The organism is Azoarcus sp. L1K30 (assembly GCF_018122735.1).
Classification (GTDB): Bacteria; Pseudomonadota; Gammaproteobacteria; order Burkholderiales; family Rhodocyclaceae; genus Parazoarcus.
Genome location: NZ_JAGRRD010000001.1, coordinates 2,020,796 through 2,063,161 on the forward strand (window position 1 = coordinate 2,020,796; position 42,366 = coordinate 2,063,161).

Here is a 42,366-nt window from a genome sequence, read left to right on the forward strand (position 1 = left end):
ACCGGGCCGTGGAAGTTCTCCGCCAGTTCCTTCATGCCCTCGTGGTGCTCGCTGAAGAAGATCACACCCTTGAACCAGTCACCGAACAGCATTGGCTCGATGGTGAAGAAACCGATCAGCACCGACGGGATCGCCAGCAGGATCAACGGCAGCGTCACAACCAGTGGCGACTCGTGCGGCTTCTGTCCCGGTGCCAGACCGTGGTGATGGTCCGTCGCCGGCTCCTCATCATCGTGGTCCCCATGATGCTCGTGATGCCCGTGATCATGACCGAAGCGTTCCTTGCCGTGGAAGACGAGGAAGTACATGCGGAAGGAATAGAAGGCCGTAACGAACACGCCCAGCATCACGCAGAACAGCGCATAGCCCGAACCCGCCAGCGTAGAGGCATGGACCGCCTCGATGATCGAATCCTTCGAATAGAAGCCGGCAAAGAAGGGAAAGCCGATCAGTGCCAGTGATCCGAGCAGGGAGGTGAACCAGGTGATCGGCATGTACTTCCACAGGCCACCCATGTTGCGCATGTCCTGATCGTGGTGCATGCCGATGATCACCGAACCTGCGCCGAGGAACAGAAGCGCCTTGAAAAAGGCATGCGTCATCAGGTGGAAGACCGCAGCGGAGTAGGCCGACACACCCAGCGCAACCGTCATGTAACCCAGCTGCGACAGCGTTGAATAGGCGACCACGCGCTTGATGTCGTTCTGGATGATGCCGAGAAAGCCCATGAACAGCGCCGTCGTCGCACCGATGACGAGCACGAAGGACAAGGCGGTGTCCGACAGTTCGAAAAGGGGCGACATGCGCGCGACCATGAAGATCCCGGCGGTCACCATGGTTGCGGCGTGGATCAGGGCCGAAATCGGTGTCGGACCTTCCATCGAATCAGGCAACCACACATGCAGCGGCACCTGGGCCGACTTGCCCATGGCACCGATGAAAAGGCAGATACAGATCGCGGTCAGCAAGGGCCAGCCAGTCACGTCCATGTTCATTCCGGCCAGTTCATTGGCCTTGGCGAAGACTTCCGCGTAATTGAGACTGCCGGTATAGGCCGCGATGAGGCCAATCCCGAGCAGGAAGCCGAAGTCGCCGACGCGGTTGACCAGAAACGCCTTGAGGTTGGCATAGATCGCGGTCGGTCGCTCATACCAGAAACCGATCAGCAGGTAGGAGACAAGGCCCACGGCCTCCCAACCGAAGAACAGCTGCAGGAAGTTGTTCGACATCACCAGCATCAGCATGGAGAAGGTGAACAGCGAGATGTAGCTGAAGAAGCGCTGATAGCCGGGATCTTCCGACATGTAGCCAATGGTGTAGATATGCACCATCAACGAAACGAAGGTCACCACCAGCATCATCATCACCGTCAGCGCATCGATCTGGAAACCGACCTCGAAGGTGAGCCCCCCGGCCTGCATCCAGGTGTAGAGCGTGCCATTGAAGGTGTTTCCGGCCTGGACGTCCTGAAAGATCACCACCGACGCGGCAAACGCCACCGCCACGCCGAGGATGGTAACGATGTGCGAGCCCGCACGGCCGATCGTCTTGCCGAAAAGACCGGCCATGATCGCGCCAAACAGCGGCGCGAGCGGCACAAGGAGGTAGAGCTTCTGCATGTCCGTCATCGTGACGCTTCCTTAACCCTTGAGGCTGTCCAGATCATCCACATGGATCGTGCGCAGGTTGCGGAACAGCACAACCAGGATCGCCAGACCGATTGCCGATTCGGCAGCCGCCACCGTGAGGATGAAGAAAACAAAAACCTGACCCGCAATATCGCCCATGTAGTGCGAAAACGCGATGAAGTTCAGATTGACCGCGAGCAACATCAGCTCGATAGCCATGAGCAGGACAATGAGGTTCTTCCTGTTGAGGAAGATCCCGACCACACTGATCGCGAACAGGATCGCGCCCAGAATGAGGTAGTGGGAAAGCGAAAGCATCTATGACTCCCTGAGCGTGCCAGTCACGACCGGCACGGTTCTTCTATGCGCTTGTGTCAGTCTTCTTTCTCGGCCTGCATCTTCACCAGTTCGACGCGACCTTCGCGCTTCACCGACACTTGCAGGGAAGGATCAATGTACTTGGTGTTCTTGCGCTTGCGCAGCGTCAACGAGACTGCAGCAACCATTGCGACCAGCAGCACGAGCGACGCCAGCTCGAACGGATAGACGTAGTCGGTATAGAGCACCCGACCGAGTTCGCGGGTATTGCTGAAGCCGGCCATCGGCTCCGGTGGAACCGGCATCGCGTCAAGCCCAAAGTACCGACCGCCGAGCACCATCGCCATCTCTATCACCAGCAGGATGCCGATCAGCGCACCGACCGGAAGATAGCTCCAGAACCCCTGCCGCAGCCGTTCGAGATTGATGTCGAGCATCATCACCACGAACAGGAACAGCACCATCACCGCGCCGACATAGACCATCACCAAGGTGATGGCGAGAAACTCGGCATGGAGCAACAGCCAGATGCCACCTGCATTGAAGAACGCGAGCACGAGAAACAGTGCAGCATGCACCGGATTTCGCGCCGTGATGACTCTCAGTGCGGCAAACACGAGGATTGCCGACAGAAAGTAGAAGACGAAGGTCTTGAATTCCATAATTCCCGTTCACTGTGCCCGCAGACACACTCCCCTTATCTGTACTTCGCGTCCTGCTCGCGGTCTGCCGCAATCTGAGCCTCGTAACGGTCCCCTACAGCCAGCAGCATCTGCTTGGTGTAATAGAGATCGCCACGCTTCTCGCCGTGATATTCGAACACCCTTGTTTCAACGATTGCGTCGACCGGACAGGCCTCCTCGCAGAAGCCACAAAAGATGCACTTGGTCAGATCGATGTCGTAGCGAGTCGTCCGCCGCGAACCGTCGTCGCGCTGGTCCGAGTCGATCGTGATCGCCATTGCTGGGCAGACAGCCTCACACAGTTTGCAGGCGATGCAGCGCTCCTCGCCGTTCGGGTAACGACGCAATGCATGCAGGCCGCGGAAACGCGCACTCTGCGGCGTCTTCTCTTCCGGAAACTGGACAGTGATCTTGCGCTGAAAAAAATGTCTGCCGGTCAGGGCAAGACCCTTGACCAATTCCTTGAGGAACAGACTTCCGATGTATTCGTTGGCACCCATGGTCTTCAGTACCTCACTTCCAGATCGACAGCGGGGAGATCATCCACACTGCCACCACGACCACCCAGACGAGGGTGACCGGGATGAATACCTTCCAGCCCAGACGCATGATGTGGTCGTAGCGGAACCGCGGGAAAGTTGCACGAGCCCACAGGAACAGGAACAGGATGCAAGCCGTTTTCAGTGCCAGCCAGATGAAGCCGTCAGGCAGGAAGCCGACCGGCGACAACCATCCGCCGAGGAACAGGATCGAGGTCAGGATCGACACCAGAATCATGTTCGCGTACTCGGCGAGGAAGAACAGCGCGAAGGCCATGCCCGAGTATTCGACCATGTGGCCCGCGACCACCTCGGCCTCGCCTTCGACCACGTCGAACGGCGCACGATTGGTCTCGGCAATGCCCGAGATGACATAGACCACGAACATCGGGAATAGCGGCAACCAGTTCCAAGACAGGAAGGACAACCCCATGTCGTGGAAACGGCCCGATCCCTGCGTGGTGACGATGTCGGTGAGATTGAGGCTGGCCGAGATCAGCAGCACGCAGATCAGCGCGAATCCCATCGAAACCTCATAGGACACCATCTGCGCGGCAGCGCGCATCGAACCAAGGAAGGGGTACTTCGAGTTCGAGGCCCAACCCGCAACGATCACACCGTAGACCTCCATCGACGTGATCGCGAGCAGGAACAGCAAGCCCGCGTTTACGTTTGCGAGCACCATTCCGTCACCGAACGGCACAACGGACCAGGCTGCGAGCGAAGGGGCAATGGCCAGGATGGGGCCGAGAATGAAGAGCCCCTTGTTGGCGCCACTGGGGACGATGATTTCCTTGAGCAGCAGCTTGACGCCGTCGGCCACGGGTTGCAGCAGGCCGAACGGGCCGACCCGGTTGGGGCCGATACGGACCTGCATGTAGCCAATGACCTTGCGCTCAGCCAGCGTCAGATAGGCGACACAGCCCAGCAGCGGCGCAATGATCGCGACGATCTTGAGCAGCGTCCAGACCGCAGGCCAGGTGGGGCCGAAGAGGTCGGCAACCGGTTGCAGCATTGCTTCCATCACACTCGCTCCACGCTCAATTCACCGCACATCGGACCCAGCGCAACGGTCGACGCGTGCGCGGCCGCAATGCGGACACAGCCCGCGGCGACACCCTCGTCCGCGACCACCGTCAGTTCGACCTTTCCGCTGCCGCTCACCCGCACGCGTTCGCCCGCAGTCAGGCCGAGCATGGAAAGCGTGGCCTGAGCAATGCGCGCGGCGGGTGCCGCAGCATCACGTGTCTTCTGCAACGAGCCCGCGCGACGCACCAGGGCATCGGCGAAATAGATCGGGACATCTGCCACGCGCTGCAGCCCACCACCGGTGGTTGCCGCCCCCAGGCTCACGCCGGCGATGGCATTGTCGAGACGTGCGGCCAGATCGCCAGTGAGGACTTCGGCACGCACGCTCTCTGAATCGGCTTGATCGAAACCATCGAGTTGCAGCAGATTGCCCAGCACACGCAAGACTTTCCACCCTGGCCGGGTGTCACCCGTCTGCTTGGCCACGGCATTGAAACTCTGCGCCCTGCCCTCGCAATTGACGAAGGTGCCGGAGGTTTCGCTGAACGGGGCGACGGGCAGCATGACGTCGGCAACGTCGCGCAGCGAAGCGGCGTCGAAGGCCGACAGCGCGACAACCAGTTGCGCACTTGCGAGTGACGTTGTCGCCAGCACGCCATCGGCAAAATCAAGATCCGGCTCGGCACCCAGCACGACATATGCCTTGCGCGGCTGCTCCAGCATAGTGCGTGCATTCAGTCCGCCGGTGCTTGGCACTGCGCCCGCAAGATATCCGCCGACACTGTTCGCCGCCTCGCCGATGAAGCCAAATACGCCACCCGCCAAACGCGCGATTTCCTGCGCCAGCAACTGCAGTTCGGCTGCCTGGGTATGCTGAACCGCGAGGTTGCCCAACCACACTGCGACCTTGCGCCCGCCTGCGAGGCTGGCAGCGATTTCGCGCGCAGCATCGGAGACGGTCGCCGGCAAAGCGCCGTCCAGCGTATCGGACACCACAGCCGATTTCTCGGCGGCGAGCGCAACGACCACCTCACCCAAGGTCCGAACCATCGCGTCGGGCGCAACAAGTGCGCGCTGGCGAACGGGGATCAACCATTCTTCGGCATTCGGACCCACTGCGCTGACATGCAGACCACGCTTTGCCGCCTGGCGGACACGCTGGGCCAGCAGCGGCGCGTCCTTGCGCAGGAAACTGCCGATAACGAGCAAACGGTTCAGATCCGACACGCCGGCCACGGGCATACCCAGCCACGGCGCGCCCTTGCGGGAAGCATCCGCACGGAAATCGGATTGGCGCAGGCGGAAGTCAATGTTGTCCGAACCGAGGCCACGAATCATTTTCTGCAACAGGTGCAGCTCTTCCACGGTGGCGTGCGGCGATGCCAGCGCACCGATCGACGCAGCACCATGATCCTTGGCGATGCCCCTGAGGCCCGTCGCGACGAACTCCAGTGCGGTCTGCCAGTCGGTGGGCTTCCACTCGCCACCCTGTTTGATCATGGGCCGGGTCAGGCGCTCCTCGCTCGAAAGTCCCTCATAGGAGAAGCGGTCCTTGTCGGACAGCCAGCATTCGTTGAGCGCCTCGTTTTCGTGCGGCAACACCCGCTTGACCACTTCGTGCTTGGTCTGAACGATCAGGTTGGCGCCGAGCGAATCGTGGGGGCTCACCGACTTGCGTCGTGACAGCTCCCAGGTCCGAGCGGCGAAGCGGAACGGCTTGGACGTGAGCGCGCCGACCGGGCACAGATCGATGATGTTGCCCGACAGTTCGGAGTCGACCGTCTTCTCGACGAAGGTCATAATCTCGGCGTGTTCGCCCCGGAACGCTTGTCCGAGCTCCATCTCGCCGGCAATTTCGGTGGTGAAACGCACACAACGGGTGCAGTTGATGCACCGTGTCATGTCGGTCGATACGAGCGCACCGAGATTCTTGTTGAAGACGACCCGCTTTTCTTCCTGGTAACGTGACCTGCTGTCACCATAGCCCACGGCCAGATCCTGCAACTGGCACTCGCCCCCTTGGTCGCAGATCGGGCAATCGAGCGGGTGATTGATGAGCAGAAACTCCATCACCCCCTTCTGCGCCTTGACCGCCTGCTCTGAATGCGTCCACACCTTCATGCCATTGGTCACGGGTGTAGCACAGGCCGGCAACGGCTTGGGCGCCTTTTCCACCTGGACGAGACACATGCGGCAGTTGGCCGCAATAGACAACTTCTTGTGATAACAGAAATGGGGGATGTAGGCCCCGGTCGCGGATGCTGCATCCATGACCGTGCTGCCATCCGGCACCTGTACCTGCTTACCGTCGATTTCGATCTCTAGCATGAGGGGCTCACGTAGATTTGGCTGCCTGCGTGCTGCACTTCAGGCGGCACCAGACATTTCTTGTTTTCGATGTGATACGCAAATTCGTCACCGAAGTGCTTGATGAAGCTCTGCACCGGCATCGAGGCAGCATCGCCGAGCGCACAGATGGTGCGACCCATGATATTGCCCGTCACCGAGTTCAGCAGATCGAGATCGTCCGGCCGACCCAGTCCGTTCTCGATGCGATGCACCACCCGGTACAGCCACCCCGTACCCTCGCGGCAAGGCGTACATTGACCACAGGACTCTTCGAAATAGAAATAGGACAGGCGCTCGAGCGCCTTCACCATGCACGTGGTCTCGTCCATCACGATGACAGCACCCGAACCCAGCATCGAACCGGCTTTGGAGATGGAGTCGTAATCCATCGTACAGTCCATCATCACATTGCCCGGAAGCACGGGAGACGACGAACCGCCCGGAATCACGCCCTTGATCTTGCGACCGCCGCGCATGCCACCAGCCATTTCGAGCAACTCGGCAAACGGCGTCCCCAGATTGATCTCGTAATTGCCCGGCCGATTGACGTGGCCGGAAATCGAAAACAGCTTGGTACCGCCGTTGTTCGGTTTGCCCAGATTCAGAAAACCCTCGCCGCCCATGTTGATGATGAAGGGGACGGAAGCGAAGGTCTCGGTATTGTTGATTGTCGTCGGCTTGCCGTACAAACCGTAGCTGGCGGGGAATGGCGGCTTGAAGCGCGGCTGTCCCTTCTTGCCCTCGATCGACTCGAGCAGTGCAGTTTCCTCGCCGCAGATGTAGGCGCCGTAGCCGTGATGGGCAAAGAGATCGAAGGAGAAGTCAGAGCCCAGAATGTTCTGGCCGAGCAGACCGGCGGCCCTCGCCTCGTCGAGCGCTTCCTCGAAACGGGTATAGATCTCGAAAATCTCGCCGTGAATGTAGTTGTAGCCGCGAGCGCATCCCATTGCGTAGGCCGCAATGATCATGCCTTCGATGACGGTATGCGGGTTGTAGCGCAGGATGTCACGATCCTTGAACGTTCCCGGTTCGCCTTCGTCCGAGTTGCAAGCCAGATACTTGTCACCCGGAAACGAGCGCGGCATGAAGCTCCACTTCAGGCCGGTTGGAAAACCTGCACCGCCACGACCACGCAATACAGACGCCTTCAGCTCGGCGATGATGGCTTCCGGTGGTGTCTTGTCGGCGATGATTTTGCGCAATGCAGTGTAGCCACCGCGGGCAACATAATCCTGGAGCCGCCAGGTGCGGTCGCCGTCGACGCCGGCGAGAATCAGTCCGTAGGCGCTCATTTATCTTCCAGGTCCGCCAGCATTTGGTCGATCTTCTCGGTCGTCATCCAGCTGCACATGGTGTGATTGTTGTGCAGAAGTACCGGTGCGTCTCCGCACGCGCCCATGCACTCACCCTCCTTGAGGGTGAACTTGCCGTCAGCGGTCGTTTCGTTGAAGTCGATACCCAGTTTCAGCTTGAGGTAGTCGGCCGCATGAACGCCGCCGGACAATGCACAGGGCAGATTCGTACACACCGTGATCTTGTGACGTCCGACCGGCTTGAGGTCGTACATGTTGTAGAAGCTTGCCACCTCGTAGGCCGCGATCGGTGGCATGCCGATGTAATCAGCCACGAAGCCGATGACCTCCTTCGGCAACCAGCCCTTTTCGACCTGCGCGATGCGCAGTGCGGCCATGACGGCCGACTGCCGTTGGTCCGACGGATATTTTGCGATCTCGCGATCAATCTGTTGCAGCGATTCCTGGCTCAGCATGTCGTGCTCTTCTTCCGGATAGCCCGCCGTGTTTTCTGTGATACCCATGTACGCGCCATGAGTGCGCTCACCTGTCGATCTCGCCGAAGACCACGTCCATGGTGCCGATGATGGCGACCACGTCGGCAATCATGTGACCGCGCGTCAATTCATCCATTGCCGCAAGATGGGCGAAACCCGGGGCGCGCAGCTTCAGCCGATACGGCTTGTTGGCACCATCGGAGACTGCATAGACGCCGAACTCACCCTTTGGATGCTCGACTGCGGCGTAGACTTCACCCTTCGGAACATGCATACCTTCGGTGAAGAGCTTGAAGTGGTGAATCAGCTCTTCCATGTTGGCCTTCATGTTCTGACGCGACGGCGGCGCAACCTTGTGGTTGTCGGTGATGACCGGTCCGGGGTTCTTGCGCAACCAATCGATGCACTGGCGGATGATGCGGTTGGACTGACGCATTTCTTCCATGCGGCAAAGGTAACGGTCGTAGCAGTCACCGTTCTTGCCCACGGGAATGTCGAAATCGACGCGGTCGTACACTTCGTACGGCTGCTTCTTGCGCAAGTCCCAGGCAATGCCCGACCCGCGCAGCATGGGACCGGAAAAGCCCCATGTCAGTGCCTGCTCGGGAGACACGACCCCGATGCCAACCGTACGCTGCTTCCAGATCCGGTTGTCGGTCAGCAGGGTCTCGTATTCGTCGCAATAGCGCGGAAACCGGTCGGTGAAATCCTCGAGAAAATCGAGCAGCGAGCCCTGCCGATTTGCATTCAGATCCTTGATCGCACTGGCGTTCTTGAACTTGTTCGCCTGATACTGCGGCATACGATCGGGCAGATCACGGTACACCCCGCCCGGACGATAGTAGGCTGCATGCATACGCGCGCCGGACACCGCCTCGTAAGCATCCATGAGGTCTTCGCGTTCGCGGAAGGTGTACAGCACCATCGTCATTGCACCGATGTCGAGCGCATGCGTACCGATGTTGAGCAGGTGATTCAGGACACGCGTAATCTCGTCGAACATGACGCGGATGTACTGCGCCCGAAGCGGCACTTCGACCCCGAGCAGGCGTTCGATCGCCATGCAATAGGCATGCTCGTTGCACATCATCGACACGTAGTCGAGGCGGTCCATATAGGGCACCGACTGCACCCAGGTGCGCGTCTCGGCAAGCTTTTCGGTACCACGATGAAGCAGGCCGATATGCGGATCGGCACGCTCGACGACTTCCCCGTCGAGCTCCAGCACCAGACGCAGCACACCGTGCGCCGACGGATGTTGCGGGCCAAAGTTGATCGTATAGTTGCGAATCTCAGCCATGACCTACATCCCCGTAGCTTTCCTCGCGCACGATGCGCGGCGTGTTTTCGCGCGGCTCGATGCTTACCGGCTGATAGACGACTCGCCCCTGCTCAGGGTCGTAACGCATCTCGACATAGCCGGAAATCGGAAAATCCTTGCGGAAGGGATGGCCGACAAAGCCGTAATCCGTCAGGATTCGACGCAGATCCGGATGCCCCGCGTACATGATGCCGTACAAATCGAAAGCTTCGCGCTCAAACCAGTTCGCACTCGCCCACAGATCGCAAAGGGAATCGAGCACCGGAAAGCCGTCGTCCTCTGCAAAGACACGCAGACGCAGCCGCCAGTTATGGCGAATGGACATCAGATGCGCAGCGGACGCAAACCGACGACCGGTCCAGCCCCCGTTTCCGTATGTCGAATAGTCCAAGCCTGACACATCGAGCAACTGCTCGAAATGCAGATCCTGGTTGTCGCGGAGAACGGCAGCCACGCGAAGATAATCTGCGGCCGCCACCTCGATGGTGACTTCCCCGCGATCGACCACCAGAGACTGCAGCGTATCGCCGAAAACTTCCTGCAGCATCTGGCTCAGACGTTCAAGCTTGGAACTCATGTACTGGAGCCTCGTCAACGCGCAATCGTATTGGTGCGCTTGATCTTATTCTGAAGCTGAATGATGCCGTAGAGCAGCGCCTCGGCCGTCGGAGGACAGCCCGGAACATAGACATCCACTGGCACGATGCGATCACACCCGCGCACGACCGAGTAGGAGTAGTGGTAATAGCCACCACCGTTGGCACACGAACCCATCGAGATTACCCACCGCGGCTCGGCCATCTGGTCATACACCTTGCGCAGCGCCGGCGCCATCTTGTTGCACAGCGTGCCGGCAACAATCATCAGATCCGACTGCCGCGGACTGGGACGGAACACCACACCGAAGCGATCAAGATCGTAGCGGGAACAACCGGCGTGGATCATCTCGACCGCACAGCACGCCAGACCAAAGGTCATGGGCCACAACGAACCAGTCCGCGTCCAGTTGATGACTGCATCGAGCGAAGTGGTGACAAACCCTTCGCGAAAGACGCCCTCAATACTCATGTCTTACTCCCAATCGAGTGCGCCGTTTTTCCACTCGACGATATAGCCGATAACGAGAATGGCCAGAAACACCATCACCGAACCAAAGACAAACCAGGCTATTTCGCCGGCAGCAATGAATTCCTGAAAGACCGTTGCCCACGGGAAGAGGAAGGCGATCTCGAGGTCGAACAGAATGAAGAGAATGGCAATCAGATAGTAGCGGACGTCAAACTTCATCCGGGCGTCTTCAAACGCCTCGAATCCGCACTCGTATGGAGACAGTTTTTCACTGTCGGGACGGTATGGGGCAATGATGCGGCCCAGCAGCACGGGAACGACCCCGAAACCAAGCCCCACCAAAATGAACAGCAGAACGGGAAAATAATTTTCCAGCATGACTCAATGACCCCTATTGAGTATTGGCAACTTGTTGCCACTGTTATTGTTTTTGCTGCCCTTCATGGAAACGCCCGCTTGTGCGGGCGCTCTCTGTATTCTGGTGCCGACGGTGAGACTCGAACTCACACGGCTTTCGCCACTACCCCCTCAAGATAGCGTGTCTACCAATTTCACCACGTCGGCTGCGCTCGTCAGAGCAGCGAAATTATACGGTATTTTGCGCACTGCGCAAAGTGCTGCTACTACTTACTTGGGGATCGCCTGAGCCTTGGAATCGTCAGCCGGCGCGGCTGCCGCAGGCGCCGCAGCCTCGCCCGCGGGCACGGTCTGCACCACCCCGTCCATGACGCTGGCGGGCGCCTCCGGCTTCTTGCTGGCAAGGTAACTCAAGCTCAGACTGGTGATGAAGAAAACCGTCGCCAGGGCGGCGGTGGTACGACTCAGGAAGTTGGCCGAACCCGAGGAACCGAACAAGCTGCCTGACGACCCGCCACCGAACGCAGCACCCGCATCGGCACCCTTGCCATGCTGCATCAGCACAAGGCCGATCACACCGAGGCCGACCAGCACATGAACCGTCAGAACCAGAGAAAAAACCATATTACCCATGACTGCAGACCTTGAAAAAATCACACACCAATTCTTGTTAAGCCACTGCCGCACGGCAGATGGCCAGAAAATCATCCGCCACCAGCGAAGCGCCACCGATCAACCCGCCATCAACATCCGGCACCGCAAACAGCTCCGTCGCATTGTCGGGCTTGACGCTTCCACCATAGAGAATGCGAACGCCACTCGCCGCCACACCATGCGCATTCAACCAGGCGCGCAAGCCTGCATGCACTTCGCCCACCTGCGCTGGCGTCGCGGAAAGCCCGGTTCCAATCGCCCAAACCGGCTCATAAGCCAGCACCATGCGCCCGACCGCGTCCGCACCAGCAACCTCGAGCACCGCCGCCAGCTGCCTGCCTACGACGCTCATCGCGAGCCCGGCCTTGCGCTCATCGAGCGACTCTCCGACGCAGACGATCGGCACGATACCCTTGCGCTGCGCGGCAAGCGCCTTGCGCCCCACCATCGCGTCATCTTCGCCAAACAGCGCCCGCCGCTCGGAGTGACCGACGATCACATAGCGGCAACCGAAATCGGCAAGCATGGTGGCACTGACTTCACCCGTATAAGCGCCAGCGTCATACTCGCTGACATTCTGCGCCCCCAGCGCAACGCCAACCAACCGTGATTGCGCCTGCGCCAGATAGGGAAACGGGACACATACAGCCATGTCGACACCTGGAACCGCAACGGATGCATCGAGCAGTTGATCGTTTGCCTGAAGACTGCCGTTCAGTTTCCAGTTACCGGCAACCAGTTTCTTCGACATGCCGAAAGCCGTCCGATAAATCGGGGGATTATATGCCGTGGCGGGCTCACCGTGCAAAGTCTTCCGCCCGGGAGGTCCTGCGTGCGCAAGCAGACAGGAACGAATGCCCCCTATCCACGCACGTAGATACCAGGCCATCATTCACATCCGCTGCGCCGCAGCGTACAGTATGCCTTGTCGTGGAAGGTCTCAAATGAGCGGGACACCTTTCAGCTCGGTTCCTGGAGGCGAAATGGCTGACCGTCAGCCGAACGTGAGCTCTACGGCTCGATTGGTTCGCTCGATTACAAGGGGGTCTTGAAATGGAAAATCCGGTTCACTTGTTCACGGATCTGTTCAAGCAGCTGGGGCTTGCGAGCGACAACGCGGCCATTGCGTCCTTCATTCAGGACCATCGTCCGCTTCCGGACGATATCAAGCTGGCCGACGCGCCGTTCTGGAATGAGGCGCAGGCAAGCTTCATTCGCGAGGAACTGCTCGAAGACGCGGACTGGGCCGAGATCGTCGATCAACTCGATGCAGCGCTCCGTGCCGATTGATCGGCGAAGGCGCATCAGGAACGGGGCGCATGGCCCCGTATCGTCATCGCATCAACCAAAGCGGCCAGTGATGTAGTCTTCGGTCTCCTTCCTTTTTGGCTTCAGGAAGAGTTCGTCCGTCACACCAAATTCCATCATCTCGCCCAGGTACATGTAGGCGGTATAGTCCGAGATGCGCGCCGCCTGCTGCATGTTGTGGGTCACGATGACGATGGTGAACTCATCCTTGAGTTCACCGATGAGCTCCTCGATCCGCGACGTGGATATCGGGTCCAGTGCCGATGTGGGTTCGTCGAGCAGGATCACCTGCGGCTTGACCGCGATACCGCGTGCAATGCACAGACGCTGCTGCTGGCCGCCGGACAGGCTCATCCCGCTCTGGTGGAGCTTGCTCTTGACCTCATCCCACAGTGCAGCCTTGCGCAGCGCCCACTCCACACGATCGTCCATTTCAGCCACGGACAGCTTCTCGTGCAGCTTCACGCCGAAGGCAATGTTGTCATAGATCGACATAGGAAACGGCGTCGGCTTCTGGAAAACCATGCCGATCTTGGCACGTAGCACGCTGACATCGATGCTGGAGTCGAGCAGATTCTTGCCGTCAAACAGCAATCCGCCCTCGGCACGCTGATCGGGATAGAGGTCGTACATCCGGTTGATGGTGCGCAGCAAGGTAGACTTGCCGCAGCCCGAGGGACCGATAAAGGCCGTCACTTTGTGCCGCGCCATCTTGAAGTTGATGTTCTTCAGCGCGTGAAACTTGCCGTAGTAGAAATTGAAATCCTTGAACTCGATTTGTGCGTCGGTGATTTCCATAGTCATCTCGAATCGTTGGCTCGACAACGAGCCTCAGTTGATCTTTTCCACCCGCAGGAATACGCGAGCAAGGATGTTCAGCGCCAGCACGCCGAGCGTAATCAGGAACACACCGGACCAGGCAAGATCCTGCCAATTGGAGAACGGACTCATCGCGAACTTGTAAATCGTCACCGGGAGATTAGCCATCGGGCTGTTCATGTCGAGCGACCAGAACTGATTCGACAGCGCGGTGAAAAGCAGCGGTGCGGTTTCGCCGGCAATCCGAGCCACCGCCAACAGCACCCCAGTCAGCACCCCTGCGCGTGCTGCACGCAGCGTCACCTTGGAGATCATCACGCTCTTGGGGGCCCCCAACGCAAAGGCGGCCTCGCGCAAGGTGTCGGGCACGAGCTGCAGCATGTTCTCGGTTGTGCGAACGACAACCGGCAACACGATCAGCGCGAGCGCAATCACACCCGACCACCCGGAGAATTTCCCCGTCTGCGCAACCACCACGGCATACACGAAGAGACCGATCACGATCGACGGCGCCGACAGCAGCAGATCGTTGATGAAGCGGGTTGCACTGCCCAACAGCGTGAAACGCCCATATTCGGCGAGATATACCCCAGCCAGGACGCCGATGGGCGTGCCGATCAGTGTCGCCAGACCCACCATGATCAGACTGCCGACGATGGCATTGAGCAATCCACCCACATCATCGCCCGGTGGCGGCGTCATGTCTGTAAACAACGTGACGGACAAGCCCGAGACACCCAGCTTGAACACCGTGAAGAGAATCCAGATCAGCCAGACCAGGCCGAACAGCATGGCCATCATGGACAGGCCGAGGGCAAACTTGTTGACCAGTTTCCGTCTAGTGAGCAGGTTCATGATTTGCCTATCAACTCTTCGCACCCTCGCCCTTGGCGAGACGGAGCAGGAGCAGCTTCGATATCACGAGAACGATCATCGTGATCACGAACAGAATAAGACCCAGTTCCATCAATGCAGCGGTATGGAGTCCGGGGTCAGCCTCGGCGAATTCGTTCGCCAGCGCGGACGTGATGCTGTTTCCGGGATCGAACAAAGACACAGAATTGAGGAAGTTGGTATTACCGATGACGAAGGTGACCGCCATGGTTTCTCCCAGCGCGCGCCCCAGACCGAGCATCACACCGCCAATCACGCCCGTCTTGGTGTAGGGGAGTACGACGCCCCACATCACTTCCCATGTGGTACATCCCACCCCGTAGGCTGACTCCTTCAGCATGGGCGGCGTGACATCGAATACGTCGCGCATGACCGAGGCGATGTAGGGAATGATCATGATTGCGAGGATGATCCCCGCAGACAGCAGACCGATGCCAATGGGCGGGCCGGAAAAGAGCGCCCCGATGAACGGCAGTTTCCCGAGCGTGGCGCTCAGCAGCGGCTGACCATACTTGGCGAAGATGGGCGCAAATACCAGCAAGCCCCACATGCCATAGACAATACTGGGGATGGCTGCGAGCAATTCGATCGCGACGCCAAGGGGGCGTCGCAGCCAGACCGGCGACAGCTCGGTCAGGAACAGCGCAATACCAAAACTTACCGGCACCGCAATCAACAGCGCGATGGCCGACGTCACCAAAGTGCCATAGACCGGAATGAGCGCACCGAACTTCTCCATCGGGGGATCCCAATCGGTGGAGAAGACGAAGCCGATTCCGAACGTGCGAATGCTCGGCCAAGATTCGTAGATCAGTGAAATGATGATTCCGACGAGCAGAATCAGGGCCAAGATGGCGAAAGAACGCGCTGAGAACGCGAAAAGTCGGTCACCCAGCTTCTTCCAGGAAGAGGAACTGAATTCTTTCGAAGACATGCTGACACCCGAAAGGGCGGCCGCATCGCCACCCGCGGAACCCAGGCCAAAGGCCCCAGGGGCCTTTGGTTGCTCAGTTGAGCGATGCACCGATGCGCTCCGCTTATTTGCCGGAATACACGGTCTTGCCCGAGGCGTCCTTCATCATGCCCCAGGAAGACTTGATCAACTTGATAGTTTCAGCCGGCAGCGGCACATAATCAAGCTCGGCGGCCATTGTGGCGCCATTCGCGTATGCCCATTCGAAGAACTTGAGCGATTCGGCAGCCTGCTGCGGCTTGTCCTGAAGCTTGTGCATCAGAATGAAGGTGGCGCCGGTGATCGGCCACGAAGCCTTGCCCGGTTCATTGGTCAGGATTTCATAGAACTCGGCCTTGCTCCAGTCCGCACTGGCAGCGGCAGCGGCAAAGGCTTCGTCGGTCGGACCGACGAACACACCTTCCTTGTTCTGCAACAGGGTGTGGGTCAGCTTGTTCTGCTTGGCGTAGGAGTACTCGACATAACCGATCGAGCCCGGCAGGCGCTGAACGAATGCGGACACCCCTTCGTTGCCTTTGCCGCCCAGACCGACCGGCCACTGCACGGCAGAGCCTTCACCGATCTTCTCCTTCCAGTTGGCAGACACCTTGGACAGATAGTTGGTGAAGATGAAGGTCGTACCCGAACCGTCAGCGCGACGCACAACACCGATGTCCTGGTCAGGCAGGTTCAAGCCGGGGTTCAGCGCGACAATCGCCTTGTCATTCCACTTGACGATCTTGCCCGCATAGATATCGGCCAGCATCTCGCCAGTCAGTTTCATTTCACCCGGCTTCACGCCCGCCAGATTCACCACCGGCACCACGCCACCAATTACGGTGGGGAACTGCTGAAGGCCGTCCTTGGCAAGCTCTTCCGGCGTCAGCGGCTTGTCGGAAGCACCGAAATCAACCGTCTTAGCGGTGATCTGGCGAATGCCGCCGCTCGAACCGATCGACTGGTAGTTAACCTTGTTGCCGGTTGCCTTCTGGTAGGCATCAGCCCACTTCGAATACACCGGCGCGGGGAAGGAAGCACCGGCACCGGTAACTTCGGCGGCCTGCGCGCCCATGGAGAAAATGGCTGCAGAGCATGCAAGGACAACGAGCTTGGTCGATACGCGGATCATGACTACCTCTTGTTTGAAAGCTGAAGCCGTAAGGTAACAAGTGACTGTTACAAACACATTTCATGTCTTTTTACGTAATCACCGCCGACGCGCCGAATCCAAATTTTAAATTTTAAAATCAAGATCTTGAGAAAAACACAAGATGACAGCGCAAATCATCCGGACGATGCTCAGCCCACCGCCTGCTCAACGGCTTGAGCAATCCTCCGCGCCAACTGATCGACCTGGGACAGATCGCGCCCCTCCACCATGACCCGCAGCAACGGTTCCGTCCCGGACGGTCTCAGCAACACGCGACCGCCATCGCCAAGCGCATGCTCCGCTTCCGACTTCGCAACCGCGATTCCCTCATCGGCCTGCCAGTCGAAGCCCGAGGGCAATCGAACATTGATCAGCCGCTGCGGATAGAACACCAGATCCTCGCAGCACTCGGCAAGCGTCATGTCGCGCTGCTTGAGCGCGGCCAGCACCTGCAGTGCGGATACGATCGCATCTCCGGTGGTATGACAGTCGAGGCAGATGATGTGGCCGGAATTCTCACCACCGAGCTTCCAGCCCTTCTCATGCAGCAGTTCGAGCACGTAGCGGTCGCCCACATTTGCTCTGGCGAAAGGCACTCCCAGACGACCGACGGCGTGCTCAAAACCCAGATTACTCATCAGCGTCCCGACTACGCCATCCAGCCTGCCAACAGCGGTGCGCGCGGCAGCAATGACATAGATCAGCTTGTCGCCGTCATAGATGTCGCCCTGACGATCAACCATGATCAGCCGATCACCGTCGCCATCGAGGGCAATGCCGATGTCGGCACCGTGCGTCAAAACGGCCTGACGAAGATGCTCCGGCCGAGTCGCCCCAACGCCATCATTGATGTTGAGCCCGTTGGGCTCGACGCCAACCGGAATGACCTCGGCACCCAACTCGTGAAACACGCTCGGGGCGATGTTGTAGGCGGCGCCATGCGCGCAGTCGAGCGCAATCTTCAGTCCGCGCAGGTCGAGCTCCGTCGGAAAGGTGCTCTTGCAGAATTCAATATAGCGCCCGGCTGCATCGTTGATTCGGCGCGCACGACCGAGACGGGCGGACTCCACACACCCCATCGGCTCTTCCAGATGCGCCTCGATCTCGGCCTCGATCGCATCGGGAAGTTTGGTGCCACCAGCCGAGAAGAACTTGATCCCGTTGTCGAAGAACGGGTTATGCGAGGCCGAGATGACCACGCCGGCCTGAAGACGCAAGGCCCGCGTCAGGTAGGCCACAGCAGGCGTTGGAATGGGGCCGGCAAGCATGACATCGACGCCGGCTGCGGCAAATCCGGCTTCCAGCGCCGCTTCGAGCATGTAGCCCGATATCCGGGTGTCCTTTCCGATGAGGATCGCAGGCCGCTCCCCGGCAGGCAGATGCTCACGTGCCACCAGGGACACGCCCGCCGCGTATCCGAGACGCATCACGAACTCGGGCGTGATCGGCAACTCACCCACACACCCCCGCACACCGTCGGTACCGAAATACTTGCGCCCCATGCTGTCCCCACCCAGATCTAAAGGGAGGGATTATGACACCGCTCGCCACACATTGAGCGCATCCCGGGTCGGACCGACGTCGTGAACACGTACGATAGCGGCACCCCGCTGTATCGCAATCAGTGCAGCGGTCACACTGGCGTGGACGCGCTGATCGACCGGTTGCCCGGTAATGGCGCCCAGCACCGACTTGCGCGAGAGTCCGGCCAGCAGCGGCAAACCACTATCCGAGAATCGCATCAACTCCCTAAGCAGGGTGCAGTTGTGCTCCACGCTCTTGCCGAAACCGAACCCGGGATCGAGCACGATTCGCGATCTGCTTACGCCGACCGCCTCAAGTACAGCCACCCGTTCGTCGAGAAAGCTGGCGACTTCGCTCACCACATCGCCGTAGACCGGACTGCGCTGCATCGTGCGTGGCTCGCCCAGCATGTGCATCACACACAGTGCCGCATCGCCGCCGCGAACGGCCTCGACGGCACCTTCGGCGCGAAAGCCGTTGACATCGTTGATCATGTCGGCCCCGGCCCGCAGAACGGCGCGCATCACGCCAGGCTTCAGCGTGTCTACCGATATCGGAACATTCCAGCTGACGAGCTCCTCAACGACGGGCAACAGCGCGTCCAGTTCCTGCTGTTCACTCACCGGTTCCGCACCGGGGCGAGTCGATTCCGCGCCGAGGTCGAGCAGGTCGGCCCCCTCCTTCAATGCTTTCTCGGCTCTCGCCAGCACCGCCCCGAGGTCGGCGTCGAGTCCGTCACCCGAAAAGGAATCGGACGTGAGATTGACGATAGCCATGATCTTCGGCGTTGCAAGATCGAGCGCAAAACGGCCACAGACGAGCGAACTCATGCAATGTCTCCAACAGCGCTGCGCAGATGTGGCAGCAAAGAAAACGGGCCGGAAATCCGGCCCGTCGATTCAATCAGCAAAAACAGTCGTCAGGCGGCAGGTGCAGCCGCCGTGGGAGCAGCGCCGGGCGTATCGTCCGACGAGCGCGCACGCGGCGCCGGTGCAGGCTTGGGCGGACGCGGCGGCCGGCCTTCCATGATGTCGTTGATCTGGTCTGCGTCGATCGTTTCCATTTCCAGCAGTGCCGCGGTCATGCTCTCCACCTTGTCGCGGTTCTCCTCGAGCAGACGACGAGCCAGCGCATACTGCTGATCGACAATGCGACGAATCTCCGCATCGACTTTCTGCATGGTCGCCTCGGAAACGTTACGGTGTGTCGTGACCTGACGACCAAGGAAAATCTCGCCCTCTTCCTCACCATATACCATGGGACCCAGCGAATCCGACATGCCCCATTGCGTCACCATGCGACGGGCGAGATCGGTTGCACGCTGAAAGTCGTTCGATGCGCCTGTCGTCATCTGCTTCATGAACAGCTCTTCCGCGATTCGTCCGCCAAACAGCACAGTGATGGTCTGCAACAGGCGTTCGCGATCCTGGCTGTAGCGGTCTTCAGTGGGCAACTGCATGGTTACGCCCAGCGCCCGGCCACGCGGAATGATGGTGACCTTATGCACCGGGTCGGTCTTGTCGAGAAGACGTGCGACCACTGCATGGCCCGACTCGTGATAGGCGGTATTGCGACGCTCTTCTTCCGGCATCACCACCGAGCGGCGCTCGGCACCCATCATGATCTTGTCCTTGGCGCGCTCGAAATCCTCCATGTCGACCAGACGCTTGTTGCTGCGCGCAGCAAACAGGGCCGCCTCATTGACAAGGTTGGCCAGATCCGCTCCGGCAAAACCAGGCGTGCCGCGCGCGAGCACCTGCGGCTCGACATCGGGGGCAATCGGCACCTTGCGCATGTGCACCTTGAGGATCTGCTCGCGGCCACGAATATCCGGCAGCGCCACCACGACCTGGCGATCGAAGCGCCCCGGGCGCAGCAGAGCAGGATCGAGCACGTCAGGACGGTTGGTTGCCGCCACCACGATGACGCCCGCCTGCCCCTCGAAACCGTCCATCTCGACCAGCAACTGGTTCAGCGTCTGCTCACGCTCGTCATTGCCGCCACCCATACCGGCGCCGCGCTGGCGGCCGACCGCATCGATTTCATCGATGAAGATGATGCAGGGCGCGTGTTTCTTGGCCTGTTCGAACATATCGCGCACGCGGGCTGCACCCACGCCGACGAACATCTCGACGAAATCCGAACCCGAGATCGAGAAGAACGGCACCTTCGCCTCGCCGGCAATCGCCTTGGCGAGCAGGGTCTTGCCGGTACCCGGCGAGCCAACCATCAGCACGCCCTTCGGAATGCGACCGCCGAGCTTCTGGAACTTGGATGGATCACGGAGGAATTCGACGAGCTCGAACACCTCTTCCTTGGCCTCATCGCAGCCAGCGACGTCGGCAAACGTTATCGAGTTGGCCGATTCGTCCAGCATCCTGGCCTTGCTCTTGCCAAAAGAGAACGCCCCGCCCTTGCCGCCCCCCTGCATCTGGCGCATGAAGAAGATCCACACTCCGATCAGCAACAACATCGGGAACCAGGACACGAAGATGCTCGACAGGAAGGACTGCTCTTCCTCGGGCTTGGATGCCGTCACCGCGACGCCGTAACGCATCAGGTCAGACACCATCCAGATATCCTGCACACCAGGGGTATACACCGTAATCGAGCGACCATCCTGTGTCGTTGCACGCAGCAAACGACCGTCCACCGTCGCCTTGGCGATACGTCCGGACTTCGCCTCCTCCATGAACTGGGAGTACTCCATGGTGTTCGGCGCAGCCTGTCGCGTGTTGAACTGGTTGAACACGGTCATCAACACAACACCGATGACCATCCAGATCGCGAGATTCTTGAAGAGATTGTTCAACGTCTTACCCCGAAAGCCCGTAATGGGCGTGCAAACTAATGACTCATTCTAGTGGCGAACGTTCCCGCCAGCAAACCATGAGCGGCATTGATCGCCGCTATTGAATGGATTTCCCCGTCACCGGCCGGCTCGCGCCGCCGCATTCTCCTTCGAACCCGAATTCACACCTGCAAAAGTGCGTCATGTGCGGGCCGTTACCCGTACCACGTTAAGGTGGCTCACTGCCGCAACTTGGTCGCCAGAAGGTAGACCTCGGCGCTTCGATCCCTGGATGCCTTCGGTTTTCGCACCTGCACGGACTCGAAACACCGCTCCATCTCCTTGCGAAACGCCATGAACCCCTCCCCTTGAAACACCTTGACCAGGAAGTAGCCTGAAGCATTCAGGTGGTTGACGGCAAAATCGAGCGCCAGTTCGCACAGCATGATGGATCGCGCCTGATCCACCGTTGCGACGCCAGAAAGATTCGGCGCCATGTCTGACAGCACCACGTCTACATGGGCACCATCGAGGCGTCTTTCAAGCTCGGCCAGTACCGCATCGTCGGAAAAATCACCCAGCAGGAAATCGACACCATGCAAGGGCTCGATGGGCAACAGGTCGAGGCCGAACACGCGTCCGGTGGGGCCGCAACGTTGCACTGCCAGCTGACTCCAGGAACCGGGTGCAACGCCCAGGTCCACCACCACGTTTCCCCGCCTCAGCACATGATCGCGATCGTCGATCTCCATCAATTTGTATGCAGCGCGAGCCCGGTAGCCTTCGGCGTTGGCACGCAACACATAGGGATCGTTCAAGTGTTCGTGCAGCCACGCTTTGCTGGTCTTGTTTCGCTTCATGAGAGTAAAATCCGGGGCCCAAAGAGGTAATAAATGTCAATGAACGAGCTAACGCCCGCACAGCGTCGCGATTTTCGCGCACGCGCGCACCATCTGAGTCCTGTCGTCACGATCGCCGGCAACGGCCTGACCCCTGGCGTGATTGCCGAAATCGATCGTTCGCTGCAGGCGCACGAACTGATCAAGGTTCGTGTGCAGGGCACCGAACGCACCGAGCGCGATGCCTTGATGGAGGAATTGTGCGCCAGTCTCGAGGCGTCGCCAGTCCAGCATATCGGCAACATCCTCATCGTCTGGCGCCAGCGCCGCGAGGCAGAGAAGAAGGCTGCCGCCCCCGCCGCCGCAAAACGCGCTGCGGGCGCGGCCACGGCAAAATCGGCAGCCGCTTTCGCGGCCGCTGCGCGCCGTGCTGCGCTGGCAAAGGCCGCTGCAGACAAGCGTCGCAGCGCATCGCGCAGCGCGCCGGCAAGAGGCAGGGCGCCGAGTACGACCGGTTCCGGACGCGGACGCTGAACGCTCCCTGATCCGCGTGCTGCACATCAGCGCAGGACGCGGTTCACACCGGTAACGAGCACGATACCCAGCAGACTCTGCACGAGGTAGAGAACGCTCGAAACACCGTGCCAGGTGGCAAAGCGGTCACGCATCATGCTGTTCATGACGTCGCGCGGCCAAGCGCTGGATTTCAGCTCGGCCATCAGCGGCTGGATACCGAACTGGCCTGCCACGGTGCACGCGAGCAGGATCAGAACGATCCAGAACACCCTGTTGCGGAACGCGCCCCACCCCAGGCGCGCGGCAAGATAGAGCAGAAGATATCCCGCCACCCCCATCCCGATCCACGCCACCAGCGTAAAGAGCCGACCCGCAACGTTGCCCGCCAGCGCACGATCGGGGAGCATCGCAAACAGGGTGGGCGCGACGACATAGCCGACCACCCATAGCGCGCCGATCCACAAGGCGACCAGCACGACGACCAGATGGTCCGCGAGTCGGCGCATGCTCAGATGTAGCTGACGTCGATGATCTCGAGTTCGCGAACGCCGCCCGGGGCCTGAACCTCGGCCACGTCACCGGCAAACTTTCCGATCAGCGCGCGGGCAATGGGCGAACTGACCGAGATCTTGTTGAGCTTGATGTCGGCCTCGTCGTCACCCACGATCTGGTAGGTGATGGTCTTGCCGGTATCCATGTCTTCAAGGGTCACGGTCGAACCGAAAACGCAGCGGCCATCCGCATCGAGCAGCTTGGGGTCGATGATCTGCGCATTCGACAATTTGCTCTCGACCTCCATGATGCGGCCTTCGACAAAGCCCTGCCGCTCCTTGGCGGCATCGTATTCTGCATTTTCGGACAAATCACCATGCGATCGCGCTTCGGCGATCGCAGCGATGACATTGGGCCGCTCCACCGTCTTCAAACGATGGAGCTCGGCGCGCAATGCCTCGGCGCCGGCAACGGTCAGTGGAGTCTTGTTCATTTGCCTTGATTCAGTTCGGCGTGCAGTTCCTGCACGGCATAGACCTCGAGACCCGCCAGATGGCGCAATCCCATGCATGCCGCACGGGCACCTTCGATAGTCGTGAATACGCTCGCCTTGGCGGCCAGCGCACTGGTCCGGATGGAGCGCGAATCGGTGATCGCCTGACGCTTCTCTTCAACGGTGTTGATCACGAGCACGACTTCCTCGTTCTTGATCATGTCGACGATGTGCGGACGCCCCTCATTGACCTTGTTCACCAGCGCAACCGGAATGCCCGCCGCTTCGATCACGCCACCGGTGCCGCGCGTCGCCACCAGCGAGAAGCCCAGTTCGTGCAACTCCTTAGCCACCTCGACTGCCGCACCGCGGTCCGTCGGCTTGACGCTGATGAAGGCGGTGCCCGAGGTCGGCAGACGCACGCCGGCACCCAGCTGGCTCTTGATGAAGGCTTCGGCAAAGCTGCGGCCGACGCCCATCACCTCGCCCGTCGACTTCATTTCCGGCCCGAGAATCGTATCGACACCGGGGAACTTGACGAAGGGGAACACCGCCTCCTTCACCGAGTAATAGGGCGGCACGATCTCGCCGGTCACGCCTTGGCTGGCGAGACTCTGGCCGGCCATGCAGCGCGCGGCGATCTTTGCCAGCGGCAGCGAGCAGGCCTTTGAGACGAAGGGCACGGTGCGCGAGGCGCGCGGGTTCACTTCGAGGACATAGACAACTGCGTTGTCGCCTTCGCCCTGAATCGCGAACTGCACGTTCATCAGCCCGACAACATTGAGCGCGCGCGCCATCGCTTCGGTCTGGCGCCGCAGTTCGTCCTGCAGCTTGGCCGACAAGGTATAGGGCGGCAGCGAGCAGGCCGAGTCACCAGAATGCACGCCCGCCTGCTCAATATGTTCCATGATGCCGCCGATAATCACTTGATGACCGTCGGACAGCGCATCGACGTCGACCTCGGTGGCGTCGTTGAGGAAGCGATCGAGCAGCACGGGTGACTCGTTCGACACCTTGACCGCTTCACGCATGTAGCGCTCGAGGTCCTTTTGCTCGTGCACGATTTCCATCGCGCGACCGCCCAACACATAGGACGGACGCACCACCAGCGGATAGCCAATCTCGGCCGCCAGCCGAACGGCGGCTTCCGGCGTACGCGCCGTGCGGTTGGGCGGCTGCTTCAGCCCAAGATCGACCAGCAGCTTCTGAAAGCGCTCACGGTCTTCGGCCGCATCGATCATGTCCGGGCTGGTGCCGATGATCGGCACACCGTTGGCTTCAAGTGCCCGCGCCCTCTTCAGCGGCGTCTGGCCACCGAACTGCACGATCACGCCCACCGGCTTTTCGATATGCACGATCTCGAGGATGTCCTCGAGCGTGATCGGCTCGAAATACAGACGATCCGAGGTGTCGTAGTCGGTCGACACCGTCTCCGGGTTGCAGTTGACCATGATGGTCTCGTACCCGTCTTCACGCAGCGCCAGTGCCGCATGCACGCAGCAGTAGTCGAACTCGATGCCCTGGCCGATCCGGTTGGGACCACCACCCAGCACCATGATCTTCTTCTTCTCGGTCGGCCGCGATTCGCATTCCTCTTCATACGAGGAGTACATGTAGGCAGTCGACGTCGCGAACTCGGCCGCGCAGGTATCGACGCGCTTGTACACCGGCCGCACACCCAGCGTATGACGCTGCAGCCGCACCGCGGTCTCGTCGGTGGCCAGCAGCTTGGCGATGCGCCGGTCCGAGAAGCCCTTGCGCTTGAGTTCACGCATCTCGACGGCCTGGATGGCCTTGAGAGAGCGACCGACCAACGCCTTTTCAGTCAGCACGATGTCTTCGATCTGCGCCAGAAACCACGGATCGATCTTGGTCAGGTTGAACACCTGCTCCTGCGTCATCCCCTCGCGGAATGCCTGACCGACGTACCAGATACGCTGCGGTCCCGGCGAAGCGAGCTCGTGCTCGAGATCTTCGCGATCGGCCTCGACCTCGTCCAGCCCGTACACGCCGACTTCGAGGCCACGCAGTGCCTTCTGGAACGATTCCTGGAAGGTGCGCCCCATGGCCATCACCTCGCCCACCGACTTCATCTGCGTGGTCAGGCGATCATTGGCCTGCGGGAATTTCTCGAAGGCAAAGCGCGGAATCTTGGTAACCACGTAGTCGATCGACGGCTCGAATGCTGCTGGCGTGGCGCCACCGGTAATGTCGTTGCTCAGCTCATCGAGCGTGAAACCCACGGCGAGCTTGGCGGCGACCTTGGCGATCGGGAAGCCGGTAGCCTTCGACGCCAACGCGGACGAACGTGACACACGCGGGTTCATCTCGATCACGATCATGCGGCCGTCGACCGGGTTGATCGCGAACTGCACGTTCGAGCCCCCCGTATCCACGCCGATCTCGCGCAGCACCGCGATCGATGCGTTGCGCAGGATCTGGTACTCTTTGTCGGTGAGCGTCTGCGCCGGTGCGACCGTGATCGAATCACCGGTATGAACACCCATCGGGTCGAGGTTCTCGATGGAGCACACGATGATGCAGTTGTCGGCGCGGTCACGCACGACCTCCATCTCGTATTCCTTCCAGCCCAGCAGAGACTCTTCGATCAGCAACTCGGTAGTCGGACTGGCCTCGAGACCGCGCTTGCAGATCTCGTGAAACTCTTCCATGTTGTAGGCGATACCGCCGCCGGTGCCACCCAGCGTGAAGCTGGGACGGATGATCGCCGGGAAGCCGATTCCGCCCTGCACCTGCAGCGCCTCTTCCATGCTGTGGGCAATGCCCGAGCGCGCCGAACCAAGACCGATCTTGGTCATTGCGTCCTTGAACTTGAGACGGTCCTCGGCCTTGTCGATCGCCTCTTCGGACGCACCGATCAGCTCGACGCCGTATTTTGCGAGCACGCCGTGGCGGGCCAGATCGAGTGCGCAATTGAGCGCCGTCTGACCGCCCATGGTCGGCAGCAGTGCATCGGGACGTTCTTTTTCGATGATGCGCTCGACGACCTGCCAGGTAATGGGCTCAATGTAGGTCACATCGGCGGTACCGGGGTCGGTCATGATCGTTGCCGGGTTGGAGTTCACCAGCACGACCTTGTAGCCTTCCTCACGCAGGGCCTTGCAGGCCTGCGCGCCGGAATAGTCGAACTCACACGCCTGCCCGATGATGATCGGACCTGCACCGATGATCAGGATGGTCTTGATGTCTGTACGTTTGGGCATTGCGTTGCCTCTGAAATTCTTGCGGCGGCGGGCGGCGCCCGCCGGGTATGCGGTATTACTTGACAGCTTCGATCAGCGAGATGAAGCGGTCGAAAAGGTAGCTCACGTCATGCGGCCCGGGGCTCGCCTCGGGGTGCCCCTGGAACGAGAATGCCGGCACGTCGGTGCGGGCAATACCTTGATTGGAGCCGTCGAAGAGCGAGACATGCGTCACGCGCAGTGTCTCCGGCATGTTTTCCGGATCGACGGCAAAACCGTGGTTCTGACTGGTAATCAGCACCTGACCGGTATCGACATCCTTGACCGGATGGTTCGCGCCGTGATGACCGAACTTCATCTTCATCGTCTTCGCACCCGACGCGAGCGCGAGCAACTGATGTCCCAGACAGATACCGAAGGTCGGTACGCGAGCTGCCAGAATCTCCCGGATCGCCTCAATGGCGTAATCGCAAGGCTCCGGATCGCCGGGTCCGTTGGAGAGGAACACACCGTCCGGCTTGAGTGCGAGCACGTCGCTGGCCGGCGTCTGGGCCGGCACGACGGTCAGGCGGCAGCCGCGACTTGCGAGCATGCGCAGGATATTGCGCTTGACACCGAAATCGTAGGCAACCACGTGAAAGCGTGGCGCAGCTTGCGCCACGTAGCCGCTGCCCAGCACCCACTCGCCCTCCGCCCACTGACTCGAATCGCCGGCACTGACGACCTTGGCCAGGTCCATGCCTGCCAACCCCGGAAACCCCCTTGCCTGGGCAATGGCCGCCTCGGCATTGAGGGTCTCGCCCTGAGCGGCGGTGACGATGCAACCCGCCTGAGCACCCTTTTCGCGCAAAACGCGGGTCAGCTTGCGGGTATCGATCCCGGCAATAGCGACCACATTGCTGTCGGCAAGATAGGCGTCGAGACGCTGGCTCATGCGGAAATTGGAGGGGAGGATGGGCAGATCGCGAATCACGAGACCTGCGGCGTGCACTCGATCAGACTCGACGTCCTCGGGATTGACGCCGGTATTACCAATATGAGGATAGGTCAGCGTCACGATCTGGCGGCAGTAACTCGGATCAGTCAGAATTTCCTGATAACCCGACATCGAGGTATTGAACACTACCTCACCGACCGTACTGCCAACCGCACCGATACCCTTGCCGTAGAAGACCGTTCCGTCGGCAAGCGCAAGAAGGGCGGGCGGGAAAGCAGTCACGAAAAACTCCTGGATTCAGCCGAAAAGACCGGAGCGAACCCTCGTCGGGCCGCTCCATATGCGAAAAAACGGGACGAGCCAATTTGGCCAATCCCGCCATCAAATCGGCGGAATTCTATCTTTTTTCGCCATCCGAGGCAACGCGCACCCATTCAAGGCGCCCGAGCGTCGGCAGCGGAGTGCCGCCTCGGCAACTCCACAACGGGCCAAAAGGCGCGTCGGTACGCCACCCACCCTGCAGAATCCAGTTGACGCCACCCCCTTGTCCGACGCCTACTTCCTTTGTCCTCCGGACCTGTTCCGGCCCCCTTGCCGGCCGGCATGACGCATGGGGAAGGAAATGAGCTCGATTGTCCTGCGTACGGAAGTTCCCGGCCCTGCGAGCCGCGCACTGGTGGCGCGCCGTGATGCCGCCGTCTCCGGTGGCTCCGCACGCCTCACCGGCATTGCCATTGCCAGAGGCAAGGGCGCGACAGTGACCGATGTGGACGGCAACACCTACATCGATTTTGCCGGTGGCATCGGCACGCTGGCCGTCGGACACACCCCACTGGCCGTAGTCGAGGCGATCCGCGCGCAGGCGGGCGATCTGATACACATGTGCTCGATCGTCGCCACCTACGAACCCTATGTGGCGGTGTGCGAACGTCTCAATGCGCTGACGCCAGGCACCTTCCGCAAGAAATCGACCTTGCTCAACAGCGGGGCCGAAGCGGTCGAGGCGGCGGTCAAGATCGCGCGGGCCCATACAGGACGCCAGGCACTGATCGTATTCGAGGGCGCCTATCATGGCCGCACCAACCTGACGCTGGGCATGACGAGCAAGTTCACACCCTTCAAGCACGGCTTCGGCCCCTTCCCGGCCGAGATCTATCGTCTGCCCTTTCCCAACCCCTATCGCCGCCCTGCCGGCCTCGATATCGACGCCTACATCGACCACTGCATTGCCCAGTTCGATCACGCGCTGGTGGCGCAGGTCTCTCCTTCCGCGGTCGCGGCCGTGGTGGTGGAAACGGTCCAGGGCGAAGGCGGCTTCCTGCCACTGCCTCCGCGCTTTGCGGCCCACCTGCGCGCACGCTGCCATGAACACGGCATGCTGTATGTGGCCGATGAAGTGCAAGCCGGCATGGCCCGCAGCGGACGCCTGTTTGCCGTCGAACATTACGGGCTGGTGCCCGACCTGCTCGTGAGCGGCAAGTCGATCGCCGGTGGCATGCCGCTGGCGGCGGTTACAGGTAGCGCCGACATCATGGATGCGCCCGCACCCGGCGGACTGGGTGGCACTTACAGCGGCAATCCGGTGGCCTGCGCCGCCGCGCTCGCCACCCTCGAGCATATCGCGACACCGGCCTTCCTCAACCGCGCCAGGGCCGTAGGCGACCGCTTGCGAGATCATCTGCAGCAATTGCAGGCAGCGTTTCCCGACACCATTGGCGAGGTACGCGGACTCGGTCCGATGCTGGCCATCGAACTGGTGCAAAACCCGGCAACCCGTATCCCCGACGCGGCCCTCACCAATGCGCTGACCGCTGAAACCCTGAAGCGGGGCGTCATCACGCTGCGTGCTGGGCTGTACGGCAATTGCCTGCGTTTCCTGCCCCCGCTCGACATGAGCGATGAGCAGATCGACGAGGGCATGGCGGTGCTGGCGCAAGCACTGCCCGCCGCACTGGCGGCAACACGCGAGGCATGCACATGAGCGCCCCGCGCACCCTGACCCTGAACGGTTCGCCGCGCAAGATGGGGCTGGCCCATGGTCACGCCTGTGGCGACGCGATTCGCCGCTACACCGCCGGGCGCGTGGCGCTGGCCGGCAGCGAAACCTGGGCAGGCCACGCCATGGATCGCGCCGCGGTCTTGGCGCTGGCGACTGGCTGTCTCGACGCGCACCACGACTACGCACCCGATCTGATGATCGAACTCGAAGGCATCGCCGAGGCCACCGGCCTGAGCCCGGCGGAACTCATCATCACCAACGGGTTCACGGACTTCATCGACTTTGCGCACAGCCGCGGCGGCGGCGACGACGCAACCGAATGTGTCGAGGACGACTGCACCGCGTTCATCGTACCTGACCATCTCGGCATCGACGGCCACGGCTGGTTCGGCCAGACCTGGGACATGCATGCGGGCTCCGCACCTTTCGTGATATTGCTGCAGGCTCGCCCCGATCACAGCCCGGGCTTCATCGCCTTCAGCCTCACCGGCTGCCTAGGCATGATCGGCATGAACGACGCCGGCATCGCCATCGGTATCAACAATCTGCTCGGCGCCGAAGGGCAAGCCGGCGTCAGTTGGCCCTTCGTGGTACGAAAGGCCCTGCAGCAGACAGATATCGATGCTGCGTCGGCCTGTGTTACCGGCGCGGTGTTGATGGGTGCCCACAATTTCATGCTGTTCGACCGCCACGGCCACGGCATCAACATTGAGGCCATGCCGGGCCACTGTCAGGTCACGCATAGCGGTCAGGCGGCGCTGGTCCACACGAATCATTGCCTCGCCCCGGACACCCTGTGCCGTTGTCGCCCGCGCCCGCCAGCCTCTCAGGCCTCCAGCGAAGCCCGCCTGAGCCGCGCGCAAGCCCTGCTCGAACAAACACCGATCACCACTGAAGCGCTGATAGCACTCACCCGCGATCCCGTCATCTGCGTTCGTGCAGCACCTCCGCTCGACATGCAGACCTGCGGCGCAGCCATCATGCAACCCGCCAAGGGCATGCTCTGGGTAGCACAGGGCTTGCCCAGCGAGAACGGTTACGCGGCATTCGGGCCAGAGAAGTGAGCCCGCGCCAGCCACCGCCTGCCACCTCATGTACGCAGCCTGCGCCACTATCGCGCAGCAGCGCAATCCATTGACCGCCGGCTCACACCTGACGGCGCTGAAATGGCCTCAAGGCGGTGGCCAGGGCGTTCATTTCGCGCAGCAAGGTCTCGAGCAAGGCACCCGACGCGGCCGGATCTGAGCTCTTCGCAGCCTGCTCGACCGCCTTAGCCGCAGCCGTGGCACGTTTCGCACCGAACAGCCCGACCGAACCCTTGATCGAATGCGCCAGCGCACCGAGGCGTTCGACATCGCCGCGCGCGCCCGCTCCGCGCAGATCAGACAGCGTACCGCCCAAATCGCGGAAAAACACTGCCAGAAGCTGCTGCACGATCTCCTCGTCACCATCGAACAAGGCGCGCGTTTCGGTCAGATCGGCCACCTCACTTGCGCCACCGCCGCCCGGCTCGAGCAGACTGGTATCGTCCTGTGCCTCCCCCTGCGCCGCCGCTCCGGTCACGCGCTGAATCGCAGCGATCAGGTCCGCTGGCTTGATCGGCTTGCTCACATAGTCGTCCATTCCGGCTTCGAGACAACGCTCCCGGTCGCCACTCATCGCGTGCGCAGTCATCGCCACGATCGGCGTCGGCCGCCACCCACCCTGAATGGCCCAGCTCCTGCGCGCCTCGCGCGCACGGATCGCCTGTGTCGCCTCAATACCGCCCATCACCGGCATCTGCAGATCCATCAGGATGAGATCGAAACTGCCACCGTCGAAGGCCTCAATGGCTTCCTCGCCATTATTGACAACCGTGACCACGTGGCCAATCTTCTCAAGCATGCGCGTTGCCACCGTCTGATTGACCGGGTTGTCTTCAACCAGAAGCACCGCTAGCTTTACCGGCTGCACATCGATCGCACCGAGCATCTCGGTGAGCGATCGTTCCGGATCAAACGCAGCGAAGGCCTCGTCGTCAACCTGCTCGCCCGCCTTCGCCACCTGAAGGGCGTCAATCAAGTCGCCGATCGAAAAAGGTTTAGAAATCCTTGACTTGAGGCCAAGTTGTCGACAGCGCGCCAGATCGTTGCGTTGCGAGTGACTCGACAACATCATCACGATGCGGTCGAGCCAGGGAGATGCTTCATGAAAGCGTTGCGCCAGGCCGAAACCGCCCGGGTCCGGCAGGGCTGCATCCATCAGCACGAAGCCAAATGGCTTGTTGCTCTCATGCGCGGCCTGCAGGGCTTGCAGCGCCGCAACGCCCGAGGGCACCCCAACGCAGCTCATGCCGCATCCGATCAGCATGTCCCGAACCGCATTGCCGAACGCTGCATTCGCCGCGACGACCAGCACCCGCTCCCCGCGCAGGTGATTCGAACCCGGCGGCCTTGCGTCGGCCACGACGTCAAACCGGACATTGAAATGGAAGCGGCTGCCCACGCCAAGCTCACTACTGACACCGATCGAGCCCTCCATCGCCTCGACCAGATGCCGGCAGATCGCCAGCCCAAGCCCGGTGCCGCCGTATTTTCTCGTGGTCGTGGTGTCGGCCTGCGAAAAAGCGCCGAACACGATTTCCTGCTTGTCCGGCGCGATGCCGATGCCGGTGTCTCGTACGGCAAGCTCCAAATCGACAGCAACACCTTCACGGGTCCTCACCGAGACATGCACCTCAATCTCGCCCCTTTCGGTGAACTTGATCGCGTTGCCCACCAGGTTGGTCAGGATCTGGCGCAAGCGCACTGGATCACCGCGAAGCACCGACGGCACGTCGGGCTCAATGACGAAATACAACTCGACGCCCTTCTGGTGCGAGCGCAGTGCCATTGCACGAACCGTTTCGGCCACCACTGCCGAGATCGAGAAGTCGATCGTCTCGAGCGTCATCCGCCCCGCTTCGATGCGGGAAAAATCAAGAATGTCGTTGATGATCGTCAGCAGCGATTCGGCCGACGACTTTACCGTGAGCAGATACTCCCGCTGCTCGGGCGCCAGCGCAGAGTCGAGCAACAACTCGGTCATGCCGAGAATGCCGTTCATCGGTGTGCGAATCTCGTGACTCATGTTGGCGAGAAAATCGCCCTTTGCGCGACTGGCCGCTTCAGCCTGCTCGGTTGCCTCGAGCAGTTCGAGCTCACGCATCCGCTCGCGGGTGATGTCGGAATAGATGCCGACGACACGTTGCCAGCGCCCGTCCGCGCGTCGCTCGCGCACCTGGCCACGCGCGCGCAGCCAGCGCCAGTGCCCGTCGGCGGCCCGGATCCGGAACTGGGCCTCGAAGAGATCGATCTCCCCACGCAGGTGCGCCAGCAGTTGTTCCTGCATGCGCACCTTGTCTTCGTCGGGAACCAGCGTCAGCCAATCGCGCTGAGCATCTTCGTCACCCGCGTTCTCGGCGTAACCAAGCCAGGCTCGCCAGTGCGTATCGACGACCAGCCGCGAAGAGGACGCGTCCCAGTCCCACAGTCCGGCATGCGTGCCGAGCTTGATCAGTGCCAGACGATCTTTCAGGCGTTCGAGCTCACTGCGCGTCGAGGCCAGCTCGAGCCGGAGCGACTCGACCGTGTCTGCCGTCGTACCCACCGCGTCACGATCGGACATGAGGCCGACTCAACGCAAGCCGAGAACATCCTGCATGTCAAACAGTCCGGCATCCCGGCCGGCCAGAAAGCGCGCCGCGCGCAGGGAACCAAGGGCATAAGGCATGCGGCTGCCTGACTTGTGGGTAATCTCGATGCGCTCTCCGATACCGGCAAACAGCACCGTGTGATCGCCCACCACGTCGCCACCACGAATGGTCGAGAAGCCGATCGTCTCCGCCTTGCGCTCGCCGGTCACCCCCTCGCGCCCGTATATCGCGCACTGCTCCAAGTCCCTGCCCAAGGCACCGGCGACCACTTCACCCATGCGCAGCGCGGTACCCGATGGCGCATCGACCTTGAAGCGGTGATGCGCTTCAATGACCTCCACATCGTAGCCTTGGTCGAGAATGCGGGCCGCCACCTCGAGCAGACGGAATACCGCGTTGACACCGACCGCCATGTTCGGCGCGAAAACCACAGGAATGGACTTTGCCGCGGCGGCGATCGCGGCCTTCCCGGCCGCATCGAAACCCGTGGTACCGATCACCATCGCCTTGCCCAGACGACACGCAATGGCGAGATGCTCGAGCGTTCCCTCGGGCCGGGTGAAGTCGATCACGCAGTCTGCCTGGGCGATGGCGTCAGCCGGCGCGTCGACGATGGCGACACCTGTCGCGACGCCGAGCATTTCGCCCGCATCACGGCCGATGAAGGGGGTTCCGGGACGGTCGAACGCTGCGGCCAGAACGATCTCCTCGTCCCGGTGCGCGGCTTCGATCAACATGCGCCCCATACGGCCGGAAGCGCCGGCAATCGCAACGCGGATAGGCGTCATCATCTATGTCCTGTGTGTTCTTGTGGCCCGCAAGGACCCTGCAATCAATTCTTGGCAGCCGCCGGAATTTCGACCGTACGGCTACGCGCACTCTGCTGCGCCTCGGCCTGGGCCTTCGCATCGCCGCCGGTCACATCGCCTTCGACGCGGTCGAGCCGGTCGCCCGCAAAAAATACCGAGATCACACGCTGCTCGACCTCGCCCTGCCCCGGCCTGAAACGATAGACATAGTCCCAGCGATCGGTGCGGAACACGTCGGTCACCAGCGGCGAGCCGAGAACGAAGCGCACTTGGTCGCGCGTCATGCCGCGCTTGAGCTGCGCCACCATGGACTGATCGACGTAGTTGCCCTGGCGAACGTCGATTCGATACGGCGTGATGCGATCGGTGATCGAATTGAACGAGCAGCCGGCGAGGAGACTGATGGCAGCGAGTGCCGGAATGAGCGATGGACGCATGGACAAGGTCACTTTAACGCGCACCGAAATGCGCAAGGTTCTCAGTAAAGGTCAAAAAATATAACATAGCGCCGCAACACACGTTGTCTTGCTCCTCAGCCACACCGACAGGCGACCATGTCCGAGAACTCGCAGAACCTGAAAAGCATCGGTCTGAAGGCGACTTACCCCCGCCTCAAGATCCTCGACCTGTTCCAGAACTCGGAGCAGCGCCACCTGACGGCGGAAGACGTCTATCGCCTGCTGATGAACGAAGGCATGGATATCGGTCTGGCGACAGTCTATCGCGTACTGACGCAGTTCGAGCAGGCCCGCCTGCTCGAACGGCATTACTTCGAATCCGGCAAGGCGGTGTTCGAGCTGAACAAGGGGGGACACCACGACCACCTCGTGTGCCTGCAATGCGGCAAGGTCGAGGAATTCTTCGATCCCGAGATCGAACGCCGGCAAAACAGCATTGCCGAGGAACGCGGGTTCGCGGTTAAGGAACACGCGCTCTACCTGTACGCCGACTGCCTGCGCAAGGACTGCCCCAACCGCCAGGATTGAATCCGCCGGCGCTGAAGCAGCGCGCCCTCAGATCTGACCAAGCATCTCCGCCGCGTGACGCCGGGTCGTGTCGGTGATGCTCACGCCGCCAAGCATGCGCGCGATCTCCTCGACCCGCTGCCCGCCATCGAGCGCGGTGACCGTACTGAGTGTTTCGCCCTGGCGATCGGCCTTTGCGATCTGCCATTGCCAGTCCGCGCAGGCTGCCACCTGTGGCAGGTGCGTCACGCACAGGACCTGGCGATCACGCCCCAGTCGCTGCAGCAGCTTGCCGACAATCTCGGCCACCCGCCCGCCGATTCCGACATCGACTTCATCGAAGATCAAGGTCGGCGTCGCCGAATCGCGGCTGGTCATGACCTGGATGGCCAAACCGATCCGCGACAGTTCGCCCCCCGACGCGACCTTGGCCATGCCGCGCAAGGCCTGCCCCGGATTTGCGGCTACCCTGAATTCGACGGTCTCGGCGCCATGCGCCGACGGCTCGCAGGCTTCGAGCGCAACCTCGAACACACCACCGGCCATCGCCAGCGTCTGCATGGCCGTCGTGATTTCCGCCGACAGCTGCGCCGCGGCGGGTGTTCGCGCTGCTGTCAGCAGGGCTGCTTCGCGGTCGTACATGGCACGCGCGGCGGCCTCGGCCTTTTCGAGCAGCGCCGGATTCGCGCTCGCCTCGAGTTCCGCGAGGCGCCGACACCACTCGGCCTCGAGTCCGGGCAAGTCCTCGGGTGAAACCCGGTACTTGCGCGCGAGGTCGGTCACCGCTGCAATCCGGCGTTCGACCTCGTTCAGCCGCTGCGGATCAAGATCGAGACGCTCACGGTAGCGCCGCATCTCGTGCAGGGCCTCGTCGGCCTGGATCATCGACGACGCGATCAACTCGAGCACCTCGGTCAGGGAGGCGTCGATAGCAGACATCTCGACCAGGCGGGCCTGCACCCGCCCGAGCACCCGGTTGACGGCGAAGTCACCTTCCCCCAGCGCGTCGAGCGCTTCGTCCGCGCCTTCCATGAGTCCGGCCGCGTGCGCAAGCCGACCGTGCTCGGCGTTGAGCTCCCCCCATTCTTCGGCATTGAATGCGAGGTCCTGAAGTTCCTTGAGCTGCCAGCCCAACAACTCGCGCTCGCGTGCAGACGCAGCAGAATCCAGCTCCGCATGGCGCCGCCGCTCGCGGATCTGCTGCCACTCACGCCACGCGACAGCCACGTTTGCGGCCAGCAACTGCGCATTGGCGTGCGTATCGAGCAAGTCGCGCTGGGCGTCAGCACGAAGCAAGGCATGATGGGCATGCTGGCCGTGAATATCGGCAAGCCAGTCGCCTGCCGCACGCAGTTGCGCAAGCGTCACCGGGGTCCCGTTGATCCAAGCCTTGCCGCGGCCGCCGGCATCGATGACACGACGCAGGATCACGCCCTCATCGTCGAGCGGCAATTCCTGCTCCGCCATCCACCCGGCCAGCGCCCCACCGGGCGGAAGATCGAACTCGGCGGCGATATCGGCTCGCGCCTGCCCCACCCGTACCACGCTGCCATCCGCACGAGCGCCAATCGCCAACCCTAGCGCATCGAGGAGAATGGACTTACCCGCACCGGTCTCGCCGGTCAGGGCGCCGAAACCCGGCCCAAACTCGAGTTCGAGGCGATCGACAATGACAAAATCACGGATGGTCAGGCGGCGCAGCATGGTCTCGCATTCAGGTTGGTGGGACGGCCCGCTCGACGGGCGATCCATCTGTCGGGTACATCACGGGTGTCGCGGCGGCGCGCTCCAGTGCAGCTTCTCGCGCAACATTGCAAAGTAGCCATACCCTCTGGGGTGCAGCAGCCGAACGGCCAATGGCGAGCGCGTGAGTCTGACACGATCGCCCGAACGGGCTTCGAAGCAGGCCTGCCCATCGATGTGCACCCGCGCGTCATGCGGAGGCAGGAGCTCGATCTCGATGCAGCAGCTGTCGGGCACCGTGATCGGCCTTGCCGTCAGCGCATGCGGGCACAGCGGCACCAGCGCGATGCCACCGACGCTCGGATGCAAAATGGGACCGTTGGCCGACAGGGCATATGCCGTCGATCCGGTGGGCGTCGACACGATCATGCCGTCGGAGCGCTGCGTATAGACGAATTCACCATCGATGGAGAGATCGAACTCGATCATGCGTCCGAGGTCGCCCTTGTTCACCACCACGTCGTTCAGTGCCAGCGTCCGGAAAATGCGTTGCCCGCCGCGAATGACTTCCGCGTCGAGCATGAAGCGCGACTCCTCGCTGAACTTGCCTTCGATGATCTCGCCCAGCTTGAGCAGGGCGTCCTTGCGCGCGACATCGGTAAGGAAGCCGAGCCGGCCCAGATTGACACCCACCAGCGGTACGGCCCGATCAGCCAGACGGCGTGCGGAGTTGAGCATCGTGCCGTCACCCCCGACAACCACCGCCAGGTCGCATTTCGCGGCAATTTCCTCGTACGCCGCCACCGGAAAGCCTTCGGCCTTGCCGATGGAACTTGCCGTGCCCTGTTCGATCCATACCGTGAGTCCCCGATCGCGCAGGAATTGGGCAATGAGCAGCACCGACTCCGCCACATCCGGGCTCTGGTACTTTCCGATCAGGGCGATGTTGGTAAAGCGCATAGTCATGGCTGCGGATTAAACCACATTCGGATTCCGACATGCGCGCCCTGACGATGCATTGCCGCTTGGCAGCAGGGCACGCAGTTCCCTAGAATCGGGCTATATTCCAGGCCAACCATGAAACCGCTCGACACCCGCTCCCAGATCCTGCTCAAGACGCTGATCGAACGCTACATCGCCGAAGGTCAGCCTGTCGGCTCGCGGGCGCTATCGCGCTACTCCGGGCTCGACCTGTCGCCCGCAACCGTGCGCAACGTGATGAGCGACCTCGAGGAGATGGGCTTCATTGCCAGCCCTCACACCTCTGCCGGGCGCATCCCGACATCGCTCGGCTACCGTTTCTTCGTGGACGCCCTGCTCACCGTGCAACCGCTGGAAAACACGCGCCTGCAAGCCTTGAAGGGGCAGTTCCAGCCCGACCAGCCAGGCCGGCTGATCAGTTCCGCCTCGCACATCCTGTCCAATCTCACCCAGTTCGCCGGTGTCGTCGTCACGCCACGCAAGGAGGCCGTCCGCATCCGCCAGATCGAGTTCATCAGCCTGTCGGAGAACCGCATCCTGCTGATCATCGTGACGACGGCCGGCGACGTGCAGAACCGCATCCTCATCACCCGGCGTGCCTATAACGCCGCAGAACTCGGCACCGCCGCGAGCTATCTCAACGAGCACTTTGCCGGGCTCACCTTCGACGACATCCGCAAGCGCATCCGCGACGAACTCCAGCAACTTCGCAGCGACATGGACGAATTGATGACCGCGACGGTCGAGGCGGGCTCCGAGGCCGCGGAGGATTCGGCGACCAATTACGTCATTTCGGGCGAAACCAACCTGCTCGACGTCGAGGACCTGTCGTCCAACATGTCCCGCCTGCGCGAACTGTTCAAGCTCTTCGAACAGCGCACGGGACTCATGCAACTGCTGGATCTGTCGAATCGCGCCCAGGGCGTACAGATCTTCATCGGCGACGAATCGGGACTCGCCGAACTCGATGGCTGCAGCGTGATCACCGCTCCCTACGAGGTGGATGGTCGTCTGGTCGGCTCGGTCGGCGTCATCGGTCCGACCCGCATGGCCTACGACCGGGTCATTCCCATCGTCGATATCACCGCACGACTGCTGTCAAACGCCCTGTCCTCAAACGCCTGAGTGTCGATTGCCGACACCGCCTGCCCCAGCCGACCAAAGGAATATCATGGCCCGCTACTGGCCCGAGCCCAGCTTCACCCATGGACTTTCCAACCGTACCGGCATACTTCTGGTCAATCTCGGCACACCGGACGCGCCGACGGCCAAAGCGCTTCGCCCCTATCTCAAGGAATTCCTCTCCGATCCGCGCGTGGTTGAAATTCCGCGCGCGATCTGGTGGCCGATTCTCAATGGCATCATTCTGAACACGCGCCCGCCCAAGTCGGCGGCCAAATATGCAAGCATATGGATGGACGAAGGCTCGCCCCTGCGCGTTCATACCGAACGTCAGTCCAAGCTGCTGAAAGGATTTCTCAACGTCGGCACGGGCACGGACATCGACGTTGCATGGGCGATGCGCTATGGCGAGCCGTCGATCCAGGACGGCCTACACGCGCTGCGCGAGAAGCGTTGCGGCCGTATCCTGGTCGTACCGCTCTACCCGCAATACTCGAGCAGCACCACCGCCAGCGTGATGGACGAAGTCACGCGCTGCATGCAGCACTGGCGCAACCTGCCCGAAATCCGCTATGTGCGCAGCTTTCACGACGACCCCGGCTATATCTCCGCCATTGCCCAGAGCGTGCGCGAACACTGGATCAAGAACGGCGAGCCGGAGCGCCTGCTGATGAGCTTTCACGGCGTACCGCGGCGAACGCTCGAACTCGGCGACCCCTATCATTGCGAATGCCACAAGACCGCGCGCCTGGTAGCCGAATCGCTTTCGTTTCCGACCGATCGCATTCTCGTCACCTTCCAGTCGCGCTTTGGCAAGGCGGAATGGCTGAAGCCCTACACGCAGCCGACGCTGGAGGTACTGGCGCGAGATGGCGTCACGCGGGTGGACGTCATCTGCCCCGGCTTCGTGTCCGACTGTCTGGAGACCCTCGAAGAAATCGCATTGGAATGCAAGGAAGCCTTCCTGACCCATGGGGGCCGGACTTTCCACTACATACCGTGCCTGAACGAGCGGCACGACTGGATATCGGCATTGACTGAAATCACCCGCACCCAGCTCGGGCACTGGCTCGACATCGCACCGGACTCGCCCGACGAACTCGCCAAGGCGCGCCAGCGCGCCCTGGATCATGGAGCGAAATCGTGATGTCTCCCGGCCTGCGTCTGCTTCTGCGCTGGGCACTGAACGCCGCTGCCCTGCTGATCATCCCCGAAATGGTGTCGGGCATCGCCGTGCACAGCTACACCTCGGCGCTCGCCGCCGCCTTGCTGCTCGGCCTTGCCAACGCACTTGTCCGCCCGATTCTGATCCTGATCACATTGCCGATCACCCTGCTCACGCTCGGGCTGTTCACCCTCGTCATCAATGCGCTCCTGTTCTGGGGTGTATCCGGGCTGCTGGCAGGCCTTCGGATCGACGATTTCTGGAGCGCGTTCTGGGGTGCGCTGCTGTACAGCCTTCTAACCTGGCTGGTCAATATCGCGATCGGCGACCCCAGGCGCAGCGTCGGAATCGTGATCGAGCGTCACCGCCGCTGACGACCGCACGCGGGCATGCAGCGGTGCTCAATCCTCGACCAGTTGCAGATCGAGGCCGCCCGTGGCGGTATAGTCGCCGCGCACGGCCGGTGGTCCCTGCATGCAGGCAATGCGGCCAATCTCGGCGAGCCGCCTGACCACCACCGTCGATACCTGGCGCCGGAACCGTTCCTGCACCTCGTCCGTGGCCAGCGCCAGCGCCGGCGGATTGATCTCGAGATAGGTCATCGGTTCAAGCGATACCGCAGTCATCATGTGGCGGTGTTCAAGATGGTCGAGCCAGGCCTGCTCGCCAAACACTTCACCAGGCCCGAGCGCAAGCAGGCGGCGCCCGTCGATTGAGACCTCGACCTGCCCCGACAGCACGATGCCGAAGCGTTGATCGGCATCGCCCTGCCGCATCAACGTGACGTGTTCGTCCGCCTTGCGCCACGAGCACAGTCTCAGCACCTCCCACAGTTCGATGTCATCGAACTCGGTGAAGAACTGCATCTTTCTGAGCATGGTGAAACGGCTGGTATCGGGCGGAATGTACTTGTCGTCGACGATCTTGTAGCGGACCGCCGCAAGATCCTTGGCAAACTCGGCACCGTTCTTGTAGCGGGAATAGAGATCCTTCTCCAGCGCCTTGCGGATCACCGCATCCATCTGCTCCGGAATTTCCGGATTGAGCTGAGACACCGAGGGCTGATCGGCGTTGATGATCTTGTAGATCAGCTGCGCGGGGTTCGCCGCGCGGAACGGCAGACGCCCGGTCAGCAGGTGAAACAGCACCACGCCCAACGAATAGAGATCGGTTTTCTGATTGAGCGGATAGTTCTTGATCTGCTCCGGACTCATGTAGGCGGGCGAACCGACCCCCATGATGAAGGTCGAGTCGGTCTCGATCTTCTTGCTGATGTTGAGTGCGAGACCGAAGTCGGTGATCTTGACGTTGTCCTTGTCGTCCACAAGGATGTTCGCCGGCTTGATATCGCGATGCACGATCCCCTGCCGATAGGCGTGATCGAGCGCCATGCAGCACTTGAAGATGATGCCAATGACGCGGTGGATCGGCAGCAGGTGCTCGAAGGAGCAGTAACGCTCCAGCGTATAGCCGGGGAAATACTCCATGACGACGTAGGCTTCGTCAGCCGCCACCACGGCCTCGAAGATGCGGATGATGTTCGGGTGATCCAGCCGCTTTGAAACCGCATCCTCGGCCTTGAGCAGTTTCAGCAGCCGGCGGTTCCATTTTGCGACGTCGCGCGCCTTGTCGTCGAACTTGACATGCTTGAGCGCCACCGGCTCGGGATAGTGAGGATTTTCCGCAAGGTACACCACCGCGGTCGCACCGCGCCCGAGCTCGCGCACGATTCGGTACTTGCCGACTCTTTCGGGCATGTTTCCCATAGCTTCCAGAAGGGGCCTCGCGCGCCCACCACACGTCAATTTACGATGCGCTGATTGTGTCACGATCAACGCGCCCAGAAAATCTCCATTTGTCTCGATCCCGGCGTAGTTGACGTTAACGTAAATATGCGTTGTTTGCCTTCGGCCGAGTGTGATTAAATCGTGACCACAGGCAACAGACTCAACAAAATCAGAATATCAAAGAGTTTTCACAGAGGAGGAAACATGATCATTCATAGCAGACTCGCCCGCTTCACGCTGTTCTCGGCCGTCCTGGCCTCCACTACGTGCGCGGCCATGGCACAGGGCAAGGACGTCATGGTGGATGGAAAAGGCGACATCCCCTACGTCATCGACGGGCGCAATGTCGTCGCCCGCAGCGGAGCGGGTTTGTGCTGGCGTACCGGCTACTGGAGCCCGGCTGCAGCGGGTGCGGCCATGGCGGGACAATTCCCTGCCGGCTGCGAATGCGACAGCGACATCGTCCCCAAGGACAAATGCGCCGCCCCCATGGCCCCCCCCACCGCCCCCTCTGCCCTGTCTCTTTTAC

General features: G+C 61.2%; 40 protein-coding genes, 1 tRNA gene and 1 pseudogene (1 of these 42 running past the window's edge). 9 read left to right on the forward strand and 33 right to left on the reverse strand.

What is annotated here, in order from left to right:
* The 15 genes from nuoL to tpiA all read right to left on the reverse strand — a co-directional run.
* Window positions 1–1,628 carry the 5' portion of an NADH-quinone oxidoreductase subunit L gene (gene nuoL / locus J5J83_RS09175; RefSeq protein ID WP_212348242.1) on the reverse strand. 394 nt of this gene lie to the left of the window's left edge, so 1,628 of the gene's 2,022 nt are visible here — the first part of the coding sequence; it begins with the start codon at window positions 1,626–1,628; its stop codon lies off the left edge, out of view.
* 12 nt (window positions 1,629–1,640) lie between these two features.
* Complete coding sequence (gene nuoK, locus J5J83_RS09180; RefSeq protein WP_108947532.1) at window positions 1,641–1,946, reverse strand: NADH-quinone oxidoreductase subunit NuoK; 306 nt, start codon at window positions 1,944–1,946, stop codon at window positions 1,641–1,643.
* 56 nt (window positions 1,947–2,002) lie between these two features.
* Window positions 2,003–2,608: an NADH-quinone oxidoreductase subunit J gene (locus tag J5J83_RS09185; RefSeq protein ID WP_212348244.1), complete on the reverse strand. Its 606-nt coding sequence runs from the start codon at window positions 2,606–2,608 to the stop codon at window positions 2,003–2,005.
* A 35-nt stretch (window positions 2,609–2,643) separates the two neighbouring features.
* The gene (gene nuoI / locus J5J83_RS09190) at window positions 2,644–3,129 is read right to left on the reverse strand and encodes an NADH-quinone oxidoreductase subunit NuoI (RefSeq protein WP_212348248.1); all 486 of its coding nucleotides are present in this window, start codon (window positions 3,127–3,129) and stop codon (window positions 2,644–2,646) included.
* A 13-nt stretch (window positions 3,130–3,142) separates the two neighbouring features.
* Window positions 3,143–4,192: an NADH-quinone oxidoreductase subunit NuoH gene (gene nuoH / locus J5J83_RS09195; protein ID WP_212348251.1), complete on the reverse strand. Its 1,050-nt coding sequence runs from the start codon at window positions 4,190–4,192 to the stop codon at window positions 3,143–3,145.
* The gene (gene nuoG, locus J5J83_RS09200; RefSeq protein ID WP_212348254.1) at window positions 4,192–6,525 is read right to left on the reverse strand and encodes an NADH-quinone oxidoreductase subunit NuoG; all 2,334 of its coding nucleotides are present in this window, start codon (window positions 6,523–6,525) and stop codon (window positions 4,192–4,194) included. The genes nuoH and nuoG overlap by 1 nt, the downstream gene beginning before the upstream one ends.
* The gene (gene nuoF / locus J5J83_RS09205; protein WP_212348257.1) at window positions 6,519–7,838 is read right to left on the reverse strand and encodes an NADH-quinone oxidoreductase subunit NuoF; all 1,320 of its coding nucleotides are present in this window, start codon (window positions 7,836–7,838) and stop codon (window positions 6,519–6,521) included. The genes nuoG and nuoF overlap by 7 nt, the downstream gene beginning before the upstream one ends.
* Window positions 7,835–8,314 (reverse strand): NADH-quinone oxidoreductase subunit NuoE, encoded by a 480-nt coding sequence (nuoE, locus tag J5J83_RS09210; RefSeq protein WP_212352923.1) that lies wholly within the window; start codon window positions 8,312–8,314, stop codon window positions 7,835–7,837. The genes nuoF and nuoE overlap by 4 nt, the downstream gene beginning before the upstream one ends.
* A 67-nt stretch (window positions 8,315–8,381) precedes the next feature.
* Complete coding sequence (locus tag J5J83_RS09215) at window positions 8,382–9,635, reverse strand: NADH-quinone oxidoreductase subunit D (protein WP_212348259.1); 1,254 nt, start codon at window positions 9,633–9,635, stop codon at window positions 8,382–8,384.
* Window positions 9,628–10,233 carry an NADH-quinone oxidoreductase subunit C gene (locus J5J83_RS09220; protein WP_212348262.1) on the reverse strand — a complete coding sequence of 202 codons (606 nt, stop codon included), beginning with the start codon at window positions 10,231–10,233 and terminating at the stop codon, window positions 9,628–9,630. Before J5J83_RS09220 ends, J5J83_RS09215 begins: the two co-directional genes overlap by 8 nt.
* A gap of 14 nt (window positions 10,234–10,247) precedes the next feature.
* Window positions 10,248–10,724 (reverse strand): NADH-quinone oxidoreductase subunit B, encoded by a 477-nt coding sequence (locus J5J83_RS09225; protein ID WP_011765130.1) that lies wholly within the window; start codon window positions 10,722–10,724, stop codon window positions 10,248–10,250.
* A gap of 3 nt (window positions 10,725–10,727) precedes the next feature.
* The gene (gene ndhC / locus J5J83_RS09230; protein WP_212348265.1) at window positions 10,728–11,102 is read right to left on the reverse strand and encodes an NADH-quinone oxidoreductase subunit A; all 375 of its coding nucleotides are present in this window, start codon (window positions 11,100–11,102) and stop codon (window positions 10,728–10,730) included.
* 101 nt (window positions 11,103–11,203) lie between these two features.
* Window positions 11,204–11,288, reverse strand: a tRNA-Leu gene (locus J5J83_RS09235).
* Between the two features lie 63 nt (window positions 11,289–11,351).
* A complete protein-coding gene (secG, locus tag J5J83_RS09240; protein WP_212348268.1) occupies window positions 11,352–11,714 on the reverse strand; it encodes a preprotein translocase subunit SecG in 363 nt (120 codons plus the stop codon).
* Window positions 11,715–11,751: 37 nt separating this feature from the next.
* Window positions 11,752–12,486: a triose-phosphate isomerase gene (gene tpiA, locus J5J83_RS09245; RefSeq protein WP_212348272.1), complete on the reverse strand. Its 735-nt coding sequence runs from the start codon at window positions 12,484–12,486 to the stop codon at window positions 11,752–11,754.
* Between the two features lie 302 nt (window positions 12,487–12,788).
* Here tpiA and J5J83_RS09250 point away from each other — a divergent pair, with 302 nt between their 5' ends.
* Window positions 12,789–13,025 carry a DUF2789 domain-containing protein gene (locus tag J5J83_RS09250; RefSeq protein ID WP_212348275.1) on the forward strand — a complete coding sequence of 79 codons (237 nt, stop codon included), beginning with the start codon at window positions 12,789–12,791 and terminating at the stop codon, window positions 13,023–13,025.
* Window positions 13,026–13,076: 51 nt separating this feature from the next.
* Here J5J83_RS09250 and pstB read toward each other — a convergent pair whose 3' ends face one another.
* From pstB to J5J83_RS09290, 8 genes are all read right to left on the reverse strand, one after another.
* Window positions 13,077–13,841, reverse strand: a complete 765-nt coding sequence (pstB, locus tag J5J83_RS09255) for a phosphate ABC transporter ATP-binding protein PstB (protein WP_212348278.1) — start codon at window positions 13,839–13,841, stop codon at window positions 13,077–13,079.
* A 33-nt stretch (window positions 13,842–13,874) separates the two neighbouring features.
* Entirely contained in the window at window positions 13,875–14,717 is an 843-nt protein-coding gene (pstA, locus tag J5J83_RS09260) for a phosphate ABC transporter permease PstA (RefSeq protein WP_212348281.1), read from the reverse strand.
* Between the two features lie 10 nt (window positions 14,718–14,727).
* The gene (gene pstC, locus J5J83_RS09265) at window positions 14,728–15,780 is read right to left on the reverse strand and encodes a phosphate ABC transporter permease PstC (protein ID WP_349251877.1); all 1,053 of its coding nucleotides are present in this window, start codon (window positions 15,778–15,780) and stop codon (window positions 14,728–14,730) included.
* A 13-nt stretch (window positions 15,781–15,793) separates the two neighbouring features.
* Window positions 15,794–16,837: a phosphate ABC transporter substrate-binding protein PstS gene (gene pstS, locus J5J83_RS09270; protein ID WP_212348284.1), complete on the reverse strand. Its 1,044-nt coding sequence runs from the start codon at window positions 16,835–16,837 to the stop codon at window positions 15,794–15,796.
* A 170-nt stretch (window positions 16,838–17,007) separates the two neighbouring features.
* Window positions 17,008–18,360: a phosphoglucosamine mutase gene (gene glmM, locus J5J83_RS09275; protein WP_212348287.1), complete on the reverse strand. Its 1,353-nt coding sequence runs from the start codon at window positions 18,358–18,360 to the stop codon at window positions 17,008–17,010.
* Window positions 18,361–18,390: 30 nt separating this feature from the next.
* Entirely contained in the window at window positions 18,391–19,212 is an 822-nt protein-coding gene (folP, locus tag J5J83_RS09280) for a dihydropteroate synthase (RefSeq protein WP_212348290.1), read from the reverse strand.
* A gap of 89 nt (window positions 19,213–19,301) precedes the next feature.
* Window positions 19,302–21,194, reverse strand: a complete 1,893-nt coding sequence (gene ftsH / locus J5J83_RS09285) for an ATP-dependent zinc metalloprotease FtsH (protein WP_212348293.1) — start codon at window positions 21,192–21,194, stop codon at window positions 19,302–19,304.
* A gap of 218 nt (window positions 21,195–21,412) precedes the next feature.
* On the reverse strand, window positions 21,413–22,033 hold the full coding sequence (locus J5J83_RS09290) for an RlmE family RNA methyltransferase (protein WP_212348296.1): 621 nt from the start codon (window positions 22,031–22,033) through the stop codon (window positions 21,413–21,415).
* Between the two features lie 39 nt (window positions 22,034–22,072).
* Between J5J83_RS09290 and J5J83_RS09295 the strand changes: the two genes are divergently transcribed.
* Complete coding sequence (locus J5J83_RS09295; RefSeq protein WP_212348299.1) at window positions 22,073–22,546, forward strand: YhbY family RNA-binding protein; 474 nt, start codon at window positions 22,073–22,075, stop codon at window positions 22,544–22,546.
* Between the two features lie 26 nt (window positions 22,547–22,572).
* On the opposite strand, the gene J5J83_RS09300 is transcribed toward J5J83_RS09295, so the two are convergent.
* The 4 genes from J5J83_RS09300 to carA are packed head-to-tail and all read right to left on the reverse strand — an operon-like array spanning window position 22,573 to window position 27,935.
* On the reverse strand, window positions 22,573–23,034 hold the full coding sequence (locus tag J5J83_RS09300) for a DUF4149 domain-containing protein (protein ID WP_212348302.1): 462 nt from the start codon (window positions 23,032–23,034) through the stop codon (window positions 22,573–22,575).
* Between the two features lie 2 nt (window positions 23,035–23,036).
* Window positions 23,037–23,513: a transcription elongation factor GreA gene (gene greA / locus J5J83_RS09305; RefSeq protein ID WP_212348305.1), complete on the reverse strand. Its 477-nt coding sequence runs from the start codon at window positions 23,511–23,513 to the stop codon at window positions 23,037–23,039.
* Window positions 23,510–26,737 carry a carbamoyl-phosphate synthase large subunit gene (gene carB, locus J5J83_RS09310; protein ID WP_212348307.1) on the reverse strand — a complete coding sequence of 1,076 codons (3,228 nt, stop codon included), beginning with the start codon at window positions 26,735–26,737 and terminating at the stop codon, window positions 23,510–23,512. Before carB ends, greA begins: the two co-directional genes overlap by 4 nt.
* Before the next feature lie 55 nt (window positions 26,738–26,792).
* The gene (gene carA, locus J5J83_RS09315) at window positions 26,793–27,935 is read right to left on the reverse strand and encodes a glutamine-hydrolyzing carbamoyl-phosphate synthase small subunit (protein WP_212348310.1); all 1,143 of its coding nucleotides are present in this window, start codon (window positions 27,933–27,935) and stop codon (window positions 26,793–26,795) included.
* Window positions 27,936–28,275: 340 nt separating this feature from the next.
* Between carA and gabT the strand changes: the two genes are divergently transcribed.
* Both gabT and J5J83_RS09325 read left to right on the forward strand, forming a co-directional pair.
* Window positions 28,276–29,634, forward strand: coding sequence for a 4-aminobutyrate--2-oxoglutarate transaminase (gene gabT, locus J5J83_RS09320; protein WP_212348313.1), 1,359 nt, complete (start codon window positions 28,276–28,278; stop codon window positions 29,632–29,634).
* Window positions 29,631–30,716, forward strand: coding sequence for a C45 family peptidase (locus tag J5J83_RS09325; protein ID WP_212348316.1), 1,086 nt, complete (start codon window positions 29,631–29,633; stop codon window positions 30,714–30,716). The genes gabT and J5J83_RS09325 overlap by 4 nt, the downstream gene beginning before the upstream one ends.
* Before the next feature lie 82 nt (window positions 30,717–30,798).
* Here the strand turns inward: J5J83_RS09325 and J5J83_RS09330 are convergent, their stop codons facing one another.
* Genes J5J83_RS09330 through J5J83_RS09340 form a run of 3 tightly spaced genes read right to left on the reverse strand, consistent with a single transcriptional unit; the run spans window position 30,799 to window position 34,571 of the window.
* Window positions 30,799–33,297, reverse strand: a complete 2,499-nt coding sequence (locus tag J5J83_RS09330) for a response regulator (RefSeq protein WP_212348319.1) — start codon at window positions 33,295–33,297, stop codon at window positions 30,799–30,801.
* A 9-nt stretch (window positions 33,298–33,306) separates the two neighbouring features.
* Window positions 33,307–34,113, reverse strand: coding sequence for a 4-hydroxy-tetrahydrodipicolinate reductase (gene dapB, locus J5J83_RS09335; protein WP_212352927.1), 807 nt, complete (start codon window positions 34,111–34,113; stop codon window positions 33,307–33,309).
* 44 nt (window positions 34,114–34,157) lie between these two features.
* Window positions 34,158–34,571, reverse strand: a complete 414-nt coding sequence (locus J5J83_RS09340) for an outer membrane protein assembly factor BamE (protein WP_212348322.1) — start codon at window positions 34,569–34,571, stop codon at window positions 34,158–34,160.
* A 117-nt stretch (window positions 34,572–34,688) separates the two neighbouring features.
* On the opposite strand from J5J83_RS09340, the gene fur reads away from it, so the two are divergent.
* Window positions 34,689–35,120, forward strand: coding sequence for a ferric iron uptake transcriptional regulator (fur, locus tag J5J83_RS09345; protein ID WP_212348325.1), 432 nt, complete (start codon window positions 34,689–34,691; stop codon window positions 35,118–35,120).
* Between the two features lie 27 nt (window positions 35,121–35,147).
* Here the strand turns inward: fur and recN are convergent, their stop codons facing one another.
* Both recN and J5J83_RS09355 read right to left on the reverse strand, forming a co-directional pair.
* Window positions 35,148–36,803, reverse strand: coding sequence for a DNA repair protein RecN (recN, locus tag J5J83_RS09350; RefSeq protein WP_212348328.1), 1,656 nt, complete (start codon window positions 36,801–36,803; stop codon window positions 35,148–35,150).
* A gap of 60 nt (window positions 36,804–36,863) precedes the next feature.
* Window positions 36,864–37,748 (reverse strand): NAD kinase, encoded by an 885-nt coding sequence (locus tag J5J83_RS09355; RefSeq protein WP_212348331.1) that lies wholly within the window; start codon window positions 37,746–37,748, stop codon window positions 36,864–36,866.
* A 111-nt stretch (window positions 37,749–37,859) separates the two neighbouring features.
* Here J5J83_RS09355 and hrcA point away from each other — a divergent pair, with 111 nt between their 5' ends.
* Genes hrcA through J5J83_RS09370 form a run of 3 tightly spaced genes read left to right on the forward strand, consistent with a single transcriptional unit; the run spans window position 37,860 to window position 40,424 of the window.
* On the forward strand, window positions 37,860–38,888 hold the full coding sequence (gene hrcA / locus J5J83_RS09360) for a heat-inducible transcriptional repressor HrcA (RefSeq protein ID WP_212348334.1): 1,029 nt from the start codon (window positions 37,860–37,862) through the stop codon (window positions 38,886–38,888).
* Window positions 38,889–38,934: 46 nt separating this feature from the next.
* Window positions 38,935–40,032, forward strand: a complete 1,098-nt coding sequence (hemH, locus tag J5J83_RS09365; RefSeq protein ID WP_212348337.1) for a ferrochelatase — start codon at window positions 38,935–38,937, stop codon at window positions 40,030–40,032.
* The gene (locus J5J83_RS09370; RefSeq protein WP_212352935.1) at window positions 40,032–40,424 is read left to right on the forward strand and encodes a phage holin family protein; all 393 of its coding nucleotides are present in this window, start codon (window positions 40,032–40,034) and stop codon (window positions 40,422–40,424) included. The genes hemH and J5J83_RS09370 overlap by 1 nt, the downstream gene beginning before the upstream one ends.
* Before the next feature lie 27 nt (window positions 40,425–40,451).
* Here J5J83_RS09370 and J5J83_RS09375 read toward each other — a convergent pair whose 3' ends face one another.
* Entirely contained in the window at window positions 40,452–41,816 is a 1,365-nt protein-coding gene (locus J5J83_RS09375) for a serine/threonine-protein kinase (RefSeq protein WP_212348340.1), read from the reverse strand.
* Between the two features lie 297 nt (window positions 41,817–42,113).
* Between J5J83_RS09375 and J5J83_RS09380 the strand changes: the two are divergent.
* A pseudogene (locus J5J83_RS09380) lies at window positions 42,114–42,366 on the forward strand (OmpA family protein); the annotation flags it as partial.

Excerpts from the sequence above, each read along its gene's own strand:
- pstA (WP_212348281.1), bottom strand. The coding sequence starts at position 14,717 with ATGAACCTGCTCACTAGACGGAAACTGGTCAACAAGTTTGCCCTCGGC.
- nuoK (WP_108947532.1), bottom strand. The coding sequence starts at position 1,946 with ATGCTTTCGCTTTCCCACTACCTCATTCTGGGCGCGATCCTGTTCGCG.
- nuoH (WP_212348251.1), bottom strand. The coding sequence starts at position 4,192 with ATGGAAGCAATGCTGCAACCGGTTGCCGACCTCTTCGGCCCCACCTGG.
- nuoI (WP_212348248.1), bottom strand. The coding sequence starts at position 3,129 with ATGGGTGCCAACGAATACATCGGAAGTCTGTTCCTCAAGGAATTGGTC.
- J5J83_RS09290 (WP_212348296.1), bottom strand. The coding sequence starts at position 22,033 with ATGAAGCGAAACAAGACCAGCAAAGCGTGGCTGCACGAACACTTGAAC.
- secG (WP_212348268.1), bottom strand. The coding sequence starts at position 11,714 with ATGGGTAATATGGTTTTTTCTCTGGTTCTGACGGTTCATGTGCTGGTC.
- J5J83_RS09325 (WP_212348316.1), top strand. The coding sequence starts at position 29,631 with ATGAGCGCCCCGCGCACCCTGACCCTGAACGGTTCGCCGCGCAAGATG.
- hrcA (WP_212348334.1), top strand. The coding sequence starts at position 37,860 with ATGAAACCGCTCGACACCCGCTCCCAGATCCTGCTCAAGACGCTGATC.
- ndhC (WP_212348265.1), bottom strand. The coding sequence starts at position 11,102 with ATGCTGGAAAATTATTTTCCCGTTCTGCTGTTCATTTTGGTGGGGCTT.
- J5J83_RS09330 (WP_212348319.1), bottom strand. The coding sequence starts at position 33,297 with ATGTCCGATCGTGACGCGGTGGGTACGACGGCAGACACGGTCGAGTCG.
- pstS (WP_212348284.1), bottom strand. The coding sequence starts at position 16,837 with ATGATCCGCGTATCGACCAAGCTCGTTGTCCTTGCATGCTCTGCAGCC.
- nuoF (WP_212348257.1), bottom strand. The coding sequence starts at position 7,838 with ATGAGCGCCTACGGACTGATTCTCGCCGGCGTCGACGGCGACCGCACC.
- tpiA (WP_212348272.1), bottom strand. The coding sequence starts at position 12,486 with ATGTCGAAGAAACTGGTTGCCGGTAACTGGAAACTGAACGGCAGTCTT.
- J5J83_RS09295 (WP_212348299.1), top strand. The coding sequence starts at position 22,073 with ATGAACGAGCTAACGCCCGCACAGCGTCGCGATTTTCGCGCACGCGCG.
- pstB (WP_212348278.1), bottom strand. The coding sequence starts at position 13,841 with ATGGAAATCACCGACGCACAAATCGAGTTCAAGGATTTCAATTTCTAC.
- greA (WP_212348305.1), bottom strand. The coding sequence starts at position 23,513 with ATGAACAAGACTCCACTGACCGTTGCCGGCGCCGAGGCATTGCGCGCC.
- recN (WP_212348328.1), bottom strand. The coding sequence starts at position 36,803 with ATGCTGCGCCGCCTGACCATCCGTGATTTTGTCATTGTCGATCGCCTC.
- J5J83_RS09340 (WP_212348322.1), bottom strand. The coding sequence starts at position 34,571 with ATGCGTCCATCGCTCATTCCGGCACTCGCTGCCATCAGTCTCCTCGCC.
- folP (WP_212348290.1), bottom strand. The coding sequence starts at position 19,212 with ATGAGTTCGCTCGTCTGTGGCCGTTTTGCGCTCGATCTTGCAACGCCG.
- glmM (WP_212348287.1), bottom strand. The coding sequence starts at position 18,360 with ATGGGGCGCAAGTATTTCGGTACCGACGGTGTGCGGGGGTGTGTGGGT.
- carB (WP_212348307.1), bottom strand. The coding sequence starts at position 26,737 with ATGCCCAAACGTACAGACATCAAGACCATCCTGATCATCGGTGCAGGT.
- dapB (WP_212352927.1), bottom strand. The coding sequence starts at position 34,113 with ATGACGCCTATCCGCGTTGCGATTGCCGGCGCTTCCGGCCGTATGGGG.
- hemH (WP_212348337.1), top strand. The coding sequence starts at position 38,935 with ATGGCCCGCTACTGGCCCGAGCCCAGCTTCACCCATGGACTTTCCAAC.
- J5J83_RS09215 (WP_212348259.1), bottom strand. The coding sequence starts at position 9,635 with ATGGCTGAGATTCGCAACTATACGATCAACTTTGGCCCGCAACATCCG.
- J5J83_RS09370 (WP_212352935.1), top strand. The coding sequence starts at position 40,032 with ATGTCTCCCGGCCTGCGTCTGCTTCTGCGCTGGGCACTGAACGCCGCT.
- J5J83_RS09355 (WP_212348331.1), bottom strand. The coding sequence starts at position 37,748 with ATGACTATGCGCTTTACCAACATCGCCCTGATCGGAAAGTACCAGAGC.
- fur (WP_212348325.1), top strand. The coding sequence starts at position 34,689 with ATGTCCGAGAACTCGCAGAACCTGAAAAGCATCGGTCTGAAGGCGACT.
- nuoG (WP_212348254.1), bottom strand. The coding sequence starts at position 6,525 with ATGCTAGAGATCGAAATCGACGGTAAGCAGGTACAGGTGCCGGATGGC.
- J5J83_RS09220 (WP_212348262.1), bottom strand. The coding sequence starts at position 10,233 with ATGAGTTCCAAGCTTGAACGTCTGAGCCAGATGCTGCAGGAAGTTTTC.
- gabT (WP_212348313.1), top strand. The coding sequence starts at position 28,276 with ATGAGCTCGATTGTCCTGCGTACGGAAGTTCCCGGCCCTGCGAGCCGC.
- J5J83_RS09300 (WP_212348302.1), bottom strand. The coding sequence starts at position 23,034 with ATGCGCCGACTCGCGGACCATCTGGTCGTCGTGCTGGTCGCCTTGTGG.
- J5J83_RS09225 (WP_011765130.1), bottom strand. The coding sequence starts at position 10,724 with ATGAGTATTGAGGGCGTCTTTCGCGAAGGGTTTGTCACCACTTCGCTC.
- J5J83_RS09185 (WP_212348244.1), bottom strand. The coding sequence starts at position 2,608 with ATGGAATTCAAGACCTTCGTCTTCTACTTTCTGTCGGCAATCCTCGTG.
- nuoE (WP_212352923.1), bottom strand. The coding sequence starts at position 8,314 with ATGCTGAGCCAGGAATCGCTGCAACAGATTGATCGCGAGATCGCAAAA.
- J5J83_RS09375 (WP_212348340.1), bottom strand. The coding sequence starts at position 41,816 with ATGGGAAACATGCCCGAAAGAGTCGGCAAGTACCGAATCGTGCGCGAG.
- J5J83_RS09250 (WP_212348275.1), top strand. The coding sequence starts at position 12,789 with ATGGAAAATCCGGTTCACTTGTTCACGGATCTGTTCAAGCAGCTGGGG.